The 57,671-nt window shown below is 63.8% G+C and carries 43 protein-coding genes, 1 tRNA gene and 2 pseudogenes (1 of these 46 running past the window's edge); 27 read left to right on the forward strand and 19 right to left on the reverse strand.

Annotation, left to right across the window (positions count from 1 at the left end; genetic code table 11):
- The first annotated feature begins 195 nt into the window (after nt 1-195).
- Nucleotides 196-540, forward strand: a complete 345-nt coding sequence (locus HWX14_RS00005) for a DUF4212 domain-containing protein (RefSeq protein ID WP_175881052.1) — start codon at nt 196-198, stop codon at nt 538-540.
- Between the two features lie 3 nt (nt 541-543).
- Nucleotides 544-2,559 carry a sodium:solute symporter family protein gene (locus HWX14_RS00010; RefSeq protein WP_175881053.1) on the forward strand — a complete coding sequence of 672 codons (2,016 nt, stop codon included), beginning with the start codon at nt 544-546 and terminating at the stop codon, nt 2,557-2,559.
- 449 nt (nt 2,560-3,008) lie between these two features.
- On the opposite strand, the gene HWX14_RS00015 is transcribed toward HWX14_RS00010, so the two are convergent.
- From HWX14_RS00015 to HWX14_RS00035, 5 genes are all read right to left on the reverse strand, one after another.
- Nucleotides 3,009-3,260 carry a PAAR domain-containing protein gene (locus HWX14_RS00015; RefSeq protein WP_175881054.1) on the reverse strand — a complete coding sequence of 84 codons (252 nt, stop codon included), beginning with the start codon at nt 3,258-3,260 and terminating at the stop codon, nt 3,009-3,011.
- Entirely contained in the window at nt 3,257-3,832 is a 576-nt protein-coding gene (locus tag HWX14_RS00020; protein ID WP_244130148.1) for a hypothetical protein, read from the reverse strand. Before HWX14_RS00020 ends, HWX14_RS00015 begins: the two co-directional genes overlap by 4 nt.
- Before the next feature lie 135 nt (nt 3,833-3,967).
- Nucleotides 3,968-6,715 carry an SH3 domain-containing protein gene (locus HWX14_RS00025; protein ID WP_244130149.1) on the reverse strand — a complete coding sequence of 916 codons (2,748 nt, stop codon included), beginning with the start codon at nt 6,713-6,715 and terminating at the stop codon, nt 3,968-3,970.
- Nucleotides 6,716-6,775: 60 nt separating this feature from the next.
- Nucleotides 6,776-9,283 carry a type VI secretion system Vgr family protein gene (locus tag HWX14_RS00030; RefSeq protein ID WP_175881056.1) on the reverse strand — a complete coding sequence of 836 codons (2,508 nt, stop codon included), beginning with the start codon at nt 9,281-9,283 and terminating at the stop codon, nt 6,776-6,778.
- Between the two features lie 453 nt (nt 9,284-9,736).
- Nucleotides 9,737-13,405, reverse strand: coding sequence for an SIR2 family protein (locus HWX14_RS00035; protein ID WP_175881057.1), 3,669 nt, complete (start codon nt 13,403-13,405; stop codon nt 9,737-9,739).
- Nucleotides 13,406-13,797: 392 nt separating this feature from the next.
- Between HWX14_RS00035 and HWX14_RS00040 the strand changes: the two genes are divergently transcribed.
- Entirely contained in the window at nt 13,798-14,412 is a 615-nt protein-coding gene (locus tag HWX14_RS00040) for a recombinase family protein (RefSeq protein ID WP_175881058.1), read from the forward strand.
- A gap of 85 nt (nt 14,413-14,497) precedes the next feature.
- Here HWX14_RS00040 and HWX14_RS00045 read toward each other — a convergent pair whose 3' ends face one another.
- The 5 genes from HWX14_RS00045 to HWX14_RS00065 form a co-directional block, all read right to left on the reverse strand.
- Nucleotides 14,498-16,093 carry an ADP-ribosylglycohydrolase family protein gene (locus tag HWX14_RS00045; protein WP_175881059.1) on the reverse strand — a complete coding sequence of 532 codons (1,596 nt, stop codon included), beginning with the start codon at nt 16,091-16,093 and terminating at the stop codon, nt 14,498-14,500.
- Nucleotides 16,093-16,755 (reverse strand): DarT ssDNA thymidine ADP-ribosyltransferase family protein, encoded by a 663-nt coding sequence (locus tag HWX14_RS00050; RefSeq protein ID WP_175881060.1) that lies wholly within the window; start codon nt 16,753-16,755, stop codon nt 16,093-16,095. The genes HWX14_RS00045 and HWX14_RS00050 overlap by 1 nt, the downstream gene beginning before the upstream one ends.
- Nucleotides 16,752-18,146: a 3'-5' exonuclease gene (locus HWX14_RS00055; RefSeq protein ID WP_175881061.1), complete on the reverse strand. Its 1,395-nt coding sequence runs from the start codon at nt 18,144-18,146 to the stop codon at nt 16,752-16,754. Before HWX14_RS00055 ends, HWX14_RS00050 begins: the two co-directional genes overlap by 4 nt.
- Nucleotides 18,147-18,334: 188 nt before the next feature.
- Nucleotides 18,335-18,425: transfer RNA gene (locus tag HWX14_RS00060), tRNA-Ser, on the reverse strand.
- A 57-nt stretch (nt 18,426-18,482) separates the two neighbouring features.
- Nucleotides 18,483-20,663 carry a TonB-dependent siderophore receptor gene (locus HWX14_RS00065; RefSeq protein WP_175881062.1) on the reverse strand — a complete coding sequence of 727 codons (2,181 nt, stop codon included), beginning with the start codon at nt 20,661-20,663 and terminating at the stop codon, nt 18,483-18,485.
- A 345-nt stretch (nt 20,664-21,008) separates the two neighbouring features.
- Here HWX14_RS00065 and HWX14_RS00070 point away from each other — a divergent pair, with 345 nt between their 5' ends.
- From HWX14_RS00070 to HWX14_RS00110, 9 genes and pseudogenes are all read left to right on the forward strand, one after another.
- Entirely contained in the window at nt 21,009-21,638 is a 630-nt protein-coding gene (locus HWX14_RS00070; RefSeq protein WP_175881063.1) for a LysE family translocator, read from the forward strand.
- Between the two features lie 45 nt (nt 21,639-21,683).
- Nucleotides 21,684-22,163, forward strand: a complete 480-nt coding sequence (locus HWX14_RS00075; RefSeq protein ID WP_244130150.1) for a hypothetical protein — start codon at nt 21,684-21,686, stop codon at nt 22,161-22,163.
- A 172-nt stretch (nt 22,164-22,335) separates the two neighbouring features.
- Nucleotides 22,336-25,113 (forward strand): type VI secretion system tip protein VgrG, encoded by a 2,778-nt coding sequence (locus HWX14_RS00080; protein WP_175881064.1) that lies wholly within the window; start codon nt 22,336-22,338, stop codon nt 25,111-25,113.
- Between the two features lie 23 nt (nt 25,114-25,136).
- Nucleotides 25,137-27,398 carry a hypothetical protein gene (locus HWX14_RS00085; RefSeq protein ID WP_175881065.1) on the forward strand — a complete coding sequence of 754 codons (2,262 nt, stop codon included), beginning with the start codon at nt 25,137-25,139 and terminating at the stop codon, nt 27,396-27,398.
- Nucleotides 27,399-27,520: 122 nt separating this feature from the next.
- Complete coding sequence (locus tag HWX14_RS00090; protein ID WP_244130151.1) at nt 27,521-28,876, forward strand: virulence factor; 1,356 nt, start codon at nt 27,521-27,523, stop codon at nt 28,874-28,876.
- A 9-nt stretch (nt 28,877-28,885) separates the two neighbouring features.
- Nucleotides 28,886-29,149: a PAAR domain-containing protein gene (locus HWX14_RS00095; protein WP_175881067.1), complete on the forward strand. Its 264-nt coding sequence runs from the start codon at nt 28,886-28,888 to the stop codon at nt 29,147-29,149.
- 95 nt (nt 29,150-29,244) lie between these two features.
- A pseudogene (locus tag HWX14_RS00100) lies at nt 29,245-29,460 on the forward strand (virulence factor); the annotation flags it as partial.
- A 59-nt stretch (nt 29,461-29,519) separates the two neighbouring features.
- A complete protein-coding gene (locus tag HWX14_RS00105) occupies nt 29,520-30,122 on the forward strand; it encodes a hypothetical protein (RefSeq protein ID WP_244130152.1) in 603 nt (200 codons plus the stop codon).
- A 60-nt stretch (nt 30,123-30,182) separates the two neighbouring features.
- A complete protein-coding gene (locus HWX14_RS00110) occupies nt 30,183-30,803 on the forward strand; it encodes an HAD family hydrolase (protein WP_175881068.1) in 621 nt (206 codons plus the stop codon).
- A gap of 29 nt (nt 30,804-30,832) precedes the next feature.
- On the opposite strand, the gene HWX14_RS00115 is transcribed toward HWX14_RS00110, so the two are convergent.
- Nucleotides 30,833-31,942 (reverse strand): fatty acid desaturase, encoded by a 1,110-nt coding sequence (locus HWX14_RS00115; protein ID WP_175881069.1) that lies wholly within the window; start codon nt 31,940-31,942, stop codon nt 30,833-30,835.
- A gap of 226 nt (nt 31,943-32,168) precedes the next feature.
- On the opposite strand from HWX14_RS00115, the gene HWX14_RS00120 reads away from it, so the two are divergent.
- Nucleotides 32,169-33,206 (forward strand): AraC family transcriptional regulator, encoded by a 1,038-nt coding sequence (locus tag HWX14_RS00120; RefSeq protein WP_175881070.1) that lies wholly within the window; start codon nt 32,169-32,171, stop codon nt 33,204-33,206.
- Between the two features lie 85 nt (nt 33,207-33,291).
- Here HWX14_RS00120 and HWX14_RS00125 read toward each other — a convergent pair whose 3' ends face one another.
- The 3 genes and pseudogenes from HWX14_RS00125 to HWX14_RS00135 all read right to left on the reverse strand — a co-directional run.
- Nucleotides 33,292-34,338, reverse strand: coding sequence for a beta-propeller fold lactonase family protein (locus HWX14_RS00125; protein WP_175881071.1), 1,047 nt, complete (start codon nt 34,336-34,338; stop codon nt 33,292-33,294).
- Nucleotides 34,325-35,692, reverse strand: a complete 1,368-nt coding sequence (locus tag HWX14_RS00130) for an MFS transporter (RefSeq protein WP_175881072.1) — start codon at nt 35,690-35,692, stop codon at nt 34,325-34,327. Before HWX14_RS00130 ends, HWX14_RS00125 begins: the two co-directional genes overlap by 14 nt.
- Nucleotides 35,693-35,928: 236 nt before the next feature.
- A pseudogene (locus HWX14_RS00135) lies at nt 35,929-36,128 on the reverse strand (helix-turn-helix transcriptional regulator); the annotation flags it as partial.
- 267 nt (nt 36,129-36,395) lie between these two features.
- Here HWX14_RS00135 and HWX14_RS00140 point away from each other — a divergent pair.
- Nucleotides 36,396-37,376: an acetyltransferase gene (locus HWX14_RS00140; protein WP_175882323.1), complete on the forward strand. Its 981-nt coding sequence runs from the start codon at nt 36,396-36,398 to the stop codon at nt 37,374-37,376.
- Nucleotides 37,377-37,711: 335 nt separating this feature from the next.
- Entirely contained in the window at nt 37,712-39,190 is a 1,479-nt protein-coding gene (locus tag HWX14_RS00145; RefSeq protein WP_175881073.1) for a deoxyribodipyrimidine photo-lyase, read from the forward strand.
- A 22-nt stretch (nt 39,191-39,212) separates the two neighbouring features.
- Here HWX14_RS00145 and HWX14_RS36700 read toward each other — a convergent pair whose 3' ends face one another.
- From HWX14_RS36700 to HWX14_RS00155, 3 genes are all read right to left on the reverse strand, one after another.
- The gene (locus tag HWX14_RS36700; RefSeq protein WP_279611795.1) at nt 39,213-39,335 is read right to left on the reverse strand and encodes a hypothetical protein; all 123 of its coding nucleotides are present in this window, start codon (nt 39,333-39,335) and stop codon (nt 39,213-39,215) included.
- Complete coding sequence (locus HWX14_RS00150; protein ID WP_175881074.1) at nt 39,326-40,558, reverse strand: MFS transporter; 1,233 nt, start codon at nt 40,556-40,558, stop codon at nt 39,326-39,328. The genes HWX14_RS36700 and HWX14_RS00150 overlap by 10 nt, the downstream gene beginning before the upstream one ends.
- Nucleotides 40,559-40,724: 166 nt before the next feature.
- Nucleotides 40,725-41,666 carry a LysR substrate-binding domain-containing protein gene (locus tag HWX14_RS00155; RefSeq protein WP_175881075.1) on the reverse strand — a complete coding sequence of 314 codons (942 nt, stop codon included), beginning with the start codon at nt 41,664-41,666 and terminating at the stop codon, nt 40,725-40,727.
- Nucleotides 41,667-41,998: 332 nt separating this feature from the next.
- Here HWX14_RS00155 and HWX14_RS00160 point away from each other — a divergent pair, with 332 nt between their 5' ends.
- On the forward strand, nt 41,999-43,039 hold the full coding sequence (locus tag HWX14_RS00160) for an alpha/beta fold hydrolase (protein ID WP_175881076.1): 1,041 nt from the start codon (nt 41,999-42,001) through the stop codon (nt 43,037-43,039).
- 127 nt (nt 43,040-43,166) lie between these two features.
- The gene (locus tag HWX14_RS00165; protein WP_175881077.1) at nt 43,167-43,922 is read left to right on the forward strand and encodes a 4'-phosphopantetheinyl transferase superfamily protein; all 756 of its coding nucleotides are present in this window, start codon (nt 43,167-43,169) and stop codon (nt 43,920-43,922) included.
- A 21-nt stretch (nt 43,923-43,943) separates the two neighbouring features.
- Here HWX14_RS00165 and HWX14_RS00170 read toward each other — a convergent pair whose 3' ends face one another.
- Nucleotides 43,944-44,864: a glutamate/aspartate ABC transporter substrate-binding protein gene (locus HWX14_RS00170; RefSeq protein ID WP_175881078.1), complete on the reverse strand. Its 921-nt coding sequence runs from the start codon at nt 44,862-44,864 to the stop codon at nt 43,944-43,946.
- Nucleotides 44,865-45,077: 213 nt separating this feature from the next.
- Between HWX14_RS00170 and hutH the strand changes: the two genes are divergently transcribed.
- From hutH to HWX14_RS00220, 10 genes are all read left to right on the forward strand, one after another.
- Nucleotides 45,078-46,601: a histidine ammonia-lyase gene (gene hutH, locus HWX14_RS00175; protein WP_175881079.1), complete on the forward strand. Its 1,524-nt coding sequence runs from the start codon at nt 45,078-45,080 to the stop codon at nt 46,599-46,601.
- 4 nt (nt 46,602-46,605) lie between these two features.
- Complete coding sequence (gene hutC / locus HWX14_RS00180) at nt 46,606-47,301, forward strand: histidine utilization repressor (RefSeq protein WP_175881080.1); 696 nt, start codon at nt 46,606-46,608, stop codon at nt 47,299-47,301.
- A gap of 39 nt (nt 47,302-47,340) precedes the next feature.
- Nucleotides 47,341-49,029: a urocanate hydratase gene (gene hutU, locus HWX14_RS00185; RefSeq protein ID WP_011549425.1), complete on the forward strand. Its 1,689-nt coding sequence runs from the start codon at nt 47,341-47,343 to the stop codon at nt 49,027-49,029.
- 2 nt (nt 49,030-49,031) lie between these two features.
- Complete coding sequence (locus HWX14_RS00190) at nt 49,032-49,643, forward strand: HutD family protein (protein ID WP_175881081.1); 612 nt, start codon at nt 49,032-49,034, stop codon at nt 49,641-49,643.
- A 4-nt stretch (nt 49,644-49,647) separates the two neighbouring features.
- Nucleotides 49,648-50,871, forward strand: a complete 1,224-nt coding sequence (hutI, locus tag HWX14_RS00195; RefSeq protein WP_175881082.1) for an imidazolonepropionase — start codon at nt 49,648-49,650, stop codon at nt 50,869-50,871.
- A gap of 198 nt (nt 50,872-51,069) precedes the next feature.
- Nucleotides 51,070-52,446, forward strand: coding sequence for a formimidoylglutamate deiminase (locus HWX14_RS00200; protein ID WP_175881083.1), 1,377 nt, complete (start codon nt 51,070-51,072; stop codon nt 52,444-52,446).
- A gap of 60 nt (nt 52,447-52,506) precedes the next feature.
- Complete coding sequence (hutG, locus tag HWX14_RS00205; protein ID WP_175881084.1) at nt 52,507-53,304, forward strand: N-formylglutamate deformylase; 798 nt, start codon at nt 52,507-52,509, stop codon at nt 53,302-53,304.
- 741 nt (nt 53,305-54,045) lie between these two features.
- Nucleotides 54,046-54,858: a gamma-glutamyl-gamma-aminobutyrate hydrolase family protein gene (locus HWX14_RS00210; protein WP_175881085.1), complete on the forward strand. Its 813-nt coding sequence runs from the start codon at nt 54,046-54,048 to the stop codon at nt 54,856-54,858.
- A gap of 11 nt (nt 54,859-54,869) precedes the next feature.
- Nucleotides 54,870-56,207 (forward strand): glutamine synthetase family protein, encoded by a 1,338-nt coding sequence (locus tag HWX14_RS00215; RefSeq protein WP_011549431.1) that lies wholly within the window; start codon nt 54,870-54,872, stop codon nt 56,205-56,207.
- A gap of 28 nt (nt 56,208-56,235) precedes the next feature.
- Complete coding sequence (locus HWX14_RS00220) at nt 56,236-57,630, forward strand: aspartate aminotransferase family protein (protein ID WP_175881086.1); 1,395 nt, start codon at nt 56,236-56,238, stop codon at nt 57,628-57,630.
- Between the two features lie 18 nt (nt 57,631-57,648).
- Here the strand turns inward: HWX14_RS00220 and cysC are convergent, their stop codons facing one another.
- Nucleotides 57,649-57,671 carry the end of an adenylyl-sulfate kinase gene (cysC, locus tag HWX14_RS00225; protein WP_175881087.1) on the reverse strand. 517 nt of this gene lie beyond the right edge of the window, so the window shows 23 of its 540 coding nt (coding positions 518-540); the start codon falls outside the window, past its right edge; it ends in the stop codon at nt 57,649-57,651.

Genomic DNA, 57,671 nt, shown 5'->3' on the forward strand with positions numbered 1-57,671 from the left:
AGATCATGCGGCGCCTGCTGCGCTCGCTCGCGAAGGGCGAGGCGATCACGCAGGACACGTCCACGCTCGAGAATCCGGCCATCCTCGAGCAGCTCACCGAAGTGCGCTGATCGCCTGCCGGTTGCGCGCCATGCGTGCGAGCCCCTGCGCGGCAATCCCGATTGCCCGCGCAGGGGCTTTTTGCTACATAACGGCATGACCGTTCCGACCCGTTCGGCGCCTGTCGCGCCACCTTCCGTTCCCGAGCCGCTCGCGCGTGCGCATGCGCGCTACTGGCGCTTCAACGTCGCGCTGATCGCGGTGCTGATGGTGATCGGCTTCGCGGTGTCGTTCATCGTGCCGTTCTTCGGGCCGGCGCTCGCCGGCATCCGCTTCGCCGGCTTCAGCCTGCCGTTCTATGTCGGCGCGCAGGGCGCGATTCTCGTGTATCTCGTGCTGATCGTCGTCTACATCGGGTTGATGCAACGCGCGGACCGCACGCTGCGCCGCGCGTACGACGAGCATGCGGCACGCGCCGGCCATGCGAACGGCGGGCGCTGATTCATGCTGACGCATCGACTGATACGCGCGTATGCGCTCTACACGCTCGGGTTTCTCGGGTTCGTGCTGCTGATGTGGCGGATCGAGCGCGCGACGGGCTCGGGCGTATGGATCGGCTACGTGTTCCTGTTCGTGCCGATCGCCGTGTATGCGGTGATCGGGTTGTTGTCGCGCACGTCCGATCTCGTCGAGTACTACGTGGCCGGGCGGCGCGTGCCATCCGCCTTCAACGGGATGGCGACGGCGGCCGACTGGCTGTCAGCCGCGTCGTTCATCGGCCTGGCCGGCTCGCTCTATGCCACCGGTTACGACGCGCTCGCGTACGTGATGGGCTGGACGGGCGGGTTCTGCCTCGTCGCGTTCCTGCTCGCGCCGTATGTGCGCAAGCTCGCGCGCTACACGATTCCTGATTTTCTCGGTACGCGCTTCTCGAGTACGGCCGTGCGCGCGCTCGCGGCCGGCGCGGCGATCCTGTGTTCGTTCGTGTATCTGGTCGCGCAGATCCAGGGGATCGGCCTGATCGCGACGCGCTTCATCGGCGTCGATTTCGCGATCGGCATCTTCTGCGGGCTGGCGGGCATTCTCGTGTGCTCGTTTCTCGGCGGAATGCGTGCGGTCACGTGGACCCAGGTCGCGCAGTACATCATCCTGATCAGCGCGATCCTGATTCCGGTGTCGCTGATCGCGATGAAGAACGGGCTCGGCCCCGTGCCGCAATTCAATTACGGCAAGCTGATGGAGCGCGTGGCGGCGCGCGAGGCGCAGGTGCGCGACGCGCGCGACGAGCAGCAGGTGCGTGATGCGTACCGCCGGCAAGCCGCGGAAATCCAGACGCGGCTCGACCGGTTGCCGGCGTCCTATGCGGAGGCGCGCCGGCATCTCGTCGACCGGCTTGCGGACCTGCGGCGCCACAACGGGCCGCTGCGCGAGATCAGCCAGCGCGAGCGCGAGCTGGCCGATTTTCCGCGCGATCCGGCGGCGGCGCGCGTGGCATGGATGCAGGCGCGTGACGGCCTGCTCGCCCGCGCCGAGCCGCCCGTGCCGATGCACGAGCCGTTTCCGGCCGCGAGCGAAGACGAACGCAAGCCGCGTGAGCGGAATTTCCTCGCGCTGCTGCTGTGCCTGTCGCTCGGCACCGCGAGCCTGCCGCACATCCTGACGCGCTACAACACGACCACGTCGGTCGCGTCGGCGCGGCGTTCGGTCGGCTGGACGCTGTTCTTCATCGCGCTGTTCTACCTGAGCGTGCCGGTGCTCGCGGTGCTGATCAAGTACGAGATTCTCGCGAATCTCGTCGGGCGGCCGTTCGCCGAATTGCCGGCGTGGGTCACGCAATGGCATCACTTCGAGCCGGACCTGATCAGCGTCGTCGAGGTGATTCGCGACGGCATCGTTCACTGGTCGGAAATCCAGATGCAGCCGGACATGGTCGTGCTGGCCGCGCCGGAGATCGCGGGGCTGCCGTACGTGGTGTCGGGGCTGATCGCGGCCGGTGCGCTGGCCGCGGCGCTGTCGACCGCGGACGGGCTGCTGCTGACGATCGCGAACGCGCTGTCGCACGACGTCTATTACTGCATGGTCGCGCCCGATGCGTCGAGCCAGCGGCGCGTGACGATCTCGAAGGTGCTGCTGCTGGGGGTGGCGCTGTTCGCGTCGTATGTCGCGTCGCTCAATACCGGGAAGATTCTGTTTCTGGTCGGGGCGGCGTTTTCGCTGGCGGCGTCGAGCTTCTTTCCGGTGCTGGTGCTGGGGGTGTTCTGGAAACGCACGACGACGCGTGGCGCGATTGCCGGGATGGTGACGGGGTTGGCGGTGTGTGTGTATTACATCGTGTCGACTTATCCGTTCTTCACCCAGCTGACGGGGTTCGTAGGGCGTACGTGGTTCGGGATCGAGTCGATCAGCTCAGGCGTGTTCGGCGTGCCGGCGGGGTTCGCGGTGGCGATCGTGGTGAGCCTGTGTGATAAGCGGCCGGATGAGTATACGCGGGCGTTGGTGGATTACATTCGGCATCCGTGAGGGGCGGGCCGGTGTATGGCGTGTCGGCGTGCCAAATGAAAAGCCCCCTGGTTTCTCGGGAAATCAGGGGGCTTTATAAATCCTGGCGGAGAGAGGGGGATTCGCCCACACAAGCGCGGGCCGCGGATTCGCTTGCAAGCGAATCCCTTCGAATCCCCCGCGCAAGACGAACGATCGGCTTGCTTCTCTCCGGAAACGAAAATGCCCGCTGGCGCGGACCAATTTCGGCAACTGCATCAACGGAAAACCGGCGAGTCGACTAAATTACGAACGGTGTACTCGGCGGGGTAAGGTCAGTCACTTGTTACCAATAACAAACCATGTGTTACCCGACAACCTTGCCTGGAAAAAGTGTGCCGGGTATTAGGTGCTACACATCAGCGATGCGCAGATTTCGATACACGTCCGATTACGGTTGTCGACACAGTGCCAACGGTTCGATCTCAGGCTCACAGGAGACTTGAGATCACGTGGCAGCCACACGTAGCGCGATGGCCGTGCCGTGCGATCGGGACGCCACCGTCCGTCATCGACGTGTCGCCTTCCTCGATGAGGTTAGGCGACACGTCAGGATGCTGCGGGCACGACACGCGATCACCCTTGCGTGCGACATAGCGGCCGTCGAAACGCATCGTATTTGAGCCGGTTTCAACCTTGCCGCCGTGATCGGTGTCGTCACCGATGCGGATGAGATTCATCATTTGGTGGTCTCGCTAACAGCCGGTTGCCGCGGGGCAGTGCCAAGGCTGTTGGATCGCAGTCGGTTACTTCTTACCCAGCCGCGAACTGGGCTGGTTTTCTTCGGATTTTGGTAAGCCACAAACGTGAATCCATGATAGCTAGTGTACGCATCGACGGATTCTCCAGTCAAAATAAAAACTCCTGGGGTTTTACACGTGTAATCTGGTGCTGAATAGAACTGAAGGCGGCCGCTTCCAACGACTGCCATCCCGCTTTGCGATTGAGGTATGTCAATAGCAAGCTTCGAGGCCTGCTTATTGAGTTCGTCGCAGTTCGAAGCTGCTTTCGATGGCTTGTGAATACAATCCGAAATGAACTTTCGGTATTTTGACTCATTCACCTTCAGTACGTCTGGATGTTCAGGGTCTCGTGTCACATCCAACGCCTTCATCGAATTTGTATCCAAATTCACCCAGCCGATGGACACTTGCTTGTCAAGATTGTCGGGGCTATCCGCAGCAACATACAGTCTGACGCTATAGATCCCATCAGACACGTCCTCAATATCAGCGTGGATGTCCTTCTTGTTCATTGAAACGTGCTCAAGCGGAGGCACGACCAACTCTCTTAATTCGCTTTTGCAGATATCAGCTGAGGCGTGGACGCCGCATGAAATCAACAGAAGGAGGGTGAGTGTTACGATTTTATCAACGATTCTCATGTCGGATCACTGAAATGAATTCACGATTCGTGGCGTTATGGATTCGAGTGTTTTTCTGTAAACCGCTTGTGCATTTGCGTCGGTTGAAAACCATCGTGCGTAATTTCCGTTGTAGTGCACTATATACTTGGCCTTGAACTCCATGCCTACGCGTACCGACGAAACTACGACGAACACCTTCTTTCGATTCGTAACTTGCGCATTTCCACCTACGCCGCTGAGACCGGCACCTTCAAAGGCTGCCCATGTCCCAATCGGAGGTTCGCTGTAAAAATCGGGAGTCCATCCATAGTACGGCGCGGGACCATGTACTTCCATACCGCCCGTTCCGCATCGACGATATTGACTCGATTGGAAGTGTCTCGTTTCCGTCCGATACATACGCTCAACCGTCTCGGCTATGGTACGTCCATACTTGTCGAAAATGTATTTTAGTGCGTCCCTAGCGTCTTCTTCGGTGAAGTTGTTTTCGCCAGTGACAGGCTTTGCGATGAAATTGCCGACAATCCCGATCGGATGGAAGTGCCACGGACTGGGCTCCTTTGGGAAGCCGTCGACACTGGTGACTTGCTCCCACCACTGCAATTTTCCGATCCGCTCGATCTCAGTTTTCCACAGCCACAGTAGCTTCTTCATCAACGGCGACAATGCTTCCCACTTACCCAGGCCACCGCCCCATTCGCTTTCACACCGCACGACGAGGTGGGAGAGGGCTTCTGCTATCCACGGCGTTTCCTGCGCGTGCTTCAACTCCTGCGCTGTCACCTTTCCGTCGTGATTCGTGTCAATCGCCTTCTCGAGCTTTGTAATGAGCGGGCTCGCATTGACCGTTGCGGCGCTCGCCTCGAATTCGGTTTTGCTTTCATCGGCCAGAAATTGTTCGGCGACGTGGATGTACCGCTTGAGCATGTCGACCGGCATGATGCTGCTGTTGTCGACCAGTTCGAAGCCCGGCCAGTCCCACGGCCCGCACATTCGCACGAGCGGATGGTCCTGCTCGCACACCCATCCGTTGCGGGTACTACCGTCCTTGGTACCGATCTCCACGTAATACCAGTGACGCCCCTTGTCATCTTTCGCGATGCTCCCCGGACCGTTCTTCTCCAAGTCGACGCTCCGGAACACGTCACGGAAATCCGCGCCTGGCCCCTTGGCGTTGGAGAAGCTCAGCGGGAAATCCTTCCAGCCCGGCACGATCGCGGTGGTGGTCGTGTTGGCGAGGCTGCTGTCCACCCAAACGGGCGCACCGGCGTCGTTGAATACCGGCTTCGTGTGTCGGCCACCATGTACTGGTGCGGCTGTTTTCGGTTGCATCTTGACCCATTTGCCCTTTGCGTCGGCGGCGAAAGGTACAAGTTTGGTACCGGGCTGCAGTTTCTGGTCCGGTTCTGGGAGGTCGGTTACGAGCCGCGCACCCGGCGAGATTTCTAGAAATGCTTTGGATGCAGGTAACTGCTTTGCCCGCTCGCGGCTCTTCTGGATGAATGCTTCGAGTTCGGGGCCTGCGAACACTTCCAGGTGCAGCAGTGGCCGGGTTGGCTTCGCTGGCAATAGCTTCGCGTCCGGGTACCGCAGATAGTGGCCGAACTGGCCGATGATGTCGCCAGCCTTCACCGCATAAGGCTGCTTTAGCACGACGACTGTATCCAGCGGTTTCGGATCGACGATCGGATCAAGTTCTCCGAGGAAGACGTACCCGTATGGCGCGTGCGGCGATACGGACTGACCGACAACGGCCGCAGCCGGAGTGCCGGACTTGATCGCCTTGATTTTCGCCCAGCCGGGGTTCACTTTTGTTTGGTCGTCCGTGTCCGAGACGGTCAACTCTGTACCTTGCGGCAAGATACCGAGGATTTTGCTCTTGCCGTTCGGCAGCTCACGGATGCGGAGGCCGGTGACCGGGGGTGGGAGCGGTGTTGTGTCTTTCGTGTCTTCTTCCGGTTCGGGCACCTTCTTGAAATCGCTCTGGATGAACTCTCCGAGTACATCGCGATTGATCGTGTCACGCAATGATGGCACGGGCACCTTTGGCAGCGGGACCTCTTGCTTGTCTTTCGCCTTGTCGCCGACCCGATAGTAACGATCGCCTTCCCAATACGGCATTGGCCCCATGTTCAGCTTGAAGCGGTCGACCTGAGCGACTTTCGCCTGTTCTGCCGCCGACTGGTAGCTATTGTGGTCCATCGTGTGCATGTACAGGCTGAAGAACGTGAGCGTTTCGTTCTTGCCGGGTGGTGTCGTGCTCGACGTTGGGGCTGGCGTCGCCGTTGCTGGCGCTGTGGATGACGTTGCCGGTTGGGCTGCAGCATTCTTGGCTGGCTCCGGCTTTGCGGGCGGAGGTGGGGGCGGAGGCAGTTTCAGCCGATGACGGATGAGCACGAAGCCCGTCGAATACAACGCGTGGCGGCCGTCTTGGTAGTCCTGTTCCGGATACTTGCTGTCGAGCCTGTACGCGACGACTTCGCCATCGGCGATCGCACGGATGCCGTCGCCTTGCTTCAACTGCGCAGCCGTGTTCTGGTCGAAGTGGATGCCGCCGTGCCACATGCCATTCGCACCCAGTGGATAGAACCCGTCTTCGGCGGCTGCCAGCGCCTTCATATAGGTCATCGGGTTGGTCGGGTCATCTTTGCCGACCGGTGAAAACGGAAAGGCCCAGTTTAGAGGCGTGTACGGTGCTGTCGCAGGTGCACTCGGGGCGGTCGCAGGCTTGGCCGGCGCGGCTGGCTTCGTGGTAGGGTGGCTATTGCTCATGTTTCTCGGAATCTCTCGTTTCTCGTTTTTCTTGCTGCTCGGATGCTGTCCGGCTTAGCATCAGCCGGAGAAAAGCGAGCCGCGGCCGCCGTCGGTCGATACCGGCGTCGCCTTCAATGGATCGCGAATCGTCCCGCTCGCACCACTTGGCTTGTCCCAACTCCCGCATTTTTCCAGAATCTGTCCGGTCGTCACGTTCTCGATCAAACCGCCCTTGATGCTGATATACGAGCCGCCCGCGCCGATCCACACTTCCTTCGCGGCCGTCAGAATCAGGCGCCCGTCCGCGCTTTCGATCTTCACGTCCTCCAGCCCGACCAGCGAAGCCGAGCCGCTTTGCGCCTGAATGTCTACCGGTCCCTTTGCCGCGAAAATCTTGATGCCGAGGTTTTGCGCGAACAGGCTGATCTTGTCGAGCACACTGACCAGTAACGCTTTACCGGCGGCCAAGTTGACGTTCTTGCCTGCAACGACGTTCGCGTGCTGGTTCGCCGTGATATGCACCGATTGCTGCGTCGACGCGGCGATGCCTTCAGGACTCGACAGCAACATCACCGGCTTCGCAAAACCGTTCGCATTGCCCGTGCCGCCACCGGCAGTACGGCCGCCGCTGGCAGAACCGGCGACCGTGCGCTGCGTTGCGTCGGTGTACGACTTCAGCGCGGCCTGACCGTCCTGGAGGCTTTCGGCGCGGTTCGTTTCACTAGCCTTCGACACGGTCTCGAGCACGGCTTCCGCGCCGGCAAGCGGATCGGTGGCGGCCGTTACGTTCAGCGGCTGGGCGGTGGCTGGCTGCGTCGATACGTAGAGCCCCTGCTCGGCGCGTACCGCGCCGTACGCGCCAGACTTCAAGTCGAATCCGTTGCCGAGGAACGAGCCGCGCGTGTTATCGGATTGCTCGATCAGGTAGCCCAAATGCAGGTGAGAACTGTAGCTCGACGAGTAGAGGTGGACCCGGTTCTGACCGGTAGCGTCGTCCATGACGAGCTGGTTGAAGCCATCACCGCCGTATTCGCGAGAACGGAAGCCGGACAGCAGGCCGTGCGTGTGCCACACCGGCATCGTCGCGCCACCGTGCAGTCGCGAGATGATTACCGGCCGGTCGCAGTCGCCATTGACGAACCCGAGGAGCACCTGATCGTCTTTGCGCAACGGAAAGTAACCGCCGCGCTTCGAGCCTGCGTCCGGCATCGCTGCGCGAATCCACGACGTGGACTTCGTATTGCGATCCTTTCGACTGTTCGATGTGCGGACCCGCACACGATTGCCGTCGTCCGTGTGGATTTCCTCGTCGCTGTCCGTCACGACGATCGCCGTCTGTAAGTGCATCTCGGGCTTCTCGTGCTCGAACGGGCTGCGGTACGGCGTCTTGCGGCGTTGCGCTTCGATCTCGACGTGAAAAAATCCAATACCGCCATCGCGGTGGCTCACGGTCGTACCGGTTCCGGCCGCCTTGACCTGTTCGATCTCGCTGCGCAGGCTGCGCGGGAATCGCGTGAGCGCATCCATGCCGGGCAAGTTATTTTGGATCAGCCAGTCGCTCGCGATGATCGACAACTCGCGCTCCTCCTCAGGCAATGCATCGAAGAGGGGATGTCCCGACACCTTGAACCAGTAGCCGGGCAGTGCATAGCGGGGACTGCCGATCGCGAAATAGCGTTTTGCTCGCGAAGCCCATTCTTCGGTTCGAATCCGGGCCTGTTGTTGTCCAGCATCAGATTCGGCCCACGTCTGTGAGCCGGTATAGAGATACTCTTCGCCCTGGCCGGGTAATTCATCGAGGTCAGCCGCTGGCGTGCTGGTCTGTTTGTCGAGGTCTGGCCGCTTGTAGTCAACGGTGCCGAGCGTCAGCGTCGCACTTTGGGCGTCCTGCTGTTCGCTCAACTGGGTAAGTCCGTCGAAATCCTCGTCGGTACCCGCGTGGCTGAACTTCATCTCCGAATTCGGCAGCGACGGCCCAAAATAGAGGTCGTCCATCATGACGACCTTGTGCGACTTGCCATCCTTCGCGAAATCGAAGCGCGGGAACACACCGACTTCCTCGAGGCTCCGGTGCACGAAATTCCAGTCGGTTTCCCACTGCACGCGGTGCGAATACGAGCGCATCGCCGTGCGCAGTTCCTGACCATAATTGCCCGAGGCCTGGGGATGCTTGTCGAATACGTCGGTGAGAATTTGCCAGCCACTGGCTTCCTGCCAGTCGCGCCGATCGCTGCTGAGTTTAAGGAAGCTTAGCCACGAGGCGAACTGAAGCTGAAAATACGAAACGCTTCCGTCATTTCCAAGGCGGCGAGCCCGCTGCACATAGCCATGGATCGGTAGATAGCCGCCATCGGTCTGCCGAATCCAGAGCGTGACGGGTTGCAGCATCAGGGCGCTAAGCTTGATCTTGTCGCCCATGACGGATGAGGCGTCGACGGTCACCTCGAAATTGCGCCCGAGCCGCGCATTGATCTTGACGTACAGTGGCGTGAGCCAATCGTCGCCGAGTGGAGTGTCAAGTTTGACGATGCGATCGAATTGCGCGTAGCCGCCGCGCAGCACCTTCAGCAAGCTTTCCCCGGCCATGCAGTCACCCCGTTTTGTGCAGAACGCGTCCGATCGTAGCTAGACATCTAACGTCGGGACTGCGTATGCGCTACATAAAAATTACAAATAACAAACTACTATATTAAATTACGCCTTCACGTAGAGGCCGCAGCCGACCTAAAGTGTGATTGCGGAAGTTGCCTCCAAAGATCATACCAAAGTCCGCTCGCCACGATAAAGGCGTCGTGACGATTCTTGACTGTCTTCTTGACGCTATCCACCGAAACTCGTCGCAGAGTCGAATACCGACCTTCACAGCAACGTACCCCAAAATCAATGCCTGTCGACCTGTCGACCTGTCGACCTGTCGATCGTCAAGTCGTCAACCACTCAATGTGTCATTTATTATAAGAAATCAGAGTGATTGACGGCCCCATCACGAGATTTCTATGTCACGCCTCAGTGAAAAGACGAGGTACTAATAGACTACGCTTATTCTGACAACAAATTATGCAACCTTCTCCACGACTTTGAGGTTCGTAGTGCCGGATCAGCCTCGACAATTTCATCCAGCAACTCCCGCAAACCCATCGGGGGATAGTTAGGTGACGGCTCGATAATTTTGTCGATCACGAAGAGCACTTGTTTTGGCCATCGTCTAGAGAGTGACAGATTGTCTGCCATTTTTTCCCGCAAGCTGTGAAGCACGACATCCGGATGTTCAATTTGGGTAAGATAATCACGCACAGTCTCTATAATATTGCTGAAGAGGTTTGGCAACTCATGAGCCGGGCGAATTATGCCTTCCGTGATTGCGCCAGTCTGAAATATGACCTCCTGCGGCCAAGTCGATGCAAAAAACGACTTTCCAAATGTTTCCCATGCCGATTGATCCACCACGATTCGCCCAGCCATCCATAGTGCGGACTGCCGCCCCAAATCACTGAGCCCTTGTAGAATACGACGACATTCTTCATCATTAATATATCGACGATCTTTAGTTCGCCAATATCTTGCAACAATTAGCATATGCACCGCATTTCTTTCAAGTTCCGCGTCTGACAATGGGCCTTGAGATTCCGAGAAAAGTGCTACAAAATCAGCTTTCAATAAACGAAAGAGCGTAGCCGAAGGCACATTCGCCTCCCAAATGAAACCCGCCCATGCTGCGTCTGATAGTGTGTTCTGGCGAGAGAAAAATTGAAGTAGTCGACGCTTTACCCATCGACTATCCACATAAAAGAGGAAATTCAATCGTCGGCCAACCAAGGTGGCGGCATGATGTGCGCCATCCCCAGAGGATGTAAGTGCTCGGTAGACTCTTCCAAGCAGCTCGGCATCGAGTCCCTCATTTGATTGATAGCTTCCCTCCCTCAAAGTAGAAAACAACGTCTCGACCATGCGACCTATAGGTGAATTTATGGCAAAATCCACCGATCTGGTAAAAGCTTTCGCCTCCCCATCCCGCCTTACTTCATGAATAGCACTTCCTGTTGCCTTACTTCCGAGCGCAACAATTTTATCGAACACTCGATCCCATAGTCTCCAGAAGATGTTTCCGCGGAAAGAGAGCAAGCGAGGCAAGTATTTTTCAATCCATGACGTAGCTTCAAAGCGAATGCAAAAAAATAAATCTTCTGGAGCATCTGCAAGCTTGTGCGCGCAAATTAGAAGTGCTCGTCTTGGCGCAGAATCTGGCCAATTGGAAAGCAACTGTTTCCAAAGAAATACACTATGGTCGCCCTCTGGCTCATACAATGAAAGGGCTCGGAGGGCTCGGACTGGCCGCTTCGACACAAGTCCAGCGAACGGTGCATGTTCAACAAAATCCGAACTGTCACGCCTCGACAATTTAAGTGCCTGCGGGACAATTTCGGCCAATGGCAGGTGCAACAAATTCTCTGGGTCCGTCTTTCGCTGAACCCAACCGCTTCTCCCATCCCAATCGTGATCAGCTGACTTCTCGGCATCCTCGCTCCAATCAGGATTTCCCCGGATATCACTGAGAATATTTTTGGCCGATCGTGATAATTCACAGCTATTTCGTTCTAGCCATCCTAAAGACGTGCCAGCATCAAAAATAACCCTCAACCTATAGTCTTCCGACGCTTCCCCCTCATACGGTTGCCGACCATCGATGAACCTCTGCTCTATGTGTCGTCTAATTTTGGGCCGAATATCACTCCATCGATCTCTGAGCAACAGAAGCACTTCCCGCCGCAAATATGTATTCCAAAACGTCTCGTCAGACAGTTTAATAATGCCTTGCTCAACACACTTACCATCAAATACGATACGATTTCGCCAAAAGTGCAATTTTAATTTGTCAAAAAAATACCTATCTGATTTTGGCCATGCCTCCACCTCATCACGCGCCTCTGCCGGAGAAAGATCGCACAAGCGCTGAAATAGCTCAACCGCCCAGAAGAAATCGGCCTCAATGCCTTCACGATGATGGATATGTCCCCCAGGTCTTGAGTCTGGTTCAATGGCGGGCAACCTAAAATAATTTAATGATCCAACGGTTTCATTCAGAAGGTCTATTGAACGAAACAATATTCGTCGAACAATCTGAAAAACAGTGGGCACGAGATGATCCGGGACGTTAATATCGGCCCCATGTCGCCGCGCAGTTACAACCTCAAATTGAACAAGTCTCCCTACATCCACCGATTCATCTATCGAGGGTGGTGCGGGCGAGCGGGAGACAAGCATAGCCTTCACGGAAAGTCGTGGTTGTGCGACTTTCTCGAGTTTGCGAAGTACAGAAGTAGACCAGCCCTCGGCACGAATTCGATCAGCAAGCCTATACCATGAAAACTCCCTTGTTTCTTCCTGCAACTCAGTGAACGACTCGGATAGAAGCGCCCAAATACTTCTCGATTCTCCTTCAAATGATGGAATGGCTCCATTACGCCCATTCAATCGACGATCCACTGCTTCCAAAAGCGATGAATGTAAACTCCGCTGCCGTGCAGCCCACCAAATAGCGGCCGGTTGTTCTGCGACTCGCTCAAACCAACGGACAAACCACCAGAGACGCTTCGAATCCACGGCCGCCGGAGAGGATCGCATCCCAGCGAGCCGCGTGTAGTTCTGACCGTCGTCATCAGTGGCCAATGTTCCGATAAGATCAACGCCGCCTATGTCCGTAGGCCGGCCATTCGATGGAGGAGGCGGTGGATCGTCATCCAGTCCAAACTCTACGTGCGGATTGATCTCTTCTGCATCACTCGCCCAGCCGTTCTTTTCTGGACGTCCATATCGCGAGTATTTATCAAAAACGCACAGCCATTCTGCTGGAGGTGGGGGCTCAGCGTCAGCAAACGCTTTTGCTCCTTCTCGAGTTTCGACCAACGCAACAACCTGACCACGCTGATGTGGAAGTAACGACCGTGGCGATGTGCGTGCATGCGCGAGAACACTTGCAGTCCACGAGTCCTTGTTGATTGCTCGAACAGACCAAGCTTCGAGCGTTGTCCATAAATCATCAAACTGCCGAAAGGCTATACCGGTTACGCCCAATTCGTGCCACTTCGCACGCACGGTTTCCGGCTCCCCTCGGTCGAATGCATAGATTGTGCGCAATTTCGCGGAATTGCTTGCGGACAAACCTTCGAGGAGGTAACGAACCGGGGGGTCACTTGCTGAATATCCCAATAGCACAACCACACGCTGCTCAAGCAACTGACGCATAAATGTTGTCGCCCAGCCGTCTGCTAGATACGCACGACCGAAGTCGGCCGAACTCAGCACGAGATTCTGGCCATCGTCACTCTGCTGCCGCAAGCGGCCGTGAAGATAAACGATCCCCGTCGGCACCTCCATGGCTGTCATCGGTGGCAACAACGGTGGCGTCCACCGACGCAGCTGTCTATTCGCCCGCTCAAACATCAGATCGAAGTTTGTCGTCACTACGAGCGGAGTACCGGAAGCATCAGCAGAGAGACGAAGGATAGCTTCATGCTTAATCGGACTTGCTGCCTTTGGTATCTTCAATAGCCAATTGACCTCCCGCTCGACCCTTGGACGGGAATACTCTCTCTGAAGAAGGCCAAATACTTGATCCAACGGCGGCGCTAGGTCCGGGTCGTTTTTCTCTATTGCAGGCGCCATGAGCTTGCCAATTTTTGACGCTGGGGAAACACCCAGACGCGTCATGACGCACTTCGTGAGTTTGAAAAAACTCGGTAAGCCAACTGGCATAGAAACGCCAGCGCCACAAAAAAATACTACATCGCCTTTATCCCTGATGCTTAGCAGCTCATTTGGGATCGACGGCCCGTCAGGAAGGAACCTCAGTTTAGTCTCCGTTTGGTCGAAAACGACATCGAACAAAGCCTGATATCGAATGCTATAGCCTACCGCAACTCGCAGAGTCGACGGGAGAAGCACGCATAAACACCGACGCGCACACTGCTCGTGAATCTGGATCACTTGGGTACACCGTAACGAGCCAGTGACCCGAGCACCGGCGCTTGGATCAACAGGATCAACCGTCAATTTGAGCTATGCTACAATTGATCCACATATCCTAATGATCCATCTGAATTATGCGCAAACTCTACTATGGCCGGATTTCCACCACGGACGGGCAGTCCTCCGCGAGCCAGTACGACGACGCGAGAGTCCACGGCGTGCAAGACAAGGATGTTTTCATTGACGAGGGCGTGAGCGGCTACCACGTGGCCCCTGACGAGCGGGAACAGTGGCGCAAAGCGGAACACGATCTGCGGCACGGCGGCGTTCTCATTGTGCGCTGGCTTGACCGGATCAGCCGTCGTTACGACGAACTGCACCGGACCATGCGTCGGCTAATGGACCTCGGCGTTCGCGTCGAATGTACTCTCAACGGGATGGCTTTTGATGGCAACACCACAGACCCTATCGCGAAAGCAACGCGAGATGCTGTGCTGGCGTTCATGGCAGCGCAGGGGGAGGCCGACTATCGAAACCGCGCAGAGATGCAGCGTCGGGGTGTAGCAATCGCGAAGACGGAAGGGAAGTACAGGGGCCGCGTCCGATCACATGACTATGAGGCAATCCGTGAGTGGCGAAGCGAGAATGGCGCGAGCATCCGGGAAACCGCCGAGAAATTTGGGGTTGGCACCGCCACTGTTAAACGCGCGTGCGCAGAAAGCACGATAATGCATCTGGATAAGTCATAATTCGGACAGAATAGCTGGGCGGGCATATTGTCTGCGTGCGCGCAAGCTTTCGTCCGGGTCGCTCTTTCAAGCGATCCCGAATAATTCAACGGTTACGAGCGAGACGCGCTTTAGCAATAATTGCAGAGAAAGCGATAGCTCTCTCGACCCCATCAGGGCCGTTCGACAAGGCCAACAAGCACTCTCCAATCAACGTCGCATCGAATCCTTCGCGAATGCAACGATTAGTCAATTCGTGAATCGACTCAGGCTTGCTCTCGCTCTCATCCATAAATGTCATCTGACGAGGTGCATGTCGTTCGTTAGCTTCGGCGCTTGATTCATTCCGATTCCGCCCGGGACCGCGCTGAGCATTAGGCTTGCGTTTTGCCAGAATTGTCTGGTTGAAAGATGTCCTACACCATTGCCATTCTAGTTCCCCCTGCTTTTCAGGCACAAAGGTATCGCCGAAGGGCACTACTGGTCCCAAACCGGATAGAGCAAAACCATCTTCGAAAGAAATCCAAGCGTCTCGCTGTGCTCTCGGCGCCACCCAGGACAGAGTATCGGGATAACTGAAACTCGCTTCACGTTTACCTTGACCGATATGCGCGAGTCTCTTCGCCTCTGACCGAATATAGCCGCTATCTTGGACCTCATCCTTCGGCGCTTCTCCCGTCACCGCGCCGATTAGCGCTCCCGCCATTGTCGCGATCGTGTCGGTGTCACTGCCGAACGTGTTCGCCGCTGCTAGCAGTCCGATCTCAGGACTGCGATCACGGAACAGCCATGCAAGTGCTGCCGCATACAAGGGCGTTTTTAGACCCGAGCCGCGCTCAGCAGGTGAGAATCCTCCGAGTGCTTCAAGTACATCACGGTAGGCCTTGTATTCGTCGCGGGCGCCGTCGCACAAAACAACAGCCCGTTCGCAACTGGTCTGCCACTCCAACTTTACGTCGGCAAATGCTGCAGCCAAAGACCTTTCTGCAAAACGCTCCCAGTTCGGACACCACACAAGAGCTAGTTCGTCGTCTTCTGTCAGGCTCGCAAACGCCATGTCACAAGCCTCCGCGAAGTCCACCCACTGAGTCGGTGCTGGCAAAACTCCGGTGTCGATCGTATAAGCAAGCATAAGTGCGTGAATCGCTGCACCCGCCAATGCGCGTGGATGCCCGTGAGTACACACCGCGTCTCGAATTACAGGCGGCATGAACGTCGACGCATCGAAATTCTTTGCAGCCCAGACATGCGGCTGCACACGCATCGCCGCACCGTTCCCACCGCCTTCCCAATAATTGCTCTTAGGTCCTCGGTAGAAATTTTGCGACCATGTCGAATCACGCAAGGCAAGGTTGCCTGCGGCGAGTTTCGATCCTCGGCCTGCCCCGAGTGCGTAGTTCAGCCATACCGGGAGTTCAATCTTTGCAAAACTTTCTACGTCAAAGAAACCATCTCCACGGATCGCACGACTAGTACACAAGCGGAGTTGCGTGTCGTCCGAATATGCGCCCCGGGGGAACCGAGCGTTCGCACCGAACAAGCCGCCTACTTTTCTCGCCCAAGCAATCGGGCCAGTCATCTCGTGTTGACCAGTTCGCTTGCGAAATTCTGCCAATGTAACCAATTCGGTGGGGAATCCCACCGCATCGCCGTATGCGGCCCAAAGTGCCGATGCGACAATTGTATCTTCGCGATTTACCATCAAATGTGCCTCTCACCGAAGAGTGCAGGGTTGACCTCCAGAACAAATCTTCCAACTAGGAGTGGAGCGCAAACCCCTAACTGCGCCGCAGCCTCGTCGGCGATATCTCCCGAAGGAAAGTAAACCTTGCGCAAGTACTGCAACGGAACGGCATCAGGGTACAGTAGCTCGGCTTGATGACAAGTAGTCTGATTGGCTAACATTTCCCGACTTCGTACTACCCATTTGTCAGCGAACTGACGGATTTTGGGCGCAAATAGCGCCTCAAACCCGTCCAGGTCGGGGGCGCGCAGCGTGTAGGGGTACGCATTGTTGGTAGTTGAAAACACGACGCCTGGATGTTCCGCAATGCTTGGGTCAAAGCTCAAGATGCACCAATAGATATCTTTTGCCGCATGCCATCTATCACGTGCGATTGAGAAGAAGCTTCCGTTGATCCGCGAGATCGATAGATTCACGTATCCATGCCAGTCGGCGTCTCTACTTCGATCTTTGCAGTTGATCTGCAGAATGTGTGCCAGTCGACTCTCCGAAGGCAGGCGTGCATGAGACAGGAGACTCCCCGTCGTCATCGTGCCGATAAATCCATTGCTCGTTGTGAAATGAAGAATCTCAGTAATGCGCCGCTCAGCCAGACTAGCGCCAATCGTGTCGTAAGTCATACCTCAATCTCCACGAACGCTGTACGGTCAAGGCGCTGCAAAAGGGCGGACTCCTCCGTTGGCTTGTATCCAAGAACAACCTGGATTCGAGCTCGTGCAATTGCCATCGCCAGCAGTCGGCAAGCGGTCTCGAAACGCTCGTCTCCCATTTCGAACTGCCCTTCAGGCAATCCCTCTGAACTGAGTCCGATGATAATGACGTGATCGAAATCGAGTCCCTTTGCTGAGTGAAAGGTGCACAACGCAATATTTGCATCACCTTCGGGCCAGTCCCGCTGGCCAGTTACTTCCACATAATTTAACTGTGCAATTGCAAGTCGTTCTTTCAGATAGGTAAACCAGCCCTTCGGATGAAGAAACGCGACGGACTCATTCACCAAATTCACACGCTCCCTGATGTAGTTGATACACCAGCGAACTTGCGCGTTGAAGTATCCCTTGAGGAGCACTGGGGTTGCTGCATCGGCGAGCGGGTCGAGAAGTGACGGTGGTGTCCCATCATCGTCCAATTGAACACACTGCATTAGGCCACTGGCCAATCTGGCGATTTGTGGGGTATTTCGATAATTGACACTTAGGCGATGACTCGTCTCGGGTCGAATCGCGATGCCTGCTTCCGCCCAGTTGAATCCTCGGGCATATATGCGCTGAGCAGTATCAATAATGAAGGAGACAGCGTGCTCCTCCGCGACCTGCGACATTACGGCACGCAACTCGTTTGCGGAGAAATCTTGAGACTCGTCGACAATGACGATGTCGTATCCGTAACGTTGTTCAGTTGCCAATTGAACGGCTGCATCATTCCAATCGATGAGACCCTCACGCTGCTTCCATTCCATGTAGGGGTGCACGATCAGACGCAGTATCGCTTCTCGCGTTGCACGCTCAACTCGAGGCGTCGCTCCCCGACCATCGCGCCGGCAAGTTAGATAATCGTCAATCGACTCTGGAAGAAAGCGCCCCATAAGGTAAACGCATTCATTCAGCAGGAAATCGAACGGAAGGCCAATCTCTAATGCGTGTGCCTGGGCTAAGCGGTGAAGGCTTGACTCATCGTGAATGCTTGGCCGGCCCAATGTGACATACGCCCAATGCCTAAATGTGTCGACCACAACTTCGAACTTTCCCGCAGGAATGTTTTCTTCAACGACATGCTGAACATAGCCGCGCAAGGTCTTGTTGAACGTGAGCACGAGTGCGCGTACAGGCTCCTCGTTTTCCATGCGAGTACGCCGAGCGGAAAAATACATCAGCATGAGGCGCAGCTTCAGGGCTGCTGTAGTCGTCTTGCCGCTGCCTGCGGCTCCCCGAATCACCTCGGCTCCCGGGCGCACTCGCCGGATGATGGTCAACTGTTCTGGAGATGGAGTAACGTTTGTTAGTTTTTTCACGGCCTTGGTCTCTCGGCGTCTTCATTGTGTCCCGAATATTAGCGTACTGCGACACCGCCAAGTGAGCCAGATGATCCTCCTTGCTCTCGCGGTGCCAACCCGGCAGCTATTATTTGATAGTCGTTTCGTGGGTCGAAAAGCAAAAAGCCCCGCAAATCATTGATTTTGCGGGGCTTTTTCGGTATCTCTGGCGGAGAGAGGGGGATTCGAACCCCCGATAGGCGATTAACCTATACACGCTTTCCAGGCGTGCGACTTAAACCACTCATCCATCTCTCCGGAAGACCGAGAGTATAGCAAACTCTGGCGGCAGCCCGCCACTCCCTTCCGAACCCGTCAGAAATCCGTCGTCATCGACAGCCACACCGAGCGCGGATCGCCCTGCGTCAGGTATCCGCCGATCGTCGACGACCAGTACGACTTGTTCGCGACATTGCGCACGGTCGCGCGGAACGTCGTCTTCTTGCCGAACACCTCCGTCGCGTAGCGCGCGCCGAGGTCGACGCGGTCCCATGCCTGGATCGACATCGTGTTCGCGACGTCCAGGTACTGCGGCCCGGTATGGATCCAGCGCGCGGTCAACGTGAGCCCGCTCAGCATCGGCACGTCGTATTCGGCGCCCGCGTTGAGCAGGAACGACGGCACGCCGATCGGCCGGTGCCCGTCGTTCGCGCCGCTCGCGGTGTTCTGCAGCGTCGCGTTGAGGTACGTCGCACCCGCGATCAGCCGCACGCCTTTCCACGGCTCGCCGTACACGGCCGTCTCGATGCCGCGGTGCCGTTGCGTGCCGTCGGCGCCGAACAGGTTCGTCGCCGGATCGGTGTACGCCATCGGCTTCTCGATCTGGAACAGCGCAAGCGACGCGCCGACCTTGTCGGTGTCGTAGCGGATGCCGGCTTCGACTTGCTTCGATCGGTACGGCGACAGCGCCTGGCCTGCGTTGCGTGCGGTGTTCGGCGCGATCTCGCCCTGGGCGAGCGCTTCGCTGCGGTTCGCGAAGATCGACACGTTGCGCCACGGCTTCACGACGAGACCGAAGACCGGCGTCGTGATCGCGTCGCTGTAGACGCCCGTGACTGCGCCCGTATAGCTGAAATTGTCGACCGAGATCGACTGGCGGCGTGCGCCGATCGTGAACAGCACGCGGTCGTCGAGGAAGCCGAGCGTATCGGACACCGCGACGCTGCGCAGCCAGCTCTTCGTGACCGTGCCCGGATCGTTCATGTCGCCGCCTGCGTAGGCCGTCGGCGGGGACGCGACCGGTGCCGGATCGTAGAGCGTCGTCGGGAACGCGTTCGACAGCGTGTACGCGGACTGGCTGTCGACGCGGATGAACGACGCGCCGGCCGTCACGAAGTGCGACACGGGGCCGGTCGTGAAGCGGCCGCGCACGCCGGCCTCGGCCGACTGCGCATCTTCCTTGTGTGGCACGCTCAGGCGCGAGCCGGTCGTGCCGGACGACGAGTAGGTCGGCGTGTAGTAGTCGCCGTGCTCGTTCGTATGGCGCGCGCCGGCCGACACGTAGGCCGTCCACGCGGGCAGGAAGTCGTACTCGGCGCGCACGATCCCGACCGTGTCCTCGAGCTCGCTGAAGCTCCACGGTTGCGCATAGTTGTGCGTCGCGGACGGCACGGCGGGCAACTGATTGCCGCTGACGAGCACGATCGGGCGGCCGTTGTCGATCCGCTGTCGCTGATACAGGAAGTCGCCGGACAGGCGCAGCTTGTCGCCGCGCCAGTCGAGCGACACCGCCGTCACGTTGCTGCGGCGGCGCTCGTCGTCGACGGCCGTGTCGCCGCCGCTGATCGACTGGTTCACGCGCACGCCGAACTGGCCTTCGCTGCCGAAGCGGCGGCCGATGTCGACGTGCGTGCCGAGCGAACCGGACGTGGCGCCGTCGACGGTGACGCGCGTGAGCGGCTTGTCGTCCGCGCGTTTCAGTTGGAGGTTCACGCCGCCGCCGACCGCCGAGCCGTTCGGCGATGCCCCGTTCAGGAATGCATTGGCGCCCTTGAACACGTCGACGCGCTCGACCGCATCGGTCTGAACGAGCTGCCGCGGCGTGACGCCGTACAGGCCGTTGAGCGACACGTCGTCGCCGGCAAGCTCGAAACCGCGGATGACGAACACCTGCGAGAAGTTGCCGTAGCCGGATGCGCTGCGCACGGCGGGATCGTTGTCGAGCACGTCGGCGAGCGTGCGCGCCTGCTGGTCCTCGATCAGTTTCGACGTGTAGGTGGTCATGCTGAACGGCACGTCGCTCGCCTTTTGCCGGCCGAGCACGCCGAAATCCGCGCCGCGCGCGACCTGGCCGCCGGCGTAGGTCGGCGCGAGATCGCCGGGCAGCGGCTCGGCCGCGCCGGTCACGTTGATCGACGGCAGCACGGCGCCATCGGGCGCGGCGTTGGCGACGGAAGTCGCCTGCTGCGCGTGCGCGGCGGCCGGGAAGGCGCAGGCGAGCGCAATGCCGAAGGCAATCGGCGTGAGACGCCGGGCGGGTAACGAAAGTGTCGACATGGGACGCAAATCGGGTGTGGTCGATGATCCGTCCCAGGGCGGCAAGTCGGAATCCGGGCGGCGTGACGCGTCCGTACTGTCGCGGACGTGTTTTTATCGAGCGGCGGAGTCTAGCGTAAACGAGAATCATTGTCGTTTACGGGGGAAATTTGCCCACTATTTGAGATAACTGAGTGCCGTTCACTGGCGACGGCGCACGACCGCCGAGCGGGTGTCGCGACGAACATGCGATCATGCGAAGCCCGCATTCGTCGTAACAAACCGTGCGCACCGGTTGCGGTCTGCCGGGTCGGTCGTGCCGGTGCTGCCCGTGCGCATCGCCATCTTCAAAAGGAACACCACGCCATGTCGCTCTCCGCCTTGCTCGCCTTTGCGCTGATCCTGTCCGTCGGTGTCGCGACGCCCGGGCCGACGGTGTTGCTCGCGATGAGCAACGGTTCGCGCTACGGGTTGCGTCATGCGATGGTCGGCATGCTCGGCGCGGTCAGCGCCGACGTCGTGCTCGTCGCGCTGGTCGGGTTCGGCCTCGGCGTGCTGCTCGACGCGTCGGAAACGGCGTTCGTGACGCTGAAGCTGCTCGGCGCGGCGTGGCTCGCGTATGTCGGCATCCGGATGCTGATGTCGAACGGCGGGGCCGCGGCTGCGCAGCCACGCGTGCCCGCGACGCCCGATCGCCGGAGCGCCTTTCTGAAGAGCTTCTTCGTCGCGATGAGCAACCCGAAGTACTACCTGTTCATGTCCGCGCTGCTGCCGCAGTTCGTCGACCGGTCGCAGGCGATCGCGCCGCAATACGCGATTCTCGCGGCGACGATCGTCACGATCGACGCGATCGGGATGACCGGTTACGCGCTGCTCGGCGTGCATTCGGTCCGCGTATGGAAGGCGGCAGGGGAGAAGTGGCTGAACCGGGTCAGCGGATCGCTGCTGCTGATGCTCGCGGGGTACGTTGCGCTGTATCGGAAGGCTGCGCATTGACACGGTGATGGAGCGAGGAAGCAGTACGCCGAAGGCAGAGCGGCGATGAAGCCGGTCGAGCGCTTCGCGCTCGCAACGCATGACGGGCCGTATGAAGCGTGGCCGGCGCGCACGGCTGTGCTCGTGGATGGCCTGCGCTCCGGTCTTGCCGTTTCCGGTTACGCGCTGCTGCGCCAGTTCGAGACGCCGGCCGCGTATCTGCTCGTTACCGACTACGACTGCCCGTTCGAGGAAGCCGTCACGTTCACGCTCGTGTCGAAGGCGTTGCGGAAAGTGCTCGCGCAGCGCACGGTCGGTGCGATGTATGCGTCGTGTCATCTGGACGCGTTGACGTGGGCCGACGACCGGCATTTCAGCGCGACGTTCGTCGGTATCGACGGACGATGGGATTTCACGATCCGTGATCGGGCGGTGCCGTTGATTCGGCCTCGGCTCGGCATGCGTCGCGTACGGGAACGACACCGGGACGACGATCGAGGAGCAAGGGATGGGACCGACCCGGTTCGAAAGAATGTGAACCGTTGAGTCCAGTTGGGCGCTTGACAAAAAGGATTCTAAATCCTGTCAAAAAGCCGTCACCCATCCGACAAATTTGCTATGCTCGCCGAAAACCAGACGGGCGGCACTCCCAGGACGGACCAGCGGGCGTGATTGCTCGCCGAATAACGAAGTCAAACAAAATCCTGAGAGTCACGCTGTGAATACAGCCGAATTGCTACGCGCATTTGCGTCCGGGGTGGTCGATCAGAACAATCGGCCGGTGCGCATGAACTGGGGGCCCGCCCAGAAAACGCTCGAGCAGGTGCTTGCGCTTCAGTATGCCGATATCCGCGAAGGCTTGATGACGGGCATCGAGGGGCATCTGACCTGCGTGTCGGCACGGGCCGATCTTCCGATCCGCAGCTTCATCGGGCTGCCGGTCTCCGTCGAGATGACGACCGATCGCGGGCGTCTCCATACCATCAACGGCATCGTCACCGACGTTCGCACCGGACAATCGGACGGTTCACTGACCTGCTACCAGCTGACGATTCGCGACGTGCTGTCCGTGATGGAGCGGCGGACCAATTCGCGGTTGTTCCGGTCCAAGAGCCTGCCCGACATCCTGGGTGTGCTGCTTCGGGAATGGCGCCAGCGCAGCTCGGCACTGGCGGGCGCATTCGAGTTCGACTTGTCCGGTCTGCAAACCGAACGTTATCCGGCGCGTGAACTCACGCGGCAGGTCAACGAGTCGGACGCGCACTTCATCCGGCGGCTGTTGCGGCGGGACGGGGCGACCGTATTCGTCAAGGCGGGCAAGGCCGGCGAGCGGGCGAGCGGCAATGCGCACGACACGCCGGTTCATACACTCGTCTTTGCCGACGACCCGATGAAGTTGCCGGAGACGGCGGCCGGCACCATCCGCTACCATCGCGACGCCGCCACCGAAGAGCGTGACTCGATCACGCTGTGGGCGACGAGCCGCCGGTTGATCCCGGGCAAGATCGTCCGGCCGACCTGGGACTACAAGAGCGGCCGGATGTCCCAAACCGAGCAGGCGACGATCGTCGATCAGGGCGACGGCGGCAACGATCTCGGGCATTTGCTGGCCGACGTCGTCATCGATATCCCGCACGCCGGGGATTCGTCGTCCGATCTCGACCGGATCGGCAAGGACCGGATGCTGGCGCATGAACTGCGTGCCGAATCCGTCGACGGCGTGAGCAATGTGCGTGATCTGGCCGTCGGCCACTGGTTTGCGCTCGCAGAGCATCCGCAACTCGACACGTTGCCGGCCGAACAGCGACAGTTTGTCGTCACGTCGCTTCATCATTGTGTGCGGAACAACCTGCCGAAGGAGCTGAACGAGCGCGCACAATCGCTGTTCGCGGCAAGCCGCGTGCTGTTCAACGCGGTGCCGACCAACGTGAGCGGCAAGTCGGGCGACGAAAGCGACAGGCGCTACGAGAATACGTTCTCGTGCGTGCGGCGCGGCGTGCCCCTGACGCCGGCCTACGATCCCCACGTCGACCTGCCGCCCGTGCATCCGATGACGGCCGTCGTCGTCGGCCCCGAGGGCGAGGAGGTGTTCTGCGATGAAATGGGCCGCATCCGGGTGCGGATCCAGGGGCTGAGCGCGGACGATCATGCGCACGCACAGGGTGCCGGTACGAGCGGCACACCGTCCGACAGCGCGCCGGTGCGCGTCGCCTGCGCGCTCGCCGGGCCGAGTTTCGGCGCGAATACGTTGCCGCGCGTCGGCATGGAGGTGCTGATCGGTCATATCGGCGGGGATCCGGACCGGCTGGTCGTGATGGGCGTGCTGGCCAATGGGCCGAACATGCCGGCGACCTTCAGTCATACCGGCGCGCTGCCGGGCAACCGCTATCTTTCCGGCACGAAGACGAAGGAAATCAAGGGGCAGCGGTACAACCAGATCCGCTTCGACGATACGCCCGGGCAGATCAGCAGCCAGTTGGCGAGCGAGCATGCGTACAGTCAGCTGAACCTCGGCTATCTGACGCAGCCACGCGACAATGGGCAGGGGGCGGCACGCGGCGAAGGCGCCGAATTGCGCAGCGATGCGCACGTGGCGATTCGCAGTGGCAAGGCGATGCTGATTTCGGCCTGGGAACGGCTGCGCGCGAGTGACGGCCACCTCGCGCGGGACGAGTATCTGCAGTTGATGCAGGAATGCGTCGAGCTGTTCAAGAGTCTCGGCGACTATGCTGGCCAGCATCAGGGCGTGGCGCCGGATACGCAGCCGCACGATGCGCTCATGACCACGGTGAAAGGCTGGCCGAATGGCGAGGCATCTGGCGGCGGCGAATCGCCAGGCGTGTCGATGGCCGCGATCGGCATCACCGCGCCGGCCGGCATCAGCATGGCGACGCCGAAGACCGTGACGACCCATGCGGGCGGCAACGTCGATGTCGTCGCGCAGAACCATCTGCAGTACACGAGCGGGCAGCGGATCAACCTGCAGGCCGGGCATGGCGTGGCGATGTTCGCGCACAGCGAAGGCGTGTCGGCGATCGCCAACCAGGGGAAGGTGGCGCTGCAGAGCCAGAACGACGACACGCAGATCGATTCGGCGAAGAACATCCAGATGACGGCGGGCGGCGGCAAGCTCGCGGGCATGGCCAGCGAGCAGGTCGTATTCGTGACGTCGGGCGGCGCGTATCTGAAGCTGCATGGCGGTGATATCGAGCTCGGGTGTCCGGGGAGTTTTACCGTCAAGTCCGCGTCGCATACGTGGGCCGGGCCGGCGAGCATGAGCGCCGATTTTCCGAAGTTCGACCAAGGTTCGCTGGGGCGGGTGCCGAAGCTGGTCCGGGCCACTGACGGGCAGCCGGTCGAGGGCATGGAAGCCGAGGTGCGAAAGGCATCGGGCGAATTGATCAAGGGGAAGACCGACGCGCAAGGCAAGCTGGCGCCGGTCAGCAGCGATCAGTTCGAACAATTGGCGGTTCGCTTTTTCAAGTCGAGAACCTGAGCTGAGTCTTCAAGAAAAACAACATGTTCAACTACAACTTTGCGCAGAACCCGGGCGGGCAACCGTCGACGGACGACCCGTCGCAGACTTCGGTGGGCGGTGGACTGGGGACGACGCTGTTCAACCGCAACGACCTCGAGTGCGTGATGCAGATGCCGCTGCCGGGCGTCGTCATTTTCGTGCACGGGGTGAACTCGGAAGGGGAATGGTTCAAGGAAGCCGAGCAGGGGCTGTGTGCCGGATTGAACCGGCGCATGGGGCGTTATGACGATCAGCTGTTCCATTGGGGGCCGGTGGCCGGGCAGATGACACCGGTCAGCTATATCGAAAGCCTGACGCCAGACGGTTTCCTGAATCCGGACATGTCGTCGCGGACGTACATCAAGCCCGATCCGTCCTTTTCGCCTGTCATTCACTTTCGGTGGGGCTATGCCGCGAATGCGGTGGAGCTGAAGGAGTATGGCGACAAGATCATGCTCAACGAGAAGAATTACTGGGGCGGCGGCCCGTTCGCGGGCGGGTGTTCGAGTCTGCCGGATCTGTGGAACGACGGGTTGAACGATCGGCTTTTTCTGTGGCTGACCGTCCAGCACATGAATGGCATCGGCAATCGAAAGATCTACTCCACGCCACCGCGCACTTACGGCGTGCTTGGTGCTCTGAGGCTTGCACGCCTGGTCGAATCGATCCGCAAGCGACAGGCCGACGCGCCGATCACGATCGTATGCCATAGCCAGGGAAACATGATCGGCCTTGCCGCTGCATTCCTTGGAGACCGCTTGCCCGAGGTGACGGATCAATGGGGCAAGAAAGGGCGCTGCGTCGCCGATACCTATGTTCTCGCCAATCCCCCGTACAGTCTCGTCGAAGCCAACATGACCGACTCATGGGCCCAGCGCGGGGTGCGCGACAAGAACGGGCACGTGGGGCGCGAAACCTATGTCGCGCGCAAGGAAACGCTGAGGGCGTACTTCGATATCCTGCGTGCGCGGGCCGATCTCGAGATGCCCGCGGAGGATCTCGATCGGGCAATGGAAAACGCACGACCGTCGAAGAACGGCGGCAAACCGTATAGCGCAGCCAAGGACCGGGAGGCGCACGGGTTGCACCAGAAAAACACCTACGGGAGGGTGACGCTGTACTGTTGCCCGCACGATCAGGTCATTTCTGCCCTGACCGTTCAGGGAATCGGCTGGCGCGGGATGAGTGTCGACGAGATCAGTGCGACGAACGCGTGGGGTGTTTTCTCGCAACGCGTGTTCGCGTCGAATTTCGAGGTCGGCGGAGAGAACAAGCTCTATCGGTATTGGCAGGATGACTGGCGCAAGGACAAGAACCAGAAGGAAGGTTTCTGGTATCCGCCATCACCACCTGCGCGGTATGGTCTTGGACGAGGCATGCATTCCAATGAAGGGTGGATCGCGAAGTTTTTCACGATTGCAACGAGCCCGGCCTTCTATCTGTTCAATTTGACGAACATGCCGGTCAATGAGGATCCGCCAAAAGACTGGGAAATCCCGATTACGGCACCGATGCTCGATAAAGAAACGCGCTTCCTCCCGCAGGCGTTGCGCTACGGCAAACCATCGGGTGCTTGCGATGCGCAAGGGAAACCGATTGAGGAAGGGCGCTTCAACGAGAGCTACGATCCGCCGTCGGCTGGGCGTGACGCCAAGAAAGAGAACAAGCGCGATGACGATCCATATGACAACTTCGATGCGAAGTCGGAAAAGTTCAAGACTGAGGGTGATGCGCTGAAAGCGCAGGGGGATGCGGCGTCCGAGGCTGCGCAGCGGTATGAGGATCATTCGATTCTTCGCATGGAAGCGCGGAGATCCGGAAATCGTCGCTGGGTCGACAAGGGAGGAAATGTGGTCGGGGAGGACAATCCGGGGGCCGCGAGTGCTGACTATACCGAATGGCGGAACAAGGAGATATTTCAGATTCTGAACGGCGGGGACAAGAATAACCCCACCAACCATTCGACCATCATGACCAACAAGGACCATGCTGAAAAGGCGTTGGCTTATGATGTTGCAATTGGGCTTTGCTATCTGACCGAGATGGATTTTGAAGAAATCAGGATTCAGGCCGATTGGCGATTTGCCAATAGTTTGGGTGATGAGGGCCAAAATGGTAAGATGGCAGAATATATTATAACTGGAAAGTGTGAAAAATTATTTTTGCAAGATTGGGTCGTTAAGGATGATCATGCAAAAATGCCTTCCAAGATACACGACGAAAGAGATGGTGGATTTTTCCTGAAGCTTGGAGGCAATTTATGAGATCGGCCATCGCTACATGGCCGCGTCGAGCCGGAGTCGCCGGCGGTGCATTGCTTCTTGCGCTGGGTGTATCGGTTTTGATATTGGTTTCGTCTGATGACGGGACAGGAGCGTTGTTGAGCATGGGAACTCTGATGAAGCGGTTAGTCCTGGTTCCAGGACTTGTGGCAATCATGGTATTTGCATTTGCAACGGTGATTGCGGGGCCGCGAGCAGTTGCGGCTTCATTGAACGAGAAGGCGGCTCCAATTACCGGAGCCGGGGCGTCCAGACCATTCGTTGCTCAGGTCGTCGGGCTTGGCTGGATGAACCCGCTGCAGCGCAAGGATTACAGCACCGAGTGGCAGATATTATGGACACTCGGCCTAGTAAAGCCGAATGTCAACGATGACATGGTTCGGGTCAATCCTAAAAAATATTCAACATTGCAACCGATTTCTATCGTGGCCGATGGCCGCCGGGGGCGTGAATCATTTTCCGGATTCTATAAGAAATATATCAATGAGCTGCTGGTACTTTTCCGGACTCGATATTTCACGAATGAGGATTATTTTTACACGGTTAGCGCGGATAGCCAGAAGAAGTGGCGAGAATTGGCTGGCATGCATATCGAGCTGGCAATTCCCTCTGGTCGACTCGATCCTGGGCTGGCGTCGTCACATTTGCGAGATCAGATTGTTAACTTCTTCGAAATAGGAAATCCGTCCGCCAAAAACTTATGGAGCCACGACACACCGCCGGACGTGCACGTGACATCGGGGCAGGGGAATGCCGGCTTCACGTCGCTGAATGCGGCACTCGACTATCTGGCCGCCCACCCCGACAAAAGCGCGTGGGTGATGAACTGGGATGCACCGAGCTTCCCGCCGAACGACGAACAGATCAACGAGAACATGGTGGTGCTGTTTCTCGCCGGCCCCGACTTGAAGACCGAGCGTGAGCCGCTGGCCTGGATCGGCAAGGCTGCACGAAGCAACGTCAAGGATTTCGAGGCAAAGCAAGGCGCGAGCCGCGCGGTGCAGGCGTGGAAGTCGACGATCGATGCGGCGGCGAGTAATGCAGGCGTGCCGGTGTCGTCGGTGAATTACATCGTGCACGACGCGGGCAAGGGCAGCGATGCTGCATCGACGCGAATTGCCTCACTGTCGCAGACGCTGACGGAAGTACTGCCGGAATACGATTTCCGTACGCAGACCTTCAATACATCCGCACTACTCGGAGACATGGGCGCTGGCGCGGCGCTGACCGATGTGGCGCTGGCGATCGGACGAGCGAATCACCTCGGTGGAAATGTGCTCGTAGCCGGAACAACGGACACCGAGCATCCGACGGCAGTCGTCGTCGTCGCGCCTTCGAAGCTGACGCCGATCGACGCCGGCAAGGACTGGTTCCGCGCACGCGGCGAGAACAACGCGTACTTGCCGTGGTGGGGGCGCCGTCACGACGCGCGTCCGGCATCGCAAGGCTATTCGGAATAAGGAGCGCGCATGCGCGGAATCATTCGAGTCGGCGACGCAACGAGCCACGGCGGTCAGGTCGTGACCGGCAGCACAGTCAGCGAAGTGATGGGGCGGCCGGTCGCGCGGCTCGGTGATACGTGTGTTTGTCCGGTCGCGGGCCATCAGGCCTGCTTTATCGCCGAAGGCGATCCGCAGGTCATCGTCGACGGGAAACCGGCCGCATTCGATGGCCACAAAACGTCGTGTGGTGCGACGTTGATTTCGAGTCTCGCGTCGTCCGGACGGGAATGAATTACCGGACCGGCGTGCTCGATTGGCCGGTTCGATCGGGACTATTCCTGCACTGCTTCACACTTGCGAGACGCATCGGGTGCGTCTCGATCGTCATGGCAACACTCTTGTCGGGGCCGCCGTTGCGGACCGAGACGAGCGCCACATCGGCGCAATCTGTCGAAGGTGTGCCTGCTGTGCCGTTTGTTGCCCCGGCTGTCGGACTTGAATGGCTCAATCCGCTGCGGCGTCATGACTATCCGACCGAGTGGCAATTGCTGTGGACGCTTGGGTTAGTCAAACCGAACGCCAACGACGATATGGTCCGGACAGCTTTCCGAATCTCTATCCCGACTACGCGCCGCGCATCGAGCGGCATATCCGGCAACTGATGCCGCTGAAGCTCGCGACGGTCGCGACGATCGGCGACGGCGCGCTGGAGACGGCCGGCAACTTGGTTGAAGCCGTCGCCGCGACGACACGCGAATTCAACGAACTCGGCGCGGCCGACATGATGGCCGGGATGCTCGTGCAGGCGACGCGCAAGGCCGGCATGTTCGAACGCTGGTTCGGTGCGGCGTCCAGCGACGTCGACTACCGCGCGGCGTTCGGCGCGCTGAAGCAGTCGCTCGGATTTTTCCCGCGCCGTACCGAGGAGCTCGCCGCGAAGGTCCGCCATGCGGAGGAGAACCTCGTGGTCGTGCTCGCGGCGTTGAGCGCGGTGTCGGACGTCGTGCGGGCGCCGGACGATGCAGGCATAGAGCGCACGTTGTTCGACCGCCGCAACATCGTCGGGCAGGCTGTCCAGCAGATCCGGATGCAGCCGGCGCAACTGCGCGGGCTCGACGAGCGCGTGACCGACCTGCTGTCGCGTGCCGATCACCTGATGAACGTCGTGCTGCCGGCGGCGCTGGCCGCGGCCGCAACGCTGAGCGAACGATCCGCCTGCACGTGCTTCGGCGCGCGCGGGCTCGTGTCGGGCCATACGGTTTAGCGTGCGCGGCCGCGAGTCTGCTATCTTCCCGGGCATCTCATCGCTTTCCCCCGATTCTCCATGACCGACCGCATCGTCGCCGCCTTCGATTTCGACGGCACCATCACGACTACCGACAGCTTTCGCCATTTCGTCCGCCAGGCGGTCGGCACGCCGCGTTTCGCATGGGCCGGGCTGCGCGCGCTGCCGTGGATCGTCGCGATGAAGGCCGGGCTGCTGTCGCGCGGCGACGCGAAGGCGAAGTTCGCGTCGTTCGCGTTCGGGCCGATTCGCGAAGACGCGCTGGATGCGCACGCGCGCAGGTTCGTCGACGGCTATCTGCCGAGGCTCGTGCGTCCCGAAATGCTCGAGCGTATTCGCGAGCATCGCGCGCGCGGGCATGAAGTCGTGCTGGTCAGCGCGTCGCCGTCGCTGTATCTGGAGAAGTGGGCGAAGACGGCCGGCTTCGACGCGGTGCTCGCGACGCGGCTCGCGTTCGAGCGCGGCGTTTTCGCCGGGCGGCTCGACGGCGAGAACTGCTGGGGGCCGCAGAAGGTCGTGCGGCTGCGCGGATGGTGGGGCAACCGGCCGCCGAAGCAGTTGTTCGCGTACGGCGACAGCCGCGGCGACAAAGAAATGGCCGAACTCGCGAACTGGTCGTGGATCCGCGGGCAGGGGCCGATGCCGCCGATCGGCGATTGACGAAGCGCTGATGCGGCGCGCCGCCGCCGTTACGCGTCGGCCGGCGCGTTGCGCGTGCCGTGCGGCGGACGATAGCCGCCCCAGCGATTCGCACGCGCGAACGTGCCGACGTCGTTGAAGCGCACGCCGACTTCGCGCAGCGCCGCATGCGCACGGCGCACGGTCAGTTGGCGGATGTAGAACGGATCGCGCACCACGAAGTGATGGATCGCGTGCGTGCTGCCGAAATTGAAGCAGAACAACTGGAACGGCAGCATCCACCACGGGTTCAGCACCTGCGTCTGCTGGATCACGTTGCGCGAATCGATGTCGCCGAAATAGTGCATGTTCGAGCTGACGAAGTTGATGCAGAAGCTGCGCAAGAAGTTCGGCCCGAGCCACACGACGGCGAGGAAATCGACGACGCGCATCCCGCGCTCGACGATCGCCGGCACGCTCGGCGCATGGCCGAACGCATGCAGCGCGAACAGGCCGACGTGATAGACGATGAACGCATGCCACAGCGTGTAGTACAGGTGACCGATCGGCATGTACGACGACACCTGCTCGACACGCAACTGCAGGCGCTCGGACGGATCCTGCACCGGCTGCGCGGCCACGTACTGCTTCACCTTGCGACGCATCGCGGCCGGCCGCAGCACGACGGCGAGCATGCCGTCCGCGATCATCAGCAGACGCTTCACGCCCCAGCGCTCGCCGTTGGTGATGCCGTATTCCTCGAGATCCGATTCGCCGCCCGACACCTTGTGATGATGCAGATGCATGCGTCGGCGCGTCCACGGGTTGATCGTGCCGGGCCGCGTGAGCCAGCACAGCGCCATCATCAGGTGATACGCCCACGGCGTCTTCTTGAAATACATCAGGTGGATCAGGTCGTGCTCGAGCTCGTGGATCAGCGACGTGACGAACGCGGCGAGCGGCAGCGCGACGTACCACGCGAGCGCGCCGCGCGCATACAGCCACGCGATCGCGAGCATCGCGCTCACCGACACGGCCATCACGGTTCCTCCGACGAGGTTCTGGCGGTCGAGCAGCGGAAAGCGCGCGCGGATCGCGTCGCTCGCGGCGTTGACCTCGCGGCGGACGTACGCGACCTTGTCTGCGTCGTGGCGAAAGGCGGTTCGTGCAGGTTGGCTCATCGAGCGGAGTCCAGGCGGAAAGAGTAGGGCGCAATGCCGATGTGACAAGCATAGGCGCGTGCCCGAACGCAGGCGAGGGCCGTCGGTGCCAATGATGGTGTCATTTCGGGCCACGTTGGCCCGCGGGCGGGTGCCCCCGCGGATGTCGGCCCGCTAGAGTGCCGCCGTGGTGTCATTGCGGGCCAGCGACGCTACAATCCGCCGAAACCGCTCGGGAGTTCGCCGCATGGCCTTGTCCGTTCCGGATGCCGCGCGCCAGTTGAACAAGGCGACGGTGTCGTCCGCGTATGCGCTGTTCATGCTGATGCTGGCCGAGGAGCGCGGCATCGACGGCGGCCGCATTCTTGCCGGCTCGGGCGTCGAGCGCGACCGGCTCGCGCAGCCCGATGCGCGCATCACGCCGTTGCAGCAGGCGGCGATCGTGTTCAACCTGCTCGACGCGACCGGCGATCCGTCGATCGCGATCGAGATCGGCCTGCGCAGCAGCCTGACGAAAGCGGGGCTGATCGGCTTCGGGCTGATGAGCTGCGCGACGCTCGGCGAGGCGATCGCGCTCGGCATCCGTTACCTGCCGACGCGCGTGCCGTTTTTCTCGGTGCGGCTCGCGCAGCTCGACGGCATCGTCGACATCGACGTGCTCGAAGCGTTTCCGCTCGGCCGGCTGCGCCAGTTCGCGGTGGAAAACTTTCTGGTCGAAACCGCGATCCTGTTCAATTCGCTGCTGTATCCGACGCCGGGGCGCACGCTGCAGTCGCGTGCCGAACTCCATTTCGAATGGCCCGAGCCGCCGTGGTTCGAGCGTTATCGCGCGCGGCTGCCGCGCTGCCATTTCGACGCGAGCGCGAACCGCATCCGCTGCGACGCCGCGCTGCTCGACGAGCCGATCGGCACCGCGAACGCGCAGACCGCGCAGATGATCGTCCAGCAGTGCGAGGCGGAACTCGCGCGGCTCGGCTATGCGGAGAGCATCGTCGAGCGCGTGCGCAACCTGCTGATCTGCGGTGAGAGCGGCTATCCGTCGGTCGACGACGTCGCGCGCGAGCTGCATGTGTCGGCGCGCACGCTCAAGCGCAAGCTCGCCGAATACGGCGCGACCTATTCGGCGCTGCTCGACGAGATCCGGCTGCGCGACGCGCTGCGGTTGCTCGAAGGCACGCGGTTGCCGGTCGACGAGATCGCGGCGCGTGTCGGGTATACGGATCGCGCCAATTTCACGCGCGCGTTCAAGCGCTGGACGGGCGTTGCGCCGAGCGAGCGGCGCTGAACGTTGTTGAGCGCCGCACCCGCATCGGCGTGCCGGTTCCCGCGCAGGCGCGGAAGCTTCTTCAAACCCTCAAACCTTCAGCCCGTCAGACGATCTCGATCCAGTTCGCACCGCGTCCGCCCGGCACGCGCGTGTGCAGTGACAGCGCGCCGTCGTCCGGCGCGATCGCATACACGGCCACATGCTCCGACTGTTCGCCGCAGGCGACGAGCCAGCGTCCCGACGGATCGATCGCGAACCCGCGCGGCTGGGTTTCGGTGGGTGTCGCGTGGGTGGGCTCGAACGTGCCGTCCTGGTTGCGGCGATAGCCGAGCAACCGGCTCGACGTGCGCTCGCTGACGTACGCGAAGCGCTCGTCGGGCGTCAGGTGCAGATCGGCGGCCCACACCGACGGTTCGGCGGGCGCGGGCGGCCGCGCATGGCCTTGCGCGAGTTCGGCGACGGCCGGGTGGCGCGCGCTCACGTGTGCATCGCCGAGCCTGCCGGTGTCGATGTCGCGGGCGAAGGTCGCGAGCGTTCCCTGGAATTCGCTGACGACGACGAGCGTGCGGCCGTCATCCGCGAACCGCAGGTGACGCGGGCCGAAGCCGGCCGGCACGCGCGTTTCGCCGTGTTCGACCGCGCGCAGGCCGGCGGCGTCCTCGACGAGCGCGAAGCCGAACACGCGGTCCGAGCCGAGCGAGCTGACGTACGCGAAACGGTTGTCCGGCGACACGATTACCGCGTGCGCGTTCGCGATGCCGCCCGCGACTTGCAGCGGCGTGCCGTCGCCGTCGCGCACGCGCGCGGCGTCGTAGAGGCTCAGCGAACTTCCGCCGTACGACGCGCCGAGCAGCCAGCGGCCGCTGCGATCGAGCGACAGGTATGCATGGCTCGCGTCGATCGCGGTCGTGCCGATACGCACGAGCGCGCCCGTGGCGGCGACGCGGAACGCGACGATCGTCGGCTGCTCGCCGCGCGTCGCGACGTAGAGCCGCGCGCGATCGGCCTGCACGGCGATCGGCATCGCGACGTCGGCGGCCGGATAGCGGGCGAGCGGCGCGAGCGTGCCGTCGCCGGCGAGGGAGAAGGTGGCGAGGTCGCCGTCGACGGCATTCGAGACGACGACGGTCAGGCGGTCAGTGTTCGGCATGGCGGAGCATCGAGGCGTGCGTGAGGGATTCGTCGGCCGGCCGGCCGCGCGGCGGATCGCTGCGCCGGTGCGTGCGCGCGAACAGCGCGGCGACCGCGGCGACGAGCGAAGCGATTGCGAGCGCATACAGGCCGCCCGTGATCGAACCCGTATGTTGCTTCAAATAGCCGAAGGCCGTCGGCGCGACGAAGCCGCCGAGGTTGCCGATCGAGTTGATCAGCGCGATCACGGCCGCGGCCACACGCGTGTCGAGATAGCCCTGCGGGATCGGCCAGAACAGCGACGATGCGGCCTTGAAGCCGAGCGCGGCGAAGCAGATCGACGCGAACGACCACACCGGATCGTGCGACGTCGACGCGAACAGCCCGCACGCGGCGAGCACGAGCGCGCACGCGAGCCAGCGCTGCGGATGCTTCCACTTCGACGACAGCACCGCGAAGCCGTACATCGCGCCGATCGCGATCATCCACGGAATCGTGTTGTACAGGCCGACCTGGAAATCGGTGAGGCCGCCCATCTTGCGGATGATGGTGGGCAGCCAGAACGTGGCCGCGTAGATCGTCAGCTGGATCGAGAAGTACAGGAAGCAGAACAGCATGATCTGCGGATCGCGCAGCAGCGTGGTCGCGCGCACCGGCACGTTCGATCGGACGTCGCGCGTCGCGCGCTCGTCGTCGAGCGCATTCTGCAGCGCCGTGCGTTCTTCGGCGGTGAGCCACGTCGCGTCGCGGATATGCGATTTCAGCAGCAGCCAGCTCGCGCCGCACAGCGCGACCGAGAACAGCCCTTCGATCAGGAACATCCACTGCCAGCCCGCGAGGCCGAAGCCGCGGATCGACAGCAGCGCGCCGGTGACGGGCCCGGACAGCACCGACGCGAACGCGGAGCCGCCGAGGAAGATCGCCATCGCCTTGCCGCGTTCCTGCGGCGGCAGCCACTGCGACAGGTACAGCACGACGCCGGGGAAGAAGCCGGCCTCCGCCGCGCCGAGCAGGAAGCGCAGCGCATAGAACGACGTGTCGTTCCACACGAACGCCATCGCGGCCGCGACGATGCCCCACGTCGCCATGATCCGCGCGAGCCAGATGCGCGCGCCGTAGCGTTGCATCAGCAGGTTCGACGGCACTTCGAACAGCGCATAGCCGACGAAGAACAGCCCGGCGCCGAGCCCGTACGCGGCTGCGCCGATGCCGATCGACGCTTCGAGATGGCGATCGACGAAGCCGACGTTCACGCGGTCGATGTAGTTCGCGATGAACATGATCAGCACGAGCGGCAGCACGTGCCACTTCACTTTCGAGACGGCGGACGCGAGCGGGTCGCGGCCGGGCAGGGCGGACGAGGGCGGGTTCAAGGGTGTCTCCGGTCGGGCGGCGGACGGGGCGGCAGCCTGCGTCGGCGTCTGGGTGGCGGTCTATGTAGTATGTCGTCGTATGACATGGTACGCCGGTGTGTCGGTGATGACGTCGCGGGTTTACCCGAGAATTGTTCAAAATTTGGGGAGACTTGCATGATCGTCTCGTCGTTCTGTCATGTCAGATGACGTATGACATGAAGTGAGGTCATGCCGGCCGCGGGCACGGGGTACCCCGCCATCGACACGGCGCCGTCGAGCAGCGTCTTCACGAGCACGGCTTGCCGTGTCGCGCCCGTTTTCGCGAAGATGCCGTGCAGGTGCGCACCTGAGGGGCGCTTCGGGATGCCGGTCGAGGCCGCTGCTTCGTCGAGCGTCGGCCCGTCGAACCCCGCGGCAGCGCGATTCCGGTCTCCGTCGGCATGAGCCGGAACAGGCCGTCGCGCGCTTCGGCGCGGATCGACGCGCTCGCGAACAGCGCCTTCGGGCACGATATACGTGGCTGGAGGGAGCGGGTGGAGGCCGCGCCGATCTCGACGATTGGCGCGCGGTGTTCGAGACCGACGTGTTCGGCACGATGGCGCGCGTGCGGCGCGGCGCCCCGCATGCGACCATGCGAACGCGGCGACGGGCACGCCGCTCGCCGCTCGCCGCTCGACACGAACGGCGACGATTTCATGCCTTGACGATGGAGCAACGGATCATGCAGGACAACCAGTACGCGCGGCACGTCTTCGCGTTCAACGGCGACGCGGACGGCCTGTGCGCCCTTCAACAACTGCGGCTCGCGGAACGCGTGCACGGCACGCTCGTGACTGGCGTGAAGCGCGACATCAGGTTGCTCGAGCGCATCGACTCGGGCGCGGGCGACATCGTCACCGTGCTCGACGTGTCGCACGACCAGAACCGCGACGCGTGCGCGCGGCTGCTGCGCGACGGCGCGACGGTCCGTTACTTCGACCATCACTTTGCCGGCGAGCTGCCCGACCATCCGCGCTTCGACGCGCATATCGACATGGCGGCCGACGTCTGCACGAGCGCGATCGTGAACCGCCATCTCGGTGGCCGGTACGTGCGCTGGGCGATCGTCGCGGCATTCGGCGACGAGCTGCCGGCGCTCGGCGATGCGCTGGCGCGCGAGCACGGCATCGACGAAGCCGAGCGGTGCGTGCTCGCCGAACTCGGCCGCTATCTGAACTACAACGCGTACGGCGAATGCGTCGGCGATCTGCACTTCGATCCGGCGGCGCTCGCGGACGCGATGCTGCCGTGCGTCGATCCGCTCGATTTCGTGCGCGAGACGGCCGTGTTCGCCGCGTTGCGCGACGGCTACCGCGACGACATGGCGCATGCGTGCGCGCTCGCGCCGCTGCGCGAGGTGCCGGGCGCGACGCTGCTCCGGATGCCCGATCAGCCGTGGGCGCGGCGCGCGACGGGCATGCTCGCGAACGAGCGGATGCGCGACGCGCCGCATGCGGCGCTCGCGGTGCTGTCGCCGCGCGCGGGCGGCGGGCTGGTCGTTAGCGTACGCGTGCCCGACGGCCGGCCGATCGGCGCGGACGAGTTCTGCCGCGGCTTCGCGACCGGCGGCGGGCGCAAGTGCGCCGGCGGCATCAACCACCTGCCGGAAGCCGAGTTCGATGCGTTTGCCGAGCGCTTCGAGGCTGCGTTCCGGCTCGATTGACGCGATGCATCGTTGACCGGATCAGCCGCGCGCATTGGCGGGCACGGTCGGGCCGTCGGGCCACCGCAGCGCGACTCGATGCGTTCGGCGTTGTGTCGGCCGTGCGCGGTGTGCATGAACCGGTCGACGCGCAACACAGTCAGAGAAACATTCCGTGCGTGCGTCCGGTCGTTCGGCAGCGCGACTTCCATCGGATTGAAGCGGATTGAAGCGCACCGTACGGTCGCACACGGTGTCTCCATGGCGTGCTGACCGTGACGGCCGGCGTCGACACCGTGCAGCGCAGCCGCGACAATACGCGTCTCCTTCTGCTTTCGCCATCGAGGTGCCTGCCCGTGTCCGCCCCGCCGTCCGTTGCTCCCGCGATCGTCTGGTTCCGTGACGATCTGCGCGTGACCGATCAGCCCGCGCTGACGCGCGCGGTCGAATCCGGCCGGCCGCTCGTCTGCGTGTTCGTCGACGATACGGGCGCCGGCGCCGGGCCCGCGCTCGGCGGCGCGGCGCGCTGGTGGCTGCACGGGTCGCTGGCCGGGCTCGACGCGGCGCTCGCGCGTCACGGCGGGCGCCTGCTGCTGCTGCGCGGCGACGCACAGCGCGAGATCGAGCGTGTCGTCGGCGACACGGGCGCGGCGGCCGTGTACTGGAATCGCCGCTATGCGCAGCCGCAGCGCGACGCCGACGCGGCGCTGAAGGCATCGCTCAAGGCGCGCGGCGTGACGGTCGAGAGCAGCAACGGCAGCCTGCTGAACGAGCCGTGGGAGGTGCTGACGGGCAGCGGCGGCCCGTACCAGGTCTTCACCGCGTACTGGCGCGCGGCGCGCCGCGACCGCATGGTGGCCGCGCCGCTGCCGGCGCCCGAGCGGATCGCGTTTCATCCATGGCCGCAAGCCGTGCGCGACCGCGCGCTGGCGCTCGACGCACTCGCGTTGCGTCCGCAAGCGCCGGACTGGGCCGGCGGCCTGCGCGATGCGTGGCCGGCGCCGGACGAAGCCGGCGCGCTCGCGCAGCTCGACACGTTTCTGACGACCTCGCTCGCCGGCTATGCGGATGCGCGCGACCGTCCCGACCGCCGTGCAACGAGCCGGCTGTCGCCGTTCCTGCGCTTCGGCAACGTGTCGCCGCGACAGGTGTGGCATGCGGTGCAGGGCGCCGCGAACGCAGGCGGCGCGGCGTACGCGGCGCACGCCGACAAGTTTCTGAGCGAGCTCGGCTGGCGCGAATTCAGCTACACGCTGCTGTACCACTTCCCGGCGCTCGCGACCGACAACATCCGCGCGCAATTCGACGCGATGCCGTGGCGCGACGATCCCGCCGCGTTACGTGCGTGGCAGCGCGGCCGGACCGGCTATCCGCTCGTCGACGCGGGCCTGCGCGAGCTGTGGACGACCGGCTGGATGCACAACCGCGTGCGGATGGTCGTCGCGTCGTTCCTGATCAAGCATCTGCTGATCGACTGGCGCGCGGGCGAAGCGTGGTTCCGCGACACGCTCGTCGACGCCGATCCCGCGAACAACGCGGCGAGCTGGCAATGGGTGGCCGGCTGCGGCGCCGACGCCGCGCCGTATTTCCGCATCTTCAATCCGGTCGCGCAGGGGCAGAAGTTCGATCCGGACGGCGCGTACGTGCGGCGCTGGATGCCCGAGCTTGCCGGCCTCGACGACGCGGCGATCCATGCACCGTGGGAAGCGTCGCCGCTGGCGCTCGAAGCGGCTGGGGTGCGACTGGGCGTCGACTACCCGCCGCCGCTCGTCGAGCATGCGGCCGCGCGCGCCCGTGCGCTCGATGCGCTGGCCGCGTTGCCGAAGCGCCGCTGACCGCACGCGCCGGTTTGCCGCATCAATTGCAGAACGCGACGTGTTCGAGCAGCGCGTACGCGACGCCCGAATCGAAGTAGGCCGCGCCGCACCACGCGACGAACGCGAGCGTGCCGGCGGCCAGCGCGGCGCAGATCATGCCCATGCCGCGTGGCCCGATGCCGGGCGCGCGACGCGCGCATCGTCGATCGGCAGGTGCAGCAGCGCGGCGAGCACGCCGAGCGCGATCGAGCCGATCCACAGCGGCATGTACGAGTGCGTCGCGTCGTACACGAGCGCGCCGAGCCACACGCCGAAGAAGCTGCCGAGCTGGTGCCCGAAGAACACGAAGCCGAACAGCGTCGCGATGTAGCGCACGCCGAACACCTGCGAGATCACGCCGTTCGTCAGCGGCACCGTGCCGAGCCACGTGAAGCCCATCACGGCCGCGAACACGTAGACGCTCGCGGGCGACAGCGGTGCGGCGACGAACGCGGCCATCGCGAGCGCACGCACGAGGTACAGCACCGACAGCACGTACTTGCGCCGCAACAGCCCGCCGAGATGGCCGCACGCATAGGTGCCGGCCACGTTGGTCAGCGCGATCAGCGCGAGCGCGACGCTCGCATGGCGTGCCGGCAGCCCGTGGTCGAGCAGGTACGCGGGCAGGTGCGTCGCGATGAACGCGAGCTGGAAGCCGCACGCGAAGAAGCCCGCGTTCAGCAGCCAGAAGCCGCGATGCGCGAACGCCTCGCGCACGGCTTCGCCGATCGACTGGTCGGGGCCGGCGGCGGCGCCGGCCGCCTGCGCGGGCCGGTCGCGCAGCGCCACGGCGAGCGGCGCGAGCAGTGCGGCGACGAGCGCCAGCGCGATGAACGCGTGCTGCCAGCCGATGCCGCCGATCAGTTCCTGCGCGACGGGCACCATGCAGAACTGGCCGAGCCCGCCGATCGCGCCGGCGACCCCGAGCGCCCAGCCGCGGCGGTCGGGCGGGAACAGGCGGCTCAGCGCGCCGTAGATCGACGCGAACGCCGAGCCCGACAGCGCGACGCCGATCACGAGCCCGGCGCCGACCGTGAACAGGCCGGTCGTGGCCGCCTGCGCCATCGTGACGAGCCCGGCCGCGTACAGCAGCATGCCGGCGACGATCACGCGCACCGAGCCGAAGCGGTCGGCGACCATCCCGGTGAACGGCTGCGCGACGCCCCAGATCAGGTTCTGCAGCGCCAGCGCGAGCCCGAACGCCTCGCGTGACCAGCCGTGGTCGAGCGACACGGGCGCGAGAAACAGGCCCTGTACGTGGCGGATGCCGAGCGCGGCGCCCATGATCAGGCCGCCTGCCAGCACGGGCAGCCAGCGGCGCCGGACTTCCTGCTCGATCGGGGTCATGCGTGTCTCCGGATGAAGGCGCGCGGCGAAACGGCCGCGCTCGATCCGATTAGACGAGCGGAGCGGCCGTCGCTCAAGCGATCATTCGGTCAGGTTGGCATGCGTGACGGGAATGCGAAGGGGGCGACGGCGATTGCCTGCGATCACGCGCATCCGCACCGCCGGCTCAGGCCGACGTCGTATCGTGCGCGTGCATCGCCGCATCGCATTCGGCTGCTTCGGCGAGCATCCAGTCGCGCACGTCGGCGACTTCGCGGCGCGGGGCCGGATCGTGCTGGAACAGCCAGTAGCCGTACGTCTGCGACAGCGTCTGCGTGTGCGGGCCGAGCACCGCGAGCCGGCCGTCGGCGAGCATCGGCGCGACGAGCGCGAGCCGCCCGAGCGCGATGCCCTGGCCCGCGATCGCGGCCTGGATCACCTGGTCGTACTGGTTGAAGCGCAGCACGCCTTTCGGGCGCGCGTCGCCGAGCCCGGCCGCGTGCAGGTGCGCGTGCCATTGCAACTGCGGTTGCGGCGGTCCGTCGAATTCGAGCAGCACGTGATCGGCGATCGCGGCTGCGCTCGTGACCGGCCGCGCGGCGAGCGCGGGATGCGCGACCGGCACGACGATCTCGTCGAACAGGCGCAGCGCGCCGGCCGGCGCGCGCTCGCGCGGGCAGTAGCGGATGCCGAGGTCGATGCCCTCCGCGCGCAAATCGAGTACCTTGTCGTTCGCGGCGACGCGCAGGTCGATCCCGGGCAGGCGCGCCTGCAGCCGCCCGAGCCGCGGCAGCAGCCATAGCGCGGTCACGCCGATGCTGGCGGTGATCGTCACGGGCTGGCGCTCGCGCGCGGCGGCGAGCGACGCGACGGTGTCCTGCAGGCCGTGCAGCGCCGCGTCGGCGACGCGGAACAGTCGTTCGCCTTCCGGCGTGAATGAAATCTTCCGGTAGCCGCGCTGCAGCAACGCGACGCCGAGATGCGCTTCGAGCGCATGGACCTGGCGGCTGACCGCCGACTGCGTGACGCACAGGTCCTGCGCGGCGAGCGTGATGCTCATGCGGCGGCCGACGGCGACGAAACCGCGGACGAGATCGAGCGACGGGAGACGGACGAGTGGCGTTGACATGCGCGTGACTCATGCGAACGGAGCAGCAAGATTGGTTGAGAACGCGGCACGCGTCAAGTTCAATGGAGGCTGGCTGATCGCGGAGGAGGGGGCCGAGTGGGTGCGGAAGCGCTAACTGGGTCGACCGCGATGCATGGGACCGCAGTAAAGCGCTGAAGCGCCAACTGGGGTCGACAGCTATGCATGGGGTCCGAATAAGCGCTGAAGCGCTAACTCGGACCGACAGCTATGCATGGGACCCCAGTAAGCGCTAAAGCGCTAACTGGGGTCGACAGCTATGCATGGGGTCCGAGTAAGCGCTGAAGCGCTAACTCGGACCGACAGGAGACACGATGACGATTTCGAACGAGGAAAACGACGCGGCGCAGGACAGTCGCGCGGCGGGCGCATTGCCGCCCGAACCCGTGACGCTGCGCGCGGCCGACGGCTACGAACTGCGTGGCCACGTCTGGCGCCATCGCGGCGGCGGCGCGGTGCGACCCGTGACGGTCGTCAATTGCGCGACGTCGGTGCGCTGCGATTACTACTTTCGTTTCGCGGCCTGGCTGTTCGCGCAGGGGCGCGACGTGCTCGTCTACGACTATCGCGGCATCGGCGGGTCGCGTCCGGCGCGGCTAGCGAAGCTGCGCGCGAACTGGCTCGACTGGGGGCGGCTCGATTGCGACGCCGCGCTGCACTACGCGCGCGACGCGTTCCCGGGACAGCCGCTCGACGTGGTCGCGCACAGCATCGGCGGCTGCGTGCTCGGCCTCGCGGCGTCGAACGTGCACGTGCGGCATGTGGTGACCGTCGGCGCGCAATACGCGTACTGGCGCGACTATCTGCCGGCCGAGCGGCGCCGCATGTGGTGGAAGTGGCATGTCGCGATGCCGGCGCTCGCGGCCGTGTTCGGCTACGTGCCGGCGAAACGGCTCGGCTGGATGGAGGACACGCCGCGCGGCATCGCGCTGTCGTGGGCGCGTTCGCGGCCGCGTTTCGAGGACGGCTACATCGGCAGCGTGCTCGACGACGGCGCGGCGAGCCGCGCCGCGTTACCCGCGCGCTTCGCGGGGCTGTCGGCGCCGATGCTCGCGATCGGCATCGACGACGACGCGTTCGGCACGGTCGACGCGATCGAGCGGCTGGTCGGCTATTACACCGGCAGCAACGTCACGCATCTGCGGATCGCGCCGGCCGACATCGGCGTCGACGCGATCGGCCATTTCGCGTTTTTCCACAGCCGCTTCACCGACACGCTGTGGCCCGTCGCGCTGTACTGGCTGCAACACGGCGTGCTGCCGGCCGATGCGCCGGGCGTCGTGCATGCGCTGCACCCGGCGTCGCGCGGGCGCGTGACGGGGAGCGGCGTGCCGGGCAGGGCCGCGAACGGGTGATCGAGCGTATGCGAGCGCGACGCGCAGCCTCGTTCGCGTCACGAGCCTGCCGCAGCAGCCGGCCGCACGCCGCCGCGATCGATTAACATCGGACGTTTCGCTCCACCGCACAGGCTGCCGCGCGCCGATGTCCATTCCACCCGATTCCGCTTCTCCCGTTGAAACGCCCCGTGCGTGGCGCGTGCATGCGCTCGACGCGCCGCCCGCCGCGGCGCGCGCCGGCGTACGGATCGCGCGCGTCGATTTCGACTGGCGCGTGCCGCTCGTGTCGCCCGCGTATGCGTCGCTGAGCGACGGCGAGCGCGCCCGCGCCGCACGCTTCCTGCGACACGAGGATGCGGTGCGCAGCGCCGCGACGCGCGCCGCGCTGCGCGACGTGCTCGGCGCGGCGCTCGGCATCGCGCCGCACGCGGTCGAGATCGTCGTCGACTCAGCGGGGCGGCCGTCGCTGGACCTTGCGCATCGCGCGTCGCTCGACTTCAACGTGTCGCACGCGGGCGATCATGCATTGATCGCGTGGGCGCCGGCGGGGCGCGTCGGCGTCGATATCGAGGGCTGCAACCGCGCGACCGACTGGCGCGCGCTGACGCGCGAAGTGTGCGCGCCCGCCGAGGTCGCGTATCTCGATGGCCTGCTGCCCGGCGCGCGCGAAGGCGAATTCATGCGCGTGTGGTCCGCGAAGGAGGCGCTGCTCAAGGCGATCGGCACCGGCATCGTCGGCGGGCTGCGCGCGTTCGCGGTCGTGCCGCCGCGCGATGCGGCGACGCCCGCGACGACGATCATCGACCCGACTGCGCCCGCCGCCGGCGTCGCGGCGTTCGACGCGGCGTGGCTCGACGCGGCGCCTGGCTACGCGGCATGCGTCGCGTGGACGCGCGCGTAGGCCGGGCGCGACGCGCGGCGCTTACTCGAGCGGCGCGTCGTTCGGCGCCGCGTAGCGCGCCTTGATCACGTCGCTCATCGGGAAGTCGAACGACAGCCCCTTCGGCGGCACCGGCTTCATGAACCATTTGTCGTACAGCGCGTTGATCTCGCCGCTTTTCATCAGCTGCACGAGCACGCCGTCGACGAGCGCCTTGAACTGCGGATCGTCCTTGCGCAGCATGAACCCGTAGGCTTCCGACGATTGCGGCGTGCCGACGAGCTGCCAGTCGGCCGGCTTCGCGGCGAGCTGGCGCACGCCCGCGAGCAGCACGTCGTCCATCATGTACGCGGCCGCGCGGCCCGATTCGAGCGTGAGGCGTCCTTCGCCGTAGTCCTTCGCGCTGATGATCTGCATGCCCATCTTCCTTTCCTCGTTCATCTTGCGCAGCAGGCGCTCGGACGTCGTGCCCTGGTTCGTCACGACCGTCTTGCCGGCGAGATCGGGGAAGTCGCGGATGCCCGAGCTCGTGCGCGTGAGCAGGCGCGTCGTCGCGACGAAGAAGGTGGTCGAGAACGCGACCTGCGCATGGCGCGCGGCGAGATTGGTCGTCACGCCGCATTCGAGATCGACGGTGCCGTTCTGCACGAGCGGAATGCGGTTCTGCGACGTGACCGGAATGAAGCGCACCTGCAGGTCGGGCTTGCCGGTGCGCGCCTTCACCGCGGCGATCACGCGGTCGCACAGGTCCTGCGAGAACCCGATGACCTTGCCGCCCGCGTCGACATAGGAGAACGGCACCGACGTTTCGCGATGGCCGAGCGAAATCAGGTTGGCCTGCCGGATCTTGTCGAGCGTGCCGGACAGCGGCTCGGCGGCGACGGATACGCCGCACGCGAGCGCGCACGCGGCGACGAGCAGAGGGCGGCCCACGCGGGCGGCGAAGCGTGACGGGAAGGGCATGACGGTCTCCGTGGCGGGTGATGATTCGTATGTTGCCAAAGACAAAATAATTGCAACACATGTTAAGCGCCCGATCCGGCGGTCCGGCCCGACGGGCCGCGCCGGACATCAGGGAAACTCCCGAGGTCGGAATATTGAAAAACGGGTTGTCTAGACAAGTTCCGATGGCTACACTTCAATCCATTCCGAACTTGTCTAGACAGGATTGCTCACATGATTACGTTGACCCCCGGCCACCTGACCCTCCCGCAACTGCGCCGTATCGCACGCGAATCCGTGCAACTGAAGCTCGACCCGGCCAGCTTCGCGAAGATCGACGCGGGCGCGAAGGCTGTCGCCGACATCGCCGCGAAGGGCGAGCCGGCCTACGGCATCAACACGGGCTTCGGCCGTCTGGCGAGCACCCACATCCCGCACGACCAGCTCGAACTGCTGCAGAAGAACCTCGTGCTGTCGCACGCGGTCGGCGTGGGTGAGCCGATGGCGCGTTCGTCGGTGCGCCTGCTGATGGCGCTGAAGCTGTCGAGCCTCGGCCGCGGCCACTCGGGCATCCGCCGCGAAGTGATGGACGCACTCATCACGCTGTTCAACGCCGACGTGCTGCCGCTGATCCCGGTGAAGGGCTCGGTCGGCGCATCGGGCGACCTCGCGCCGCTCGCGCACATGTCGGCCGTGCTGCTCGGCGTCGGTGAAGTGTTCATCCGCGGCGAACGGGCGAGCGCGCTCGACGGCCTGCGCGTCGCGGGCCTCGCGCCGCTGACGCTGCAGGCGAAGGAAGGCCTGGCGCTCCTGAACGGCACGCAGGCATCGACGGCACTCGCGCTCGACAACATGTTCTCGATCGAAGACCTGTACCGCACGGCGCTCGTCGCGGGTGCGTTGTCGGTCGACGCGGCAGCCGGCTCGGTGAAGCCGTTCGACGCGCGCATCCACGAACTGCGCGGCCATCAAGGCCAGATCGACGCGGCCGCGTCGTACCGCGAACTGCTCGAAGGCTCGCCGATCAACCAGTCGCACCGCGACTGCGACAAGGTGCAGGACCCGTACAGCCTGCGCTGCCAGCCGCAGGTGATGGGCGCGTGCCTGGACCAGATGCGCCATGCGGCCGACGTGCTGCTGGTCGAGGCGAACGCCGTGTCGGACAACCCGCTGATCTTCCCGGATACCGGCGAAGTGCTGTCGGGCGGCAACTTCCACGCCGAACCCGTCGCGTTCGCGGCCGACAACCTCGCGCTGGCCGCGGCGGAAATCGGCGCGCTGGCCGAACGCCGCATCGCGCTGCTGATCGACGCGACGCTGTCGGGCCTGCCCCCGTTCCTCGTGCGGGACGGCGGCGTGAACTCCGGCTTCATGATCGCGCACGTGACGGCGGCCGCGCTGGCATCGGAAAACAAGACGCTCGCGCACCCGGCGTCGGTCGACTCGCTGCCGACTTCCGCGAACCAGGAAGACCACGTGTCGATGGCGACGTTCGCCGCGCGCAAGCTCGCCGACATCGCGGACAACACGAAGCACATCCTCGCGATCGAACTGCTGGCCGCCGCGCAAGGCGTCGACCTGCGCGCGCCGTACCACACGAGCCCGAAGCTCGCGCCGGTGATGGAAACGATCCGCTCCAAGGTCGCGCACTACGAACTCGACCACTACTTCGCACCGGACATCGCGGTGATCGCGAAGCTCGTCGGCGAGCGCGCGTTCGCGAAGGTCGCGCCGTTCTCGTTCGCATCGGAACAGTAAGCCGATGAGCGCGCCGGTCTACCAGGAGATCAAGGATTTCATCCTGGCCCGCATCCACGCCGGCGAGTGGGAGGAGGGCGACCAGGTGCCGTCCGAGAACGAGCTGGCGCGCGAGTTCAAGGTGGCGCGCATGACCGTCAACCGCGCGCTGCGCGAGTTGACGGCCGAGCAGGTGCTCACGCGCATGAAGGGCGCGGGCACCTACGTCGCGCGGCCGAAGTACGAGTCGACGCTGGTCGCGATCCGCAGCATCTCCGAGGAAGTCGGCGCACGCGGGCATGCGTACCACGCCAGCGTGCTCGGGCTCGACACGATTCGCGCCGACGAGGCCCTCGCCGACGAGATGCAGGTGACCGTGCGCACGAAGCTGTTTCATTCGCAGGTGCTGCACTTCGAGAACGACGAGCCGGTGCAGCTCGAAGAACGATGGGTGAATCCGGCGGTCGCGCCGGATTACGCCGAGCAGGATTTCACGAACACGACGCCGAACCTGTACCTGATGCGCGCGGCGCCGCTGCAGCGCGTCGAGTACCGGATCGAAGCGGCGGCCCCGGCGCCGGAGCGGCGCGAGCAGCTGCGGATGGACGACGTCGAGCCGTGTCTGGTTTTACATCGGCGCACCTGGTCGCAGGGCGTCGTCGCCTCGGTGGCGAATTTGTGGCATCCCGGCAGCCGTTATCGCTTCACCGGGCATTTCTGATTCCTATTTGATCTTCAATTTCCCTCGGGAGCAGTCGTCATGAACCATCCGAAACACATCGATCCCCGTCTCGATCCGACGCGCACGATCCGCGCGCCGCGCGGCAGCGAAAAGACCTGCAAGACCTGGCTGGCCGAAGCGGCCTACCGGATGATCCAGAACAACCTCGACCCGGAAGTCGCCGAGCATCCGCATGCGCTCGTCGTGTACGGCGGCATCGGCCGCGCGGCGCGCAACTGGGAATGCTACGACCAGATCCTCGCGTCGCTGAAGGATCTCGAGGAAAACGAAACGCTGCTGATTCAATCGGGCAAGCCGGTCGGCGTGTTCCGCACGCACAAGGATGCGCCGCGCGTGCTGCTCGCGAACTCGAACCTGGTGCCGCACTGGGCGAACTGGGATCACTTCCACGAGCTCGATCGCAAGGGCCTGATGATGTACGGCCAGATGACGGCCGGCAGCTGGATCTACATCGGCAGCCAGGGCATCGTGCAGGGCACCTATGAAACGTTCTTCTCGGTCGCGAACCAGCACTTCAACGGCGACCCGTCGGGCCGCTGGATCCTGACGGGCGGCCTGGGCGGGATGGGCGGCGCGCAGCCGCTGGCCGCGACGATGGCCGGCTTCTCGATGATCGCGGTCGAATGCGACGAGACGCGCATCGACTTCCGCCTGAAGACGCGCTATGTCGACAAGAAGGCGACGACGCTCGACGAAGCGCTCGGCATGATCGACGAAGCGAAGCGCACCGGCAAGCCGGTGTCGATCGGCCTGCTCGGCAACGCGGCCGACGTGTTCGCGGAACTCGTCACGCGCGGCATCACGCCGGACTGCGTGACCGACCAGACGAGCGCGCATGACCCGATCAACGGCTACCTGCCGCAAGGCTGGACCGTCGCGCAATGGCGCGAAGCGCAGAAGGTCGATCCGCAGAGCATCGTGAAGGTCGCGAAGCAGTCGATGGCCGTCCAGGTGCGCGCGATGCTCGCGCTGCAGGAACGCGGCGCGGCGACGCTCGACTACGGCAACAACATCCGCCAGATGGCGCTGGAAATGGGTGTCGAGAACGCATTCGACTTCCCGGGCTTCGTGCCGGCGTACATCCGTCCGCTGTTCTGCGAAGGCAAGGGGCCGTTCCGCTGGGTCGCGCTGTCCGGCGATCCGGAAGACATCTACAAGACCGACCAGAAGGTGAAGGAGCTGATCCCCGACGATCCGCACTTGCACAACTGGCTCGACATGGCGCGTGAGCGCATCGCGTTCCAGGGCCTGCCGGCACGGATCTGCTGGGTCGGCGTGAAGGATCGCTACCGCCTCGGCCAGGCGTTCAACGAGATGGTGAAGAACGGCGAACTGAAGGCGCCGATCGTGATCGGCCGCGACCACCTCGACACCGGTTCGGTCGCGAGCCCGAACCGCGAGACGGAATCGATGAAGGACGGCTCGGACGCCGTCAGCGACTGGCCGCTGCTGAACGCACTGCTGAACACCGCGGGCGGCGCATCGTGGGTGTCGCTGCACCATGGCGGCGGCGTCGGTATGGGCTTCTCGCAGCACTCGGGCGTCGTGATCGTCGCCGACGGCACGGCTGATGCGCACGAGCGTCTCGGTCGCGTGCTGCTGAACGATCCGGCGACGGGCGTGATGCGCCATGCGGATGCCGGCTACGAACTCGCGCAGCAGACGGCCCGCGAAGCCGGCCTGAAGCTGCCGATGCTCGGCCGCTGAGCATGACGGCGCTCGACCACGCGCCGGTGAACGCAACGTTGATCCGCGCGGCGGATCTCGTTGCGTCGCCGTGGAAGAACGGCGGCGGCGTCACGCGCGAAATCGGCGCGTTTCCGCCGGGTGCTCCGCTCGATGCATTCGCGTGGCGTGTGAGCGTCGCGGACGTCGGCGCGGCCGGGCCGTTCTCGCGTTTCGACGGCGTCGACCGTACGCTCGTGCTGCTGTCCGGCACGGGCATGACGCTCGCCGAAGCGGGTGGGGCGAAGCACGTGCTCGATACGCCGCTGGCCCGTGCCGATTTCGCGGGCGAGACGGCGATCGACGCGACGCTGCACGACGGCGCGACGCGCGACTTCAACCTGATGACGCGCCGTTCGGCCGCGCGCGGGGCGGTCGACGTATGGCCCGAAGGCACGCACCGCGTCGAGCGCGCCGATACCGTGCTGCTGTTCTGCGCGACCGGCGCGGTTGGCGTCGACATCGACGGCGTGCACTACGCGCTGCAGGAAATGGACACGTTGCGGCTCGACGGGCCGCGGCGTGCGTTTGACGTCGTCGTGAGCGGAGGCGGCGCGCTGCTCGCCGTGTCGCTCGCCGTCGGCGAACGAGACTGAACGCATGAAACCGACTGTCTGGCATCACCTGAGGCTGTGTCCGCACGGCCATCCCGACGAGACGATCGACGATGCGGCGATCGCCGTCGACGAAACCGGCACGATCGCGTGGCTCGGCGCGTTGTCCGCGCTGCCGCACGGCTATGCGCACTGGCGGCGCGAGGACCTGCACGGCGCGTGGGTGACGCCGGGCCTCGTCGACTGTCATACGCACCTCGTGTACGGCGGCACGCGCGCCGACGAATTCGCGCAGCGCCTCGCGGGCGTCAGCTACGAGGAAATCGCGCGGCAGGGCGGCGGGATCGTGTCGACGGTGCGCGCGACGCGCGCGGCCGACGAGACGGCGCTGTTCGTGCAGGCCGCCGCGCGCTTGCAGCCGCTGCTCGCCGAAGGCGTGACCGCGATCGAGATCAAGTCGGGCTACGGGCTCGACCTCGCGAGCGAGCGCAAGATGCTGCGCGTCGCGCGCCAGCTCGGCGAGCGCTTCCCGGTGACCGTCCATACGACCTTCCTCGGCGCGCACGCGCTGCCGCCGGAATACGCGGGCCGCGCGGACGAATACATCGACGAAGTATGCGACCGGATGCTGCCGACGCTGGCCGACGAAGGGCTCGTCGACGCGGTCGACGTGTTCTGCGAACGCATCGGCTTCTCGCTCGCGCAGACCGAACGCGTGTTCGAGGCCGCGACGCGGCGCGGGCTGCCGGTGAAGCTGCATGCGGAGCAGCTGTCGAACGCGGGCGGCACGGCGCTCGCCGCGCGCTACCGCGCACTGTCCGCCGACCACCTCGAATTTCTCGACGAAGCCGGCATCGAGGCGATGAAGGCGGCCGGCACGGTCGCCGTGCTGCTGCCCGGCGCGTACTACTTCATCCGCGAAACGCAGTTGCCGCCGATCGAGCTGCTGCGCAAGCACGGCGTGCCGATCGCGCTCGCGACCGATCACAACCCCGGCACGTCGCCGCTCGAATCGCTGCTGCTGACGCTGAACATGGCGTGCACGCTGTTCCGCATGACGGTGCCCGAGGTGCTGCAGGGCGTCACGCGCCATGCGGCCGCGGCGCTCGGCCGCGCGGATCGCCACGGCGCGCTCGAGGTCGGTCGCCAGGCCGATTTCGCGGTGTGGTCGGTCGGCTCGCTGGCCGAACTGGCGTACTGGATCGGCCGGCCGCTGTGCGAGCAGGTCGTACGCGGCGGCACGACGGTGTTTCGCCGGATGAACGGATAAGCTTTTCGCCGGATCGGGCCGGGTCGTGACGAACCCGGTCCGGCCGACGCTTTGCAGGGGACCGGACGCGGCGCGCAACCGCGCACTCCGGTCGATCGCCGCGAGGCAGGGGCAAGCGCGACGCGCTCGCGCCTGCCGGCCGCGGCACCGGGCCGGACGAGATGCTCAGACGCTCGATCCGGTCGATGAGGACACGCAATGACCGACTCCCTGTTGTTCGCGGACCATGCCTACCTGCCCGATGGCTGGCGCCGCAACGTGCTGCTGCGCTGGGACGCGGCCGGCACGCTGACCGACGTGACGCCCGACACCGACGCACCGGCAGGCGTCGCGCGCGCGGCCGGGCCGGTGCTGCCCGGCATGCCGAACCTGCATTCGCACGCATTCCAGCGCGCGATGGCGGGGCTCACCGAATACCGCGCGAATCCCGCCGACAGCTTCTGGAGCTGGCGCGACCTGATGTACCGCTTCGCGCTGAAGATCACGCCCGATGCGCTCGCGGCGATTGCGCGCTGGCTGTACGTCGAGATGCTCAAGTGCGGCTACACGTCGGTGTGCGAATTCCACTACGTGCATCACGCGCAGGACGGCTCGCGCTATCCGCAGATCGCGGAGCTCGGCACGCGCGTGATCGACGCCGCGCGCGCGGCCGGCATCGGCATCACGATGCTGCCCGTGTCGTACCAGTTCGCGGGCTTCGGCAACAAGCCGCCGCGCGACGACCAGCGCCGCTTCATCAACACGCCCGACGGCGTGCTCGAACTGCTCGACGCGATGCGTCGCGCGGCGCCCGAGCATGGCGGGCTGCGCTACGGCGTCGCGCCGCACTCGCTGCGCGCGGTGTCCGAGAGCGGGCTGCGTACGCTGCTCGAAGGGTTGCCCGACGATGCGCCAGTGCATATCCACATCGCCGAGCAGATGGCCGAAGTCGACGACTGCGTGCGCGCCTACGGCGCGCGCCCCGTCCAATGGCTGCTCGATCGTTTCGACGTCGATGCGCGCTGGTGCCTCGTGCACGCGACGCACGTCGATGCGGCCGAGACGGCGGCGCTCGCGAAGCGCCGCGCGGTCGCGGGCCTGTGCCTGACGACCGAAGCGAACCTCGGCGACGGCGTGTTCCCGGCCGTCGACTATCTCGCACAAGGCGGCGTGATCGGCGTCGGCTCGGACAGCCACGCGTCGGTCGACTGGCGCTCGGAGCTGCGCCTGCTCGAATACGGCCAGCGGCTCGTGCATCGCGCGCGCAACGTGCTGGCGAGCGAGTCGCAGGCGCACGTCGCCGATCGCCTGTTCGATGCGTCGCTCGAAGGCGGCGCGCAGGCGAGCGGGCGGCGCATCGGCGCGCTGCGCGCGGGCTGTCGCGCCGACTGGCTCGTGCTCGATCCCGATCATCCGGCGATCGCCGAACACGATAGCGCCGCATGGCTGTCGGGCATCGTGTTCGCCGAGCACGGCGACACGCCGGTGCTCGACGTCTACACGGGCGGCGAGCGCGTCGTGAGCGGCCGCCGCCATCGCGACGAAGCCGCCGCGTATGCCGACTACCGCGCCGCGCTGGCGCAACTGCTGCGCTGAACGCGCGGCAACCGGCGCACGCCGCATGGGTGCGCCGGCCGACTCTTACGGTGAGGCGACATGACTGAACAACCGGCTGTATTCACGCTGAAGCAGGGCACGCTGCCGCTGCTGATCTCGATTCCGCACGCAGGCACGCACATTCCCGACGACATCGCCGCGACGATGACGCCCGACGCGCGCTTCGTCGACGATTGCGACTGGCATCTCGAGCGGCTGTACGGCTTCGCGGCCGATCTCGGCGCGTCGATCCTCGTGCCGTCGCACGCGCGTTACGTCGTCGACCTGAACCGTCCGCCCGACAACGAGAACCTGTATCCGGGGCAGGACACGACCGGGCTCGTGCCGGTCGATACGTTCGACAAGGCGCCGCTTTATCCGGCGAACGCGCTGCCCGGCAACGACGAGATCATGCGTCGCCGCGACCGCTACTGGCTGCCGTATCACGACGCGCTGCAACGCGAGATCGCGCGCCTGAAGGGCGAACACGGCCGCATGCTCGTGTGGGAAGCGCATTCGATCCGCTCGCACGTGCCGCGTTTCTTCGACGGTCGCCTGCCGGACTTCAACTTCGGCACGTCGAGCGGGGCGAGTGCGGCGCCCGGCCTCGCGGAGGCGCTGGCCGCGCGGGTGCTCGCGCACGGCGGCTACACGGCCGTCGCGAACGGCCGCTTCAAGGGCGGCTACATCACGCGTCACTATGGCGCGCCCGATACCGGTGTCGAGGCCGTGCAGCTCGAACTGTCGCAGATCACCTACATGGAAGAGACGCGTCCGTACGCGTACGACGAGGCGCGTGCAGCGCGGATCGTGCCGCTGCTGCAGACGCTCGTCGAAACCGCGCTCGCGCATCGTTGAGCGCGGGCCGCCTCCATGCGGCAGCGCGGCGGCACAGTGCGCTCCGCCCCGTCGGTACGTAGCAGGCAAGCCGATGCAATGCACAAAACGGCATCGATCCGGCGCGATCGATGCCGTTTTGTTCGTCTGACCGATGTCGTCATCGGCCCCTGAAAATTTGACGCAATTTTTAGGTGATATAAGCTGAATGTCAGGAAGTCGTCACGCGCGCACCGGCGGCAAGGCCATCGACGATGGCCGGACTGCGCCGGAATCCGCTGCGAGACATCTTGCTGACGTGTCGCCACGCGGCATTGCGACACGTGTCCTGCCTCCATCAGTCAGTCGAGTACGATCGTGAAAGCCGCCAGCCCTTCGATACGCCGGACGCGAAGTCCGTCGGCGGGCGCGCCGCCTCAGGCCGGGCCGAACCGGCATGCTGATCGCGGCACGCGCGCCGCCCCGTTACGCGAGCCTCGCTTCTTCGCCATTTCCCATCGCGGCCCGCGCCGCTTCAATCTCGCGACCGCGCACCTGTTCAGCGCGGTGCAGTGCGACGGCAGCGCATCGTTGTTGCCCTAGCGTCCCTTTCCGCTTTCGTCCCGGGCCGCACCGCCGGTTGCCGCGGCATTCGCGCGGCAGGATCGCGCATACGCTTGCGTCAGCGCTTGTGCTGCGCGATTGCACGCGCGTGCGGTCTACCCGCGAACCTGCATCGTTGCGTGCGCAAGCGTGTCGCGCGCCATTACCGGAGAGACGCCGATGCGTGCGCGACCGATCGTAGCCGTTACCGCCGACCGTATCCTGCGCGGCGCCCATCCGAACCACACGGCGGGCGAGAAGTACCTCGCCGCCGTCGTCGACGGCGCCGGCGCGCTGGCGTTCGTGTTGCCCGCGCTCGGCGCGCGGCAGCCGGCGGACGCGATCGTCGCGGCAATCGACGGGCTGCTGTTGACCGGCAGCTATTCGAACGTCGAACCGCATCATTACGGCGGCGCCGCGAGCGCGCCCGACACGCTGCACGATCCGGCGCGCGACGCGACCGCGTTGCCGCTGATCCGCGCGGCGATCGACGCGGGCGTTCCCGTGCTCGCGATCTGCCGCGGCATGCAGGAGCTGAACGTCGCGTACGGCGGCACGCTGCATCAGCGGCTGCATGCGACGACCGGCTTCGATGACCATCGCGAACGGCCGGACGATCCGCTCGAACGGCAGTACGGTCCCGCGCACGTCGTGCAGCTCGCGCCCGGCGGCCTGCTGCAGCGGGTCGCGCGCGGCGCGCACGAGGCGACGGTCAATTCGCTGCACGACCAGGGCATCGCGCGGCTGGGCGCGGGGCTCGCGATCGAAGCGAGCGCGCGCGACGGGCTGGTCGAGGCCGTCAGCGTGCGCGGCGCGCGTGCGTTCGCGCTGGGCGTGCAGTGGCATCCCGAATGGCGCTACGCGGAGCAGCCGCTGTCGCGCGACATCTTCGCGGCATTCGGCGCGGCGTGCCGCGCGCGGATGACGCATCGCCTTCATGCGGCCGGCGGCGCGACGCCGTCGTCGGCCGCATCCGACATCGACATCGACTAACGAGGCCGATCATGCAACCCGAACTGAGCGAATTCCTGCGACAGCACCGCATCACCGAAGTCGAGGCGATCATTCCCGACATGGCCGGCATCGCGCGCGGCAAGATCATTCCGCGCAACAAATTCGAATCCGGCGAATCGATGCGCCTGCCGCAGGCCGTGATGGTGCAGACCGTCACCGGCGACTATCCGGAGGACGGCACGCTGACCGGCGTGACCGATCCCGACATGGTGTGCGTGCCCGATCCGTCGACGATCTGCCTGATCCCGTGGGCGGTCGATCCGACCGCGCAGGTGATCCACGATTGCGTGCATTTCGACGGCTCGCCGGTCGAAATCTCGCCGCGCTACGTGCTGCGCCGCGTGCTCGACCTGTACGAGGCGAAGGGCTGGAAGCCCGTGGTCGCGCCCGAGCTCGAGTTCTACTTGGTCGACATGAACGCCGATCCCGACCTGCCGCTGCGGCCTCCCGTCGGCCGTACGGGGCGGGCGGAAACGGGCCGCCAGTCGTATTCGATCGAGGCCGTCAACGAGTTCGATCCGCTGTTCGAGGACATCTACGAGTACTGCGAAATGCAGGGCCTCGATATCGAGACGCTGATTCACGAAGTCGGCGCCGCGCAGATGGAGATCAACTTCGTGCATGGCGACGCGCTGCCGCTGGCCGACCAGGTGTTCCTGTTCAAGCGCACGGTGCGCGAGGCCGCATTGCGTCACAACATGTACGCGACGTTCATGGCCAAGCCGATGGAAAACGAGCCGGGTTCCGCGATGCACATTCATCAGAGCCTCGCGGATATGCGCACCGGGCGCAACCTGTTCGCCGACGAAAACGGCGCGGTGTCGCCGCTGTTCCGCAGCTATCTGGCGGGGCTGCAGAAGTACACGCCGGCGCTGATGCCGATCTTCGCGCCGTACATCAATTCGTACCGCCGCCTGTCGCGTTTCATGGCCGCGCCGATCAACGTGCAGTGGGGCTACGACAATCGTACGGTCGGTTTTCGCATCCCGCAGTCGAGCCCCGTCGCGCGCCGTATCGAGAACCGGATTCCGGGCGTCGACTGCAACCCGTACCTCGCGTTCGCGGCGACGCTCGCCGCCGGCTATCTCGGTATGACGCAACAGCTCGCGCCGACCGAGCCGATCGCATCGGACGGCTACGACCTGCCGTACCAGCTGCCGCGCAACCTCGAGGAAGGGATCTCGCTGATGGCCGCGTGCGAGCCGCTCGCCGGCATCCTCGGCGACAAGTTCGTGAAGGCTTACCTGGCGTTGAAGGAAACCGAATACGAAGCGTTCTTCCGCGTGATCAGCTCGTGGGAACGCAGGCATCTGCTGCTGCACGTGTGAGCGTGCGGCGCTGTTTGACGGAGAAAACATGACCGATCGAAACGAAGCTTTTCCGCCGCGCTCGACCGCCGATTTTCGCGCGCTCGACGCCGCGCACCACATCCACCCGTTCTCCGACATGGGCGTGCTCAATCGCGCGGGCAGCCGCGTGATCGTGAAGGCCGACGGCGTCTACCTGTGGGACTCGGACGGCAACAAGGTGATCGACGGGATGGCCGGGCTGTGGTGCGTGAACGTCGGCTACGGCCGCAAGGAACTTGCCGACGCCGCGTATCGCCAGATTCAGGAGCTGCCGTTCTACAACACGTTCTTCAAGACCACGCACCCGCCGGTGATCGAGCTTTCCGCGATGCTCGCCGAAGTGACGCCTGCCGGCTTCAACCACTTCTTCTATTGCAACAGCGGCTCGGAAGGCAACGACACCGTGCTGCGACTCGTGCACCAGTACTGGCGCGTGCAGGGCAAGCCGCAGAAGAAATACGTGATCTCGCGCAAGAACGGCTACCACGGCTCGACGATCGCGGGCGGCACGCTCGGCGGGATGGGCTACATGCACGAGCAGATGCCGTCGAAGGTCGAGCACATCGTACACATCGACCAGCCGTATTTCTTCGGCGAAGCGCAAGCAGGCGAGACGCCGGAAGCGTTCGGCCTCGCACGCGCACAGCAGCTCGAAGCGAAGATCCTCGAACTCGGCGCGGAGAACGTCGCGGCATTCATCGGCGAGCCGTTCCAGGGTGCGGGCGGCGTGATCTTCCCGCCGTCGACGTACTGGCCGGAAATCCAGCGGATCTGCCGCAAATACGAGACCCTGCTCGTCGCCGACGAAGTGATCGGCGGCTTCGGGCGCACCGGCGAATGGTTCGCGCATCGGCATTTCGGCTTCGAGCCGGACCTGATCACGATGGCGAAGGGCCTCACGTCGGGCTATGTGCCGATGGGCGCGGTGGGCATTCACGAGCGCATCGCACGCCCGATCATCGACAACGGCGAATTCAATCACGGCCTCACGTACTCGGGCCATCCGGTGGCGGCGGCCGTCGCGGTCGCGAACCTGAAGCTGCTGCGCGACGAGGGCATCGTCGAGCGTGTGAAGACCGATATCGGTCCGTATTTCCAGCGCCGGCTGCGCGACGCGCTGGGCGATCATCCGATCGTCGGCGAGATCGCGGGAGCGGGGCTGGTCGCCGGCGTTCAACTGGCGCGCGATCGTGTGCGGCGCGAGCGCTTCGATGCGGGCGTCGATATCGGCACGATCTGCCGCGACTTCTGCTTCAACGGCAACCTGATCATGCGCGCGACCGGCGACCGGATGCTGCTGTCGCCGCCGCTCGTGATCCGCGAGGCGGAGGTCGACGAGATCGTCGACAAGGCGAAGCGCGCGTTCGATGCGACGGCGGAGCGGGTCGGGCGGGCAAGGTGAGCGGGCGTCGCGCGGCGACTACGCGTAGGCGTAGCGCTGCT

The organism is Burkholderia sp. BCC0044 (assembly GCF_902832955.1).
Classification (GTDB): domain Bacteria; phylum Pseudomonadota; class Gammaproteobacteria; order Burkholderiales; family Burkholderiaceae; genus Burkholderia.

Bases quoted from the DNA above. Each gene is read 5' to 3' on its own strand.
- HWX14_RS00215 (WP_011549431.1), top strand. From the start codon at position 54,870: ATGCAACCCGAACTGAGCGAATTCCTGCGACAGCACCGCATCACCGAA.
- HWX14_RS00210 (WP_175881085.1), top strand. From the start codon at position 54,046: ATGCGTGCGCGACCGATCGTAGCCGTTACCGCCGACCGTATCCTGCGC.
- hutC (WP_175881080.1), top strand. From the start codon at position 46,606: ATGAGCGCGCCGGTCTACCAGGAGATCAAGGATTTCATCCTGGCCCGC.
- HWX14_RS00120 (WP_175881070.1), top strand. From the start codon at position 32,169: ATGGCCTTGTCCGTTCCGGATGCCGCGCGCCAGTTGAACAAGGCGACG.
- HWX14_RS00200 (WP_175881083.1), top strand. From the start codon at position 51,070: ATGACCGACTCCCTGTTGTTCGCGGACCATGCCTACCTGCCCGATGGC.
- hutU (WP_011549425.1), top strand. From the start codon at position 47,341: ATGAACCATCCGAAACACATCGATCCCCGTCTCGATCCGACGCGCACG.
- HWX14_RS00030 (WP_175881056.1), bottom strand. From the start codon at position 9,283: ATGGCCGGGGAAAGCTTGCTGAAGGTGCTGCGCGGCGGCTACGCGCAA.
- HWX14_RS00085 (WP_175881065.1), top strand. From the start codon at position 25,137: ATGTTCAACTACAACTTTGCGCAGAACCCGGGCGGGCAACCGTCGACG.
- HWX14_RS00005 (WP_175881052.1), top strand. From the start codon at position 196: ATGACCGTTCCGACCCGTTCGGCGCCTGTCGCGCCACCTTCCGTTCCC.
- HWX14_RS00115 (WP_175881069.1), bottom strand. From the start codon at position 31,942: ATGAGCCAACCTGCACGAACCGCCTTTCGCCACGACGCAGACAAGGTC.
- HWX14_RS00155 (WP_175881075.1), bottom strand. From the start codon at position 41,666: ATGTCAACGCCACTCGTCCGTCTCCCGTCGCTCGATCTCGTCCGCGGT.
- HWX14_RS00170 (WP_175881078.1), bottom strand. From the start codon at position 44,864: ATGCCCTTCCCGTCACGCTTCGCCGCCCGCGTGGGCCGCCCTCTGCTC.
- HWX14_RS00190 (WP_175881081.1), top strand. From the start codon at position 49,032: ATGACGGCGCTCGACCACGCGCCGGTGAACGCAACGTTGATCCGCGCG.
- HWX14_RS36700 (WP_279611795.1), bottom strand. From the start codon at position 39,335: ATGGGCATGATCTGCGCCGCGCTGGCCGCCGGCACGCTCGCGTTCGTC.
- HWX14_RS00040 (WP_175881058.1), top strand. From the start codon at position 13,798: ATGCGCAAACTCTACTATGGCCGGATTTCCACCACGGACGGGCAGTCC.
- HWX14_RS00165 (WP_175881077.1), top strand. From the start codon at position 43,167: ATGTCCATTCCACCCGATTCCGCTTCTCCCGTTGAAACGCCCCGTGCG.
- HWX14_RS00025 (WP_244130149.1), bottom strand. From the start codon at position 6,715: ATGAGCAATAGCCACCCTACCACGAAGCCAGCCGCGCCGGCCAAGCCT.
- HWX14_RS00140 (WP_175882323.1), top strand. From the start codon at position 36,396: ATGCAGGACAACCAGTACGCGCGGCACGTCTTCGCGTTCAACGGCGAC.
- HWX14_RS00075 (WP_244130150.1), top strand. From the start codon at position 21,684: ATGAAGCCGGTCGAGCGCTTCGCGCTCGCAACGCATGACGGGCCGTAT.
- HWX14_RS00020 (WP_244130148.1), bottom strand. From the start codon at position 3,832: ATGAACAAGAAGGACATCCACGCTGATATTGAGGACGTGTCTGATGGG.
- HWX14_RS00125 (WP_175881071.1), bottom strand. From the start codon at position 34,338: ATGCCGAACACTGACCGCCTGACCGTCGTCGTCTCGAATGCCGTCGAC.
- HWX14_RS00045 (WP_175881059.1), bottom strand. From the start codon at position 16,093: ATGGTAAATCGCGAAGATACAATTGTCGCATCGGCACTTTGGGCCGCA.
- HWX14_RS00065 (WP_175881062.1), bottom strand. From the start codon at position 20,663: ATGTCGACACTTTCGTTACCCGCCCGGCGTCTCACGCCGATTGCCTTC.
- HWX14_RS00105 (WP_244130152.1), top strand. From the start codon at position 29,520: ATGCCGCTGAAGCTCGCGACGGTCGCGACGATCGGCGACGGCGCGCTG.
- HWX14_RS00220 (WP_175881086.1), top strand. From the start codon at position 56,236: ATGACCGATCGAAACGAAGCTTTTCCGCCGCGCTCGACCGCCGATTTT.
- HWX14_RS00050 (WP_175881060.1), bottom strand. From the start codon at position 16,755: ATGACTTACGACACGATTGGCGCTAGTCTGGCTGAGCGGCGCATTACT.
- HWX14_RS00035 (WP_175881057.1), bottom strand. From the start codon at position 13,405: ATGACGCGTCTGGGTGTTTCCCCAGCGTCAAAAATTGGCAAGCTCATG.
- HWX14_RS00070 (WP_175881063.1), top strand. From the start codon at position 21,009: ATGTCGCTCTCCGCCTTGCTCGCCTTTGCGCTGATCCTGTCCGTCGGT.
- HWX14_RS00110 (WP_175881068.1), top strand. From the start codon at position 30,183: ATGACCGACCGCATCGTCGCCGCCTTCGATTTCGACGGCACCATCACG.
- HWX14_RS00090 (WP_244130151.1), top strand. From the start codon at position 27,521: ATGGGAACTCTGATGAAGCGGTTAGTCCTGGTTCCAGGACTTGTGGCA.
- HWX14_RS00150 (WP_175881074.1), bottom strand. From the start codon at position 40,558: ATGACCCCGATCGAGCAGGAAGTCCGGCGCCGCTGGCTGCCCGTGCTG.
- HWX14_RS00010 (WP_175881053.1), top strand. From the start codon at position 544: ATGCTGACGCATCGACTGATACGCGCGTATGCGCTCTACACGCTCGGG.
- HWX14_RS00015 (WP_175881054.1), bottom strand. From the start codon at position 3,260: ATGATGAATCTCATCCGCATCGGTGACGACACCGATCACGGCGGCAAG.
- hutI (WP_175881082.1), top strand. From the start codon at position 49,648: ATGAAACCGACTGTCTGGCATCACCTGAGGCTGTGTCCGCACGGCCAT.
- hutH (WP_175881079.1), top strand. From the start codon at position 45,078: ATGATTACGTTGACCCCCGGCCACCTGACCCTCCCGCAACTGCGCCGT.
- HWX14_RS00160 (WP_175881076.1), top strand. From the start codon at position 41,999: ATGACGATTTCGAACGAGGAAAACGACGCGGCGCAGGACAGTCGCGCG.
- hutG (WP_175881084.1), top strand. From the start codon at position 52,507: ATGACTGAACAACCGGCTGTATTCACGCTGAAGCAGGGCACGCTGCCG.
- HWX14_RS00095 (WP_175881067.1), top strand. From the start codon at position 28,886: ATGCGCGGAATCATTCGAGTCGGCGACGCAACGAGCCACGGCGGTCAG.